This is a genomic window from Stieleria tagensis (assembly GCF_024129865.1).
Lineage (GTDB): Bacteria > Planctomycetota > Planctomycetia > Pirellulales > Pirellulaceae > Stieleria > Stieleria tagensis.
This window is the reverse complement of the sequence record NZ_JAMYFE010000038.1, coordinates 1-57,671: the sequence shown is the minus strand read 5'-3', so window position 1 is coordinate 57,671 and position 57,671 is coordinate 1. Positions and strand designations below refer to the sequence as shown.

Below are 57,671 nucleotides of genomic sequence, written 5' to 3'. Positions count from 1 at the left end.
CTGGAAAGCCAAGCCAAAGAGAAATTGATCAACGCGGAACTCGACGCCCGCGTCGATCAATTGGCCCAGTTAAACTGGCGTCTGTATGAAGCCAACCGCGTGAAAAGCGATTTCATGGCCAACATGAGCCACGAACTGCGAACCCCGCTCAATAGCATCATCGGTTTCTCCGACGTGTTGCAGGGCATCGATTCGTTGAGCGACAAACAACGGCGCTATGCAGAGAACATTCAAAAGAGCGGCCGGCTGTTGTTGGAAATGATCAACGACATTCTGGACTTGGCCAAAGTTGAAGCGGGGAAAATGGAAGTCCGTCGAAACGAATTCGATCTCGGCCGACTGGTCGGGGCGCAGTGCGATATGATCACGTCCCTGTCGGAGGACAAAGACATCTCGATGACCGTCGACGTCCCCGACGATCTGCCGATGGCTTACCAGGACCCCAACAAACTGGGCCAGATCGTCAACAACCTCCTCAGCAATGCGATCAAGTTCACGCCCGAGGGCGGGATGGTGACCGTCCGCATCGTCGACCTGGCCGGTGGGCTGTCGACCGGTCGATTCCGTTTACTGGTGATCGACACCGGGGTCGGCATTGCCGAAGAAGACCAATCCGTGATCTTTCAAAAATTCCGCCAAAGCCGCAAAGTGCTCGACGGCGAAGGCCTGACGCGTGAGTATTCCGGGACCGGGCTGGGGCTTTCGATCGTCAAAGAACTGGCCAAACTACTCGGCGGCGAAGTCGGGTTTGAAAGCGAACTTGGCCGCGGCAGCACGTTTTGGGTCGAACTGCCCTGGCGGCTTAGCGATGAAGCGATCAAAGTCGCTTCTGAACTGTCGCAGCCGACCGGATTGCCCGCTCCGCCGATCAGTTCGGCCTGAACCACACATGGAACTCCCTTCGACGCGATGAAACCAGTCCAGCTCTACACCGATGGCGCCTGCAGCGGGAATCCCGGCCCGGGTGGTTGGGCGTTCATTCTCCGCTGCAGCAAAACCGACAAAGAACTCGAGCGCGCCGCCGGCGATCCCGACACGACCAACAACAAAATGGAACTGCAAGCGGTGATTGAGGGGCTCAAGGCCCTCAAGGAACCTTGCGAAGTGACTTTGTACGCCGACAGCAGCTATGTCCTGCAAGGCATGCAGAGCTGGATGAAAGGTTGGAAAAGCCGTGGCTGGAAACGTCGCGATGGATCTAAATTGGTCCCCGTGAAAAACGTCCAGCAGTGGCAGGAACTCGACCAGCTGATGCAACCTCACACGATCTTGTTCGAACACGTCAAAGGCCATTCCGGCCATCTGGAAAATGAACGCTGCGATCAATTGGCCGTCGCAGCCTATCAACGTTATCTGGTCAAGAAATAGCGATCGCCATGAGTGACCTACCTTTGAGCGGCCAATCGTTTTTGATCCTGGTCGGCGACATCTACGAAGACCTGGAACTGTGGTACCCCAAGCTGCGTTTGATCGAAGCCGGCGCGGAGGTGACCGTCGCCGGTCCCGAAGCCGGTGTGACCTATGCCGGCAAGAACGGCTACCCCTGCGTCGCCGATGTTCGTATCGACGCGATGCAAGCAAGCGACTTTGACGGACTGGTCGTGCCAGGTGGATTCATGCCCGACAAACTCCGCCGCGATCCCATCGTGCTCGATTTGGTGCGCGCGTTCCAGACCGCTAAGAAACCGATCGCGGCAATCTGCCATGGCGGTTGGATCCCGATTTCCGCTGGCGTCTATCGCGGCGTGAAAGTGACCGGATCGCCAGGCATCAAAGATGACTTGATCAACGCCGGTGCCGACTACCAAGACAGTGCGGTCGTGGTCGATCAAAACCATGTGACCAGTCGACGTCCGGATGATCTGCCCGATTTCTGTCGTGCACTGATCCAGTGCTGCACTCGTTAACCGGCTGGACTAAGTGTCCGGCGGCGCGGTTCAAGTTTGCTTAGCCTGTGCGACCTTGTGACGCAGCGATCAATCCGCCGCCGCCACAGACCACCGCCAGGGCCGCAGCGATCAACGCATTCCGCCCCCAGCGCGCTTTTTCATCGGCGATGACCTGGTACTTGTAGGGCATCACCATGTCCAACGAATATTTCTCCATGTCTTCGAACTCGCGGATCAAAACCGCCGGATCGACGTCCTTGTAGTTTTTGTCGATGTCTTCCAAATGCGACTCGGTCGTCACCTCGGACTCGATCATCGCCCAGCGAATGCCGTTGTAGGCTGCCCCCAGCAAAGCGGCCACGGCGACCAGACTGAGCGCGACAAAGGTGATCGTGCCGGCGACCGAACGCGACGGTGTCTCGGCAGGCGAATCCGAATCGCCGGTTTGCGGCAACTGGCGAAGTTCACCCAGTTTCGGAATCGCTACTTCTGCTTGACATTCCGGGCACGTGACTTGGTCACCCGCCTGGGCTGGGGTGACAGAGACCGGGGCTTGACAAGATGGGCAAGATAGCAGGTACATCGGATGAAATATGAAGAAGTTTTGAAGGTGTTGCGGGTGGACCGGGGCAGTCCGTGGACTAAAATAAGGAACGTACTCGACCAGGCCACTTTAATCACCGCTCCTAACGTCATTGTGACGGCACTCGCAGCAAGTCAATTCAGCGTTTTGCCAGCATCATGATTTATGGGACATCCCCGATGACTCGCGGTCCAATAACGAACTAGTTTGTTCGTCTCGGCAATCCGACGGATTCGGAGTTGCAACCCAGACACGTGGCGTGAATATATCGAGAACTGCCAGGACGGCGAAAAAACAGATGCGAGCAATGGTTGCACGCAATCAACAGAACGAACGTCCACTAACCAACCGAAATCCCTGCGTAAATGAGATGCGGTTTGATCACTGCAGCTCTCGAGTCTTTGAGTTTGCGGACCCAGAGCGTGTTTGACGCCATCGATGGTGTCACCCTCGTTGCTGCGTCCGATTCGACTCAGAACCGACTGGCTCATTACGCAGAATCGAATCAGCTGGTTCAGTAGAGTGAATTCTGCTTGATGGTCTGATCGGAATGTAGCGTAGTCAAGGGACCTGCTGGGGGAAATTTTGGAGAGACAAACAAGGCTGAAGGAACGCAATGGCGCTGACAGTGCTGCTGCGATACCCCCCAGGCCTGAGACCGGAAAAGTCAACCAAGCACGGTCGATTGGGATAACTGGAAAGTCTTTCCAATTGGCAACCGCTACCAGGGAAGCGTAACGGGAGTGGTAGAGTTTCCGCAGCGAATTTGAAAATCACATCGTTGTATCGCTCATCACGGTCCCCGGCGCCCCGAATGTCACCGCCAACGCGAACACCACACCCCATCACCGCTCTAGCGCAATGACACTCGGAATTTAAACTGGTAGCACTGGTTTGGCGAATTTCTCCAAATCGGTACTACGCCGCACCGAATCACTGATCATTATTTATTACAGACACCCTGAACTGTTCCGCCCGGAGTTTTAGTTTTGTTCGATACCCTCTTGGACGAATTTGAAGACGTCGCCGCGCAGTCCGCTGAAGCGGTCACCGGCGGTTTTCGCAAACTTCCCGTTGATGAAAACGAGGAAGACGGTGGCGTTTCGGCGTCATCGCAAGTTGCCGAAGGCGAAGTCCAACTGGATAGCCCTGACGAACTGTTGGCCGTTGAGGAAGCAGAGACCTGGTCGGACGATCCGGTCCGCATGTACCTGACGCAGATGGGTGAAATTCCCTTGCTGACCCGACGTCAAGAAATCGAGTTGGCCAAACGGATCGAAGAGACCCGTCGCCGCTTTCGCACCAAACTGTTGGAGAACCATTACGTTCTCGTCGAAGCCTACAAGACGCTGAAAAAGGTCTACCGAGGCCAATTGCCGTTTGACCGCACGGTCCAAGTGTCCGTCACCGATCGACTTGAGAAAGAACAGATCATCGGGCGCTTGCCGCATAACCTGCTGACCCTGCAAACCCTGCTCAAACGCAACAAGCACGATTGGAAAGTTTCACTTAGCAAAAGTGCGTCAAAACGCCGCCGTGCCGAAGCCTGGCGATCGCTCGCCCGACGTCGCCGTCGCGCCGTCCGCCTGATCGAAGAATTGGGTCTGCGGACCCAGCGCATCGAAACCCGCATCGATTTGCTGGACAAGTTCAGCAAACGATTGGCCGAGATCGATTCACTGGTCAAAGACCAGCGGCGCACCAAGCACGGTCGTGAAACCCGCGATGCCCTGCTGCACGAACGCCGACAAATCCTGACCGCGTGCCAGGAAACACCCACCTCGCTGCGAAATCGCGTCCGTATGTTGCGATTGGTTTACGCCGAGTACCAGCAAGCCAAACGTGAACTCAGCGAAGGCAACTTGCGATTGGTTGTTTCGATCGCAAAGAAATACCGCAACCGCGGGCTGTCGTTCCTGGATCTGATCCAAGAGGGCAACGCCGGCCTGATGCGCGCGGTCGACAAATTCGAATACCGTCGTGGTTTCAAGTTCTGCACCTATGCGACTTGGTGGATCCGTCAAGCGATCACCCGAGCCGTTGCCGATCAAAGTCGTACCATTCGGATTCCGGTCCACATGGTCGAAACGATGAGTCGTGTTCGCAACGTCGCTCGACAATTGCTACAGGAACTCGGACGTGAACCCACGATCGAAGAAACCGCTCGCCGCGCCGATGTGACCGTCGAAGAAGCCCGTCGCGTGTTGACGATGAGCCGCTTCCCGATCTCCCTGGACCGCCCCGTCGGTAACAGCGAAGACAGCCAATTCGGCGACTTGCTGCCCGATGGAACCGCCGAGAGCCCCCAAATCGGTGCGACCCAAGAAATGCTTCGCGATCGGATCACCAACGTGCTTAAATCGTTGTCCTACCGCGAACGTGAAATCATCAAGTTGCGCTACGGACTCGGCGACGGTTACAGCTACACGCTGGAAGAAGTCGGCCATATCTTTAAAGTGACTCGAGAACGTATTCGGCAAATCGAGGCCAAGGCCGTTCGCAAATTGCAACAGCCTAGCCGCAGCCAAGACTTGGTCGGGTTCCTCGACTAGTCACGACTTGCAAGACAGCACGACCAGGGCGACGATGGAAACATCGTCGCCCTTTTTTGTTGCCTCCCGCCGCTGCCCTCTCCTTCTCTTTCTCTACCCACCTGAGTTCCGATTCCATGCCGACCGTTGCCGATATCCTCTCGCAAGGCTGGACGATGCACCAAGCCGGCAAGCTTGATGACGCGATGCGCATCTACCGTCATGTCATCTCTCAAGCGCCCGGCAATCCCGAAGCCCACGTCTATCTGGGGATCGCGCTGTTTGACAAACTTCGGTTTGCTGATTCGGCCGACAGCTATCGACGCGCGCTCGCGCTGCGCAAGGAATTTCCGATCGCCTGGAACAACCTCGGCAACTCACTGCGAATGATCGGTGACGTCAAACAGAGCGATGCCTGTTTCGAAAAAGCACTCGCGTTGGATCCAAAGTATCTGTCGGTGTTTAAGAACCGCGGCACCTTGTGGGTCTGGTCCGGCGAGATCGAGCGGGGATTGGAATGGTACCAGCGGGGTCTGCAGATCGCTCCCAACGATGCCGAACTGCACCGCAACCTGGGCGTGATCTATCTGCTCAAAGGCGACTATCAACGCGGCTGGGCCGAGTATCGCTGGCGCTGGAAACTCGGTGGCATGCGTCGCCCCAATTCCCCGGCACCCCTGTGGAACGGCCAACCGATTTCCGGACGATCGATTTTGCTGTATCCCGAACAGGGCCGTGGCGATGAAATCAACTTCATCCGGATCGCCACGCTATTGGCCGACGCCGGAGCGCGCGTCGTCGTGCAATCCGATCCCGACATGATCCCGCTGTTCACGTCGGTCCGCGGCATCCAAGCTCTGTTGCCGGTCGGTTCCCAACTGCCGCCGGTCGACTACCAGGCGTCGTTCTTGGACGCCGTTGATGGCTGGTTCCAACAAACCGGTCAACTACCGCTGGGCAAAAAAGAATTTGCCATCAACGAAAATCATAACGGCTATCTGAATGTCTCCGATCCACTGACCCATTACTGGCATCACTGGATGGAACAGAACGCGATGGGCAAGGATCACCGCAAACGGATCGGTATCGCTTGGCAGGGCAACCCGAATCATCATGCCGATGTCTATCGCAGTCTGCCCTTGGAAACGCTGCGCCCACTCGCCGAAAACCCAAACCTGCATCTGATCAGTTTGCAGTTCGGATTCGGCAGTGAACAACTTGAACAGGTGGATTTCGGATCCTCCATCAGCCGGCTTCCGGCTGACACGGACACCAGCGGCGGCGCCTTCACCGACACCGCGGCCGTGATGAAAAATTTGGACCATGTGATCACCACCGACACGTCGCTGGTCCACTTGGCCGGCGCGCTCGGTGTGCCGACAACCTTGCTGTTGGGCAAAATCCCCGATTGGCGATGGCTGGTAGATGGTGATTCGACCGACTGGTATCCGAGCGTGCGATTGGTTCGCCAACAGGAAATGGGAAATTGGGATGACGTGGTCCAAGCCTGTTTCGACGGTGAAACGCTTTCCGTGGCTGACCCAAAACTGGGGCGCTGACCCACCACGAGGCTGATTGGACGACCAGCCCGAGCATTCGTGTACACTCAAACACGACGCACCTCGCCCGTCATCAACTGGCGATCGTCCCGTTCCGATATTTGATCTTGGATCCAGACCAAAATACTGCCGTGCTTTGGTCGACCGCTGAAACCGGCCAGTGGAAATCCACCGCAGTCAGCGATCGCCTTGATCTATCGCTTTGTGAATCCTGCCGTGTCACGATCGACTGTGCTAATCTGTTTCGATAACCGTTTCTTTGATCGACCTTCCCCACCGCTGATTCAACATGTCCCACCCGAGAAGCACTCTGCTGCGAACAAGTCGGAACCTGATGTTCACGCTGGCATTGATGGGTACCGCCCAGGCCGCCCAGCCCAATCCAACGTCCGTGAAATTCGAAGCCCGCGCCAGCGAAATTGATCCACGTGTCAAAGCCCATCCCGAGATCGGTTTCTTAATCGAAGACGCAAAAGGCCGACCGGCCGACATTCAACATGCGTCGGTCGATCCGAGCGTAGCGCCGCGCGGCAAATTAGTGATCTGGTTGATGGGCGCCAATCAAGAACTGTTCGATCGCTGGAACAGCTACGGCCTGCATGTCATTCGCCCCCACTATGCCAACCGTTGGTTCTCCCTTTGTTGCCGTGAAAATCCGGTCGGCGAGCAGTGCCGCGGCAACATCCGCTTGGAAGCCGCAACGGGCCAGGATTTCAGTGACGATGTCGATATCCCCAAACCCGATGGGATGATGGAACGTTCGCTGCAATTCGTCAAATGGCTCAGCAAAAAACACCCGGCCGGCAACTGGGAACAGTTTCTGAACGCCGACGGGACTGACCTGAATTGGGAAAACGTCATTGTTTCGGGCAGTTCGCATGGATCAACCACCGCGGCGCGGTTCGCCAAACATGTCAAAGTCAGTCGTGTGGTCGCACTCTGTGGACCGCGTGACCAACACCAGACCTGGCAATCACTTCCATCAGCGACACCAGCGAATCGCTACTTTGGTTTTTCCCATGTCCTGGATGGCGGTTGGACCGGCGACCACTATTGCCGCAGTTGGGAACTGTTGGGAATGAATCAATTCGGACCAATCGTCAATGTCGACCAAGCCGATCCGCCCTATTCCAACACCCGTCGGTTGATCACCGATTTTGACGTCGACGGCGACGCGAATCGCGCCCACAGCAGCATTCAACCCGGACGCAAAGCATTCAAGAATGCCGAGGATGGCACCTACATGCATGAACCGGTGTGGAAGTATCTGTACACACATCCTGTCGACATCGTGGGCGAGCCCACCGCGCTGGACGAAAGCTGTGACAAAGTCCAATCCCAGTGATCCATGGCATAGCTGGGGCCGCCAAGGATCGGGCCATCAGCCGCTTGCAACAGCGGCTGATGGCGAGTTGTTAGACTGATCGCTGGCCGCATGCGGCTATCCCTCCGCAGAAGTCGCGCTGCGTCTTCTAACTTCCCCAGTGTTTTGCGAGGTGCGAATCGATGTCTGATAACAAAGGTGTGGTGTATTTGGGTCCCGGCAAAGTCGACGTGCAATCGATCGATGATCCCAAATTGGAACTGGAGTACCGCGGCAAGAAGCGGGCCTGTCACCACGGTGTGATCTTGAAAGTGATCTCCACCAACATTTGTGGGTCGGATCAACACATGGTTCGCGGCCGCACCACCGCAGAATCCGGCCTGGTGCTTGGCCATGAGATCACCGGCGAAGTTGTGGAGGTCGGGCGCGATGTCGAATTCATCAAACAGGGCGACATCTGCAGCGTTCCCTTTAACATCGCTTGCGGCCGCTGTCGGTGCTGCAAGGAAGGTGACACCGGGGTCTGCATGAACGTCAATCCGGATCGCCCCGGCGCGGCTTATGGCTATGTCGACATGGGCGGTTGGATCGGTGGTCAAGCACGCTACGTGATGGTGCCCTACGCGGATTGGAATCTGCTGGCGTTCCCCGACCGCGATCAAGCGCTGGCCAAGATCACCGACCTCACAATGCTCTCGGACATCTTTCCGACCGGCTATCACGGCGCCTACACCGCGGGCGTTACCACCGGCAGCACCGTCTATGTCGCGGGTGCCGGTCCGGTCGGACTGGCGTGCGCGCACGCCGCGCAATTGCTCGGTGCAGCGGTTGTCATCGTTGGCGACATGATCGACGAACGACTCGCCCAAGCACGTTCCTTTGGTTGTGAAACGGTCGATCTAAAGCAAGACGCATCGCTTCCAGATTTAATCGAGCAGATTCTGGGCGTGCCCGAAGTCGACTGCGCGGTCGATTGCGTCGGCTTTGAAGCCCGCGGACATGGCGGCGATGCCGGAATCGAAAAACCAGCCACCGTGCTCAACCAAGTCATGCAAGTCACACGCGTCGGCGGCGGTGTGGGCATTCCCGGGCTGTATGTCACGGACGATCCGGGTGGGGTCGATCAAGCGGCCAAAACCGGTAACCTGTCGATTCGCATCGGTCTCGGCTGGGCCAAGTCGTTGCATTTCACCACCGGCCAATGCCCCGTGATGAAATACAATCGCGGTCTAATGATGGCCATCTTGCACGAACGTTGCCAAATCGCCAAAGCGGTCAACGCAACCGTGATTTCGCTCGACGACGCCGTTCAAGGCTATGCCGATTTTGATCAGGGAGCCGCCAAAAAGTTCGTGCTCGATCCCCATGGCGTTCTCGAAGCAGCGGTCTAAGACCCAAACGACTGCCAACCACTACAGAGCCGGTGGCAGCGTTCCGTACTCAGGAATCGGTGCACCGTATTGCGGTGCCGGCGTGCCGTATTGTGGTGCTGGTGTGCCATACTGCGGTGCGGGAGTGCCATATTGCGGCGCCGGGGCGTAGCTCGGCGCCGGGGCATAGCCGGGTGTCGGACAGGGACAGGCTTGCTGCGGCGGTGTAAAGGGCGTCGGTTGGACACCAAAGTGACACATGCCAAAATTGTCACATTTCCATTGCTCCATGTATCGGAATGCGCCGCAACCGGTGCTGCACAATGCAAATGCGAGTACCAGGATTGGTTGATATCGTTTCACCGCGCGTCTCCAAAATTAACTCGTCTCCATCCGTACATAGAAAAGTTGCCGGAAGCCAACCAGAATCAAGCCGGAAGCACAGCAGAGATGCCAAGAAGCGTTGAGAGTGGTTCGGTTAATCCAGCCCTGCTGATCTTAATGCCGAGCTCGTCTGCGCTGGTGTGGAGGATTTATCCGACCGGGCGGGCGCCTCGAAGTGGTTTCTAGAATGTCCGGTCAATCCAAGCGATCAATGCAATCGTTGTCGCGAGCAATGTCACAGCAATCAGGGTGGCACGGATGCTGAACTTGCGTGGGCACCAAGGAGCAAGAGCGAGTGCTGCTGTTGTAACGACTAGGAACCAGTGTGCGATGTAAAGCCGCGTCATCGCTGGCCAGAACTCGGCCAAATCAAACCATGGGATGCGATTTTCAGCATCGGGAGAAATACTGGTGACCATTGGACGACTCCGCCATCGAAACCACTCTCTGGCAGCCGAGTGTTCGAACCACACGCACATTCGCCCACTGCCACCGTGGAACTTGACGTGTTGATTCGGAAACGTGCTGAACAATCCACTCTCGATGTACCAGTAGCTTCTGATCCACAGAACCACTGCGCCGACACACAGCACGCCAAAAAATACGGTACTTACCAGACGCAAAATGCGAAGGAACCTGAAGAGGCGAGCAGACCGCATTTTCACAACCGTGTTGAAAAAAACCAAGCCGGCGAATGAGTTCACCACGGCGGCGGCAGACATCGCGTTGATGACACATTTTACATCGTTTTTGCATCGACGGTTGCGGCGGCTAGCTTTTAGGAACGGGCGGTCAAGAACCGTCCATTAGTCGTGGATCGCTCCGTCAATCAACACCTTGGATCGTCGGAGTGATTCACGACAATCAAACGTTTGCTCGCGGTGGGAATCCGCTCCGGACGACTTTGATTCGGTTCGGCTTCTGGCCGCACCCGCGAAACAGGCCCAAGCAAGTACAGCGGCGGTGGCCAATGCCGTAAGATGTACAGCGTCAACAAAGAATATCATTTTGTTCGTCAGCAATTTCAGTAGGAATGGAAACGTGTATTCGCAGTATCGGGCTGCGTCCTAAAGAATTGCTGAAGTGAATCTAAAACCTGCTTTATGTAGAACATAAATCCCAGCGATCACGTGTTCGTGCCACGGCATCGACATCGATTTCACGACGTTTTGGTATCAATCAACGAAGATCACTGGCGTAACTGTTTCAACAGCGTTTCTGCTTCATGACGGACTGCGGCGGTCGTGGTGATCTTTGCCACACGCACCAATGCCGGTTCGGTCATTCGTCCAAACCCGCGGATCGCATCAGGCACCGGGTAGGGATCCGTCGTCGTTTTCGATTTCAAAGTGGCCGTGTGCAGTTCTCGATTCACGGCGCTCTCGGCAACCGCAGACAGCATCGCATGTTCGGCATCGGGCGACATGATTTCCATCCGACCGACCAGGACACGCAACGACTCTTGAGGGTGCGGTGTGACATGCAATGGTAATAAACGGTCGGTCAATGCCGGTGGAACCAGATACAACACCCGCGTGCCATTTTCGGTAAACCAAGATTCCTGCCACGTTTTGACCATCGACGCCGCCTCTTTTTCATACAGACCCTCCGCGACCAAACTTTGTTGCAGCAGTTCCGCTAGACCACTTTCGGTCATCGGTTCCAACGGATTGAATGCTTTGGATTGCATCGGCGCCAAGCGATCAAGCTTGGTAGCACGGATTTCCTGTCCGTCGACTTCGATCAGGATCGCAGTTTGAATCGGAAGCTCGCCAGCGTTCTTAAAAATGACGGCTGATGAATCATAGTGTGCCGAAACCGGAAGCGTGAACTTGCCGACTCCGCGGTAGAACAGAAACTTTTCAAAGTAGCCGGCTTCGGGTCTGCTCCGGCCGACTGGATTTCGCACATGCACCAGCGCTGAATCTGTTTCGCGGGCATGCGCATAATGTTGTTCATTTGGCCCCGTCGGCAATAAACCGCGGACCAAGCCATCGAGCAACTCGCCGCGCAAATTCTTATCGCTGACGTGCGGCATCAACTGATCGATCGGAATCAGATCAACCCGCCCCCAATTCAAACTGGAATTGCCGATCAATTCCCCTTTGCCGTATAGATTTTGTTCGTCGATCGACGGCTGCATTGATTTCACCGGTGGATAGAATTCCGTCAACAGGCCTTCGGGGAAATCGACACGGACATCAACGCTGCGAATCCGATCGGTGTAAAAGTACGTCACCGGTGTCTCCATTCTGACACGGCCCCACACACGGTTCTTTGTAAACAGCGGCAGATTGGAATACGAACCGCGATCAAGGACGTAGGCGGGCAAATCACTGTGCTCTGTCGCCAGCGGTCGAAAGTCCATGAACAGGCCATCACTGCCGGAGAATGTCGTGAAGGTTCCCCACTCATGCACGATCAATTTCCCTCCACCATCAGCACCAGAGGGACGGCTGTCGGCGCTGCGCCCCGAGGTCCCAGCGTCAGGTGAAATGCCTCGTGTCAGTGCAGCGGCGGCTAAAATGGAAACGAACGCAACGGATAAGACAATGAACTTTCGCATGGGGGTCTCCTGATGAAATGGTTTTCAAAGGAGTCGTTTCCGGACGCACTGGAGACCGGCAAAAAAACCGCTCACGGCGATGGTTTTTGGGGAGTCGACTTAAACCACTCTCTATTTTGGCTTTTTTGCAAAATGGCCTCGGTCTAGCACGGTCGCTGAAACGTCTGGTGAATTCGGAGGCTTTCTTGCGGAGCATGCGATTTTGAATCCCGATGCTGAACCAACCGATGAAGACGGTTCAACGAACCATCCAACGACTCGCCAACTGGATGTCCAGTATTGGTACCGCCGGGTGTACGCGCTGTGCCAATCACGATTGTTGTTGGCTGCGGATGCCGAAGACGCAACCCAAGAGACCTTTGTTCGCGGATTGGCCAATCTGGACCACGTCCGCTGTGATCTCGCCGTCGGGGGCTGGTTGCGGCGAATCGCACAAAATGTGTGCGTCGATATGATCCGCCGCAATCAGGTTCGAAAGACATCTGGTGTTAATGTGCAAAACGTTGCGACCGATGCAGTCTGCGAATCGGTCTCGGAACGTGACCAATGCGATCACCTGCTGCGTTTAGTACAGGAGCTACCCGAACCTTTGCGAGAAACGGTGTTGTTGCACTACTACGACCAGATGACGTACGACGAAATGGCCAGTTGGTTGGGCGTTGCACGTTCTACCGTGAATCAACGTCTGGCCAAAGCACGTGAATCACTGAAACAGAAACTCACACTGACGGAGAACGCACGATGAATGAATGTGACGATGTCCGGCAACAATTGAGTGCGTTGTTAGATGGAGAGATAGCCGAGGGGACGGCATCCATCATTCACCGCCATCTCGACGCCTGTTCGCAATGTCAGAGCGAATGGAAGTCACTTGGCTCACTCGACCACAAACTGCGAGATGCATTGGTGGTCTGCGATGTCGATGACCGTGTGGCAACGATCATTCGCGCGACACAGCCTGTTGTCGATCGCGGACAGAATCGTTTGCAGCGATGGTTCGTGGCCGTTGCCGCTCTCGCAGCGACCCTGTTCGTCCTAGTGTGGGCCAATCGAACGACGTCTCCGTCGCAAGCAATCCATCAATCCCGCTCGTTAAACCAACCCGTAATCGAAACGGTTGCTCGACTGGTCAAAGCAACCGGCGCGGTTCAAATACTGCCCCCGGGAACGGATCAATGGTCGGCTGTTGATCAATCGTCTGACACCGCAATCGCCAAAGGTTCTCGCTTGCGAACCGATCTTGATGTAATCTGCGAACTGCGAACGTCCAAGCAGGGAAAAGTTCGCTTGAACGAGTCGGGCGAAATGGTGTTGCACGACGCACAAAAAGTCGAACTTGTGTCGGGCCAACTCTGGTGCCTCGCACCACAAACCACCAGCATCGACGTTGACCTGCCCGTGAAAGTCAACTCCGCCGTGCCACTGGCGGTGATGGCGTGCCCCAGTTCATCAGAGTTTCAATGTGTGTCAACGGCGGGAGTTCGTTCGTGCGACTCCGTCTCGCCAACGAACCCACCTGGTCAACTACTGATCGGAACAACGACCTATTCGGTCGATCCGGGCGAAACGGTTTCGATCGATGATGATCAGAACGTCGATCGCCGATCTGATCCCCAATTAATCGACAAAGTATGGCAACTACCACTGTTGGCGATTGGCACCGAAGCTGATCCGGAATTAGTGGATTCGATCACTCGTTTGCTGGCACCGATTGGCCGGACCAAGGCCATGCACTTGAACGAACAACAAATCCGTCGATTGGGGCCACACGGCGCCACGGCGTTGTTGGCCTACGTTGTCACCGAATCCTCCGCGGACCAGTTGGCACTGCGACGAACCGCAATCCATATCGCAGCCGACTTGGCCGATCACCGATCCATTTCGCTGTTACAAAAACTTGCCAGCGATTCCGATCGAGAAATCTCGCGACGTGCGCAAGAGACTTTGCAACGGATTGCCATTTCTGAAAACGCGGCGACATCGCCCCAGGGCGGATAGAGCGATTGCGAAATCGCACGAATCATTTCTGCATCCACTGGTCAGGAACTTGGTCGGGCCAATTTCCGGTCAGACGGATTTTCCGAATCTGTAAATCACGTCGACTCTCGCGAAAGATTCCGGGACGTTCGTAGCCTTGAACCGGCAGTGTCAGCACCGGCCGGTCATTCAAACTTACCTCGACCTGGTCGCCCTCACGTTTCATCATCAGATTGTTCCAGGCATCTTCGTTGGGAAAGTTGTCCGTTGCGAGCAATGGAAGCGGTGGTTGTAAATCTTCCGCGGCAACGATGCTGGCGCTAGCCAAGTCGGCACTGACGGGAATCCAATCGGGCCGTGTTCCACTATGCCCCAGTTTCAACCGTGTGCGACCGATGGTGGGCCAAAATTCAGTTTCTCCCGAGCGCCACCAGAATTCAAATTCGATCGATTCACCCTCCTGTATTGGACGCAGGTATTCGATATGACAGGGCGGATCGTAACGACTGCCTGCAGTCGACTGTGATGTGTAATACAGTTGTCCGTCGACCACACTCCAACTCTGCTGCAAGGGGCCTTTGGCTAGATCGGACTCCATCTGTTTGCGGAAGGCCAAGATCTTTTCGGCGTTCTGCTGCGGCCCGATCGGCAACAACATCTTTGGTATGGGTCGCCCTGACGTGATCACTCCCCAACCACGCATCATCGGATCGATCAGATTGACTGCGTCAGGGATCTTCGGGTTTCCGGAAAACCGCAACGCTCGAAACTGGGTGGTGCGGTAGTTGTGGTGTGGAACAGAAACAAACGGGTACGCCGTTGACGCGATGTCGGTCACGTAATCCTGGCCGTTACACGAGGCGATCACGGATTCGGGTGACACCGCGACCGATTCGACATTCTCCTGGCCTTTCAAGATCGACGGGACTTCGAAAACGACCTGTCCGCGACCGCCCATTCCCAACAGACTGGCTTGTTTTTGCCAACCATCGGCGCGAAAGATCACGCCACCGTAGGCAACATCGGTCTCGCCCCAAGCACCGTCTTGGATCGTTGCTGAAAAGCGAAAGCTGCCCGACAGCGGGTATTTGAACATCAAATGGCTTTGGTCATACCCGCTGGTTCCGCTGATCGATCCGTCAGGCCGCAGCGCATACAGTGGCGGTAACCAAACATTGTCGGGACGATTCTGAGCGGCAATCGGAACCAAGATAAAATCTTCAAGCGGCGATTCGACCGTGCCGCCGGCAGCACGTCCCACGCCCATTTTGGCACTCGCACGGGCAACCGCCGAAATCAGCAGGTTGCGACTACCACGAACAGCATAAACCTTGGCATCTCGAATCATCGGTTCGGCGATCTGAAGCGGCAATCCGCTGCGAAAGGCGCGTACGATCAAGTGCATTTCTAATTCGGGAAAGGGCAAATCCGCTGTCGCTTGCTGGGGCAGACTGCTCCCTAGCTGGGCTGCGACCGCTTGCACCGTGGGCTGAATCTGGGCCACGACGGCGTCACGATCCTTGGCGTCTCCACTTGCATCAGCGATCGCGATTTGCAGCAAGGCGATTGCAATGTCGGCCTGGTCGCCGGGCGTTTGGGTTCGCGCCTCGAGTTTGGACATCAGTGAATCGGTTTGCCCTTGTTTTGCGGCAAGGTCGATCAGCATCAACAGTGAATTGACGACGGGATAGTCTTCGACACTGGTTTTTAAATCCATCGTGGCCTGGAGCAACGGAAGTTGGCGGCGCACCAATGGCGGTGGAATTTCGTAACAAACCAATCCCGTGAAATAGTCGATCGGCTGGTCTCCCTTGCGTCCAAAGGTCACTTTGTCCAGCAACTGAATCTGCTGCCGGGGTGGTAACTGGGAAATCGCCAAACACATTCGCGCGGGGTATCGATATTCATAGTCGCGATCGGCCGGGGTACAGTCATCGATCCATTTTCGAAAGACTTGATCCATCTGATTGACAAGTCCTTCGCCCAGCATCTCGATCGTCACCTTTTCGAGTGCCTGACGTTTGTAGAGTTGGACGTTCGAACCGGCGGGGTAGCGCTTTTGATCGATCTCATCAATCCTGGAACGGATGTGTTGATCGACAAGTTGAGGGTCGCCTGTTTTTGCGATCGAAATTCGTGTGGCCGACAACAGTGCTTTGAGATCACGGTGTCGGCCGGCGGTGTAACCATCGGAACCGATCAATGCTTCGGTTCGGCCCAGCAACGCAACTATTTTTGCACTGATTGAAGATGACCGCGGATTTTCTCTGGCATGCAATTCCGTCAAGTAGTTTGATTCCAGGATCGGCCACAGCGAATCGAGCACCAAATTAATCGTCTCCGTTTTCTGAAACGATTCGTTTTGCATCTCGATCGTGATCATGGTCGTTCCCCCGGAGCTTGGGCCCGGCTGGTCAGCTGGTGGCAAACGCACATCCAGCGATTTGGCCAGCAACGTCAATGCGTCGTCCAGCCGGTCAGGATCACGAGCAGCGGTAGCAACTTGCACCATCGCGATCGCGACGGCAGACCGATCGGTGCCCGACTCGAACCGCTGTTTCAACGTTTCGTAAATCGAATTCGATTGACCACATTTTGCAGCGGCTTTTGCCAATGCCAACGAAGCTGAAACAACCTTGATCTTTAAAAACAGTGTCCGCCGACTGCGGTCCTTCTCCGCGATCGGCTGGGAATAGGTGAACACCGAGTCGGTCGTTCCCGCTGGCGCTACAATCGCCAGGTAGGCATCTGTGATCTGACGGATGATTCGTTCGCTAGCGTCGTCACCTCTCTTGGTCGGCAAGTTGATCTTCTGCATCGTCAACGCGACGCCTGTGGATTGGGACAACGCCTGAGTGACCGCCGTGACCTTATCGACCAACTGGTCCATTTCGCTGGGCTGATTGTGGTTCAGATTCATCATCACAGACCGACTGCGTGGTGCCGGCGCGAGCGCAAACGCATCACCACCGCCGCCAGAGACTTGCCTTAGGGGTGGTCCGTTGCCCAGCGCTAGCGTCAACGCCCGAGTTGCCAGTTCAAGCTCACCTGCATTGGCGGCATCGACAGCGATTTGCAAACACTCATCCACCAAATCTGCTTGCAGGGGTGTATTGGGTTTCGCATAGTGAGCAATCAAATCCAAAATCTTGGCGGTCGATTGCGGTCCATCACCGCCGAGCCGGGCAAGAGCAAACACCATCGAAGTTTGATGTGTCTGCTCCGCAGCGACGCTGATGTATTCCACCAACCGCTGGCCAATTTGTTGGTCCACTTTTCGATCCGACTGTGACGCCGCCCGTGCGGTGGGGTACAGATCAAAAACCGCTTGGATGGCGACCGATCCGGACGCGTTCTGGTCCAATGTGTCTAACTTGGGAAGCCGTTGAAACAGTTCCTGTTCGATCGCAGTCACATCATCGCTCCCGAGGTAGCAAGCGGCCATCAATTGAACCGCGGTCAACTGCCATGATTTGGGATTTGATTCAGCAAGTTTGTCGAGTCGCTTTTTGAATGCCAGTACTTGTTCATGCTGGTCCTCGCTTTCGGTCGCCGTACGCATCGCCAGCGCAAGGCTGCTGGGCGACTCCATTTTCAGAATGTCGCGCGGTTGTACCTCCATTAAACGAACCGAATGAATCTCAATGCCTTGTTCCCACAGGTCGAGCAGCCGATTCAAATGGTCGACAGCGATTGCGGGAGTGATCTTCGAAACCGCTAACTTCGCACCCTGTTCGAACGTTTTAAAATAGTTGACGCTGCGCCCCCAAGCCCCCGCCCGCTCGATGGCCGCCGGGTCCAGCAAAGCCGTGCGGTAGACCACCAGCGCATCGATCGGTGAATGGCTATTGAGTAGTTCCTCTGCAATCCACTGATAGGCTTGTAGTTGCTGGAGATCTCCATAGCCTGGATTGGATTGATTTTGAATCGAATAGTCGTTGTCTTGAAAAAGTCTCATCAACAGGGCGCGGGCGTTCCCGTATTGCCCATCGGATTGGTAGACATCGACCAGACTTTTGTCCACGCTGTACTGCGGACCGCGATAGGAGGATGTATCGACGCGTTTTGCTTCTTTGTACAGATCGATCAACACGTCGCTGGGGACATCATCCATCGACTCGAGTAGCTGGCCGGCTTGCCACAGCAAGCCAAAATCGAGGTACAAGTTGGCATCAGGATTGTCCGCATCTCGATGAACGCATTGTTTAATGGTCGAAAACGACTGTTGCCGCAGATCGGTCTGATCCAGATCAACCAAAGCCAACAAGAGTGCCGCGGTTGATTTTTGCGAATCGTTTTGCATCGCCTGTTCAGCCGCGGCGCGAAACTTTTGCCGAGCATCCCGATCGTCTTGTAACAGTTCGATCGTCAACGCCAGTGCACCGCTTGCCGTACCGTTGATACTGCGACTACGAATCGCCCATTGAGGCGCGTTGGGCTCGAACGAATTGGCACTACAGACATAGTCGATCAAAGCCGCGCGGTACTCCGGGATTTGCTCGCGCTGCGCAGCGGTCAAATAGCGAGTGATGCCAAAAAATTCAGCCTTGCCCGCCGGCGATTGCAACAGATAGCCAATGAATTTGCGTTTCGCTGTGCTCAATTGTGTTCGGTTCCCCAATTGAGCCATTGAACTGATCCGATACGACGGAATTTTGTCCAGCGGGAAGTTCATTAACCGCTTAAAAGCCCTGTCTGTTGTTGTGCCACCGGCCGAACGCATGGCATTCGATAGTTTGTTGAACTCGCTGGCGATCTGATTGTTATCCTTTTCAAAGGCATCCAAATACATCATCACAGCCGCATCGTTCTTTCCGGCTTTCACCAAGTCGTCGGCGCGCGCGATCATCTGTTGCGCGGTGTTGGGTTTCTCATCGGAGAGTACCCGCCAAACTTGGTTTGCCTCATTGACGCGTCCGGCAGCGGTGTACAAATTCGCCAGCTCCTTTTTCGGCCGAATCGCCTTGGGAGTCGATGCGACCCTGCGTTTGGCGCGTTCGATCAGTGGTTCTAATCGATTGGCCGATTTTAGGATGACAACGGCGCGGCGTTGGTAGTGTTCGGCGTTATCTCGTGCTGATCGCCCGATCGACAATCGTCGCCAAAGCGAATAAGCAACTTCGGCCGCCGCGTCAGAGTCGCCGGAATCCAAGAAGGCTTGAGCGATTTGCAATTCGGTGTTTTCATCGCGCATGCGTCCCGATCGTGTCCGCTGCAACATCGCTTTGGATTCGTCGTTCATCCCCAATAGCTTGAGTTGCTGGACCAGTGAAAGTTGCGTTTGCACATCCAGCCTCATTCCGAACAACCGCTCAGCGGCCAACCTCGCTCGTTTGCCGTCACCAATCTCGGATGCCAAGTTCATCGCCGCTAGCTCTTTGCGGATCAGCATCTGACTGTCCAGTGGGTTGAACGAATCGAGAGTTTCCAGAGCCAATCGCGGCTGGTTCAGTTCACTCGCCAGTCGGGCGCGTTCGATTTGCAGATCAACATCGGTCGGGAATTGGTCACATAAATCCGTCAGCAGCGCATGAGAAAGCTGTGGCTGATCGGCCCACCAGTACGCAAATGCAGCCACGACCCCACGTGTCTTGAGTTCGGCGTCCGACGCGCCGTCGATCGGTTGCTGAAGATGCTGTGTCAGTTCGGCTGGCAGCTGTAGTTTTGAAATCGGAGATCGGCGCTCGGACGCTTCCAATGATGCCGAAAATACGGCGACCTGCTGAGCCAACTCCGAATTCATCAGCCGTGGGGACAGCGGGCCGCGCAGCTGGATTGGTCGAAATGAGTTGCCAATCTTGGAATACACACGAACATATCCGTTGCCCAATGCGAGTGACCGGTTGGTCGCATTTAGATTCGCGTGAGACCAGTGGGCAATCACGGCATCCAGCAATTCGATTGCGTGACGCCGTTGAAAAGCTATCTGCGGTTGATCGACCCGCAACATCAACTGAGCCACCGGGCTGGGATTCGGATTCGCCGCCTGGGGTTTTCCACGCCGAGCGGCGGGCAACAAGTACTGAACCAATTGATCCGCTTTGTCCTGTTGGTTCAAACGCAGATAAAATTGAATTGCCCCATTGATCGTGTCAAAGTCAGAATCCTTGCTCAGTTCATATGACGCATAACGATCCGCTTGGTCTTGCCGGCCGGCTATTTTTAACTCGTTCGCCAAAATCGCATGCATCATGATTTCCGGGTTGCCGCCCAAACTGCCTTGATTGAGCACAGCCGGGAAACCGGTGACCTGCATGTTTTGATTGATCTCGCTCAACCGTTGCAACTGTTGATCTGTCAACGGAGTCCGATCGATACTTACTGGTGACGACGCGGGAGCATACATCAATCGTTGTGAGAGTAGCGTGAACAAGGGCGCAAGCCCATCGATCGGATCCAACTGCACCAATCGCCAAAGCAATTCCCACTGCCGGCGTTGCAACTGCTGGGCGATTTCGCTTTCGTCGTTCGGGCCGGCGATCGACAATGTACGTGCCGACGGCGAATCCTCGCTAAACAGAACCAACAATGACAACAAGATTTGTTGTTCCCACAACACATTCAGATCGGTGACCTGGTCCAAATCCGGCAAATCAAATTCCGTCATCAGTTCTTGCTGAACCGCCTGCCTTGCCTCTGCCCCCGTTTTTGCTGCCCCCGATTTCTCCAGCGAACTATTCAACAGGATCAGCGACGCGGCAGCGATCCGAGCGTGGCCAAACGACACCGGTTCAAGCAACGTATTGGATGGCACACTGTAATACTGTGCCCCCGAATAGCGTCCGACGCGCAGGGCGAGTGCAATTCGAAAGATGGATGTCTTCCAGCTGACTGGATTCTGCGTGAAACGATTTGCCGCCGATCCGTTGGCGGGTACTGGATTGGGTGTGGTTTGTCCTGTCGGTGGTAGCGTCTGATCGGGCAGCTTTGCCGCCCGGACTTCGCGAGCCAATTGCATTGCGAGAGCGCGATCCGATTCAAAATCGTCACCAGATCGGTCGATCAACAACAGCTGCGATAATAGAAGCTTGATATCCCACAGGCTGTCATCGGCTTGCAATGCTTGGCGACAAATTTCTTGCGCCGTTTTTAGTTCGCCACGACGACTGGCCGATTGAATCATCTGTCTCAGTCGCGATGGATCGGAATCAAATGCAATCCGCTGCGAAAGCGCTGTCGTGGCATCAATGATTCCGGCATCCATTTGATATTGCAACAATTTAAATCGATTCTCCGGTGTGTCGGCCAACTCGTTGATCCGTTGTTGGTACTCGGCCGCTGATGCCATTTCGTTCGCGAGATCCGTCAATCGCACCATCGTTTCCAACAGCTGTAGGTCGCGTGGTTGGACCGCCAACAGTTGGTCGATGACGTCGCGTGCGGCTCCAAAATCCCCAACCGCTTCATAGGCCGCGGCGGTCATTAAACGTGTCATCCGCGGGTCACCGTCCTGGCGATTGAGTTCTTCGATCCGACCGACCAACGCCTCCAAATCGGACTTTCGCTCGTATAGGGGTGCCATCGCGCGGATCAGATTGATCTTGTCGTCCGGCTGATTTTGCAATCGAAGTGCCTGCCAATACAAATCAATGGCTTCATCGGTCCGATAGCGGTTCGCAAGGTAGCCAGCCAACATCCGTCGCGGCAGGATGTCGCGTGGCGCCACGCTCATTGCCCGCCGCAACGCCGCCACCGCTGCTTCGTCACGATGAACGTCAAATGCCATCCGGGCATAGAACAGGTAGGACTCGGGACTCGCCGGATTGGCATCAATGATCGCTTCACAGGTTTGAAATGCATCGTCCGTTGCTCCCAACCGAATTTGCAAACCAGCGACACGCTGCAGGTAGTTGGTGCGATAGCGGATGTCATCCGCGGCCAGCGTTTTGAACAGTTCGACCGCGTCAGCCAAACGATTCTGGCGTTCGGCTAGATCCGCAGCGACCAACACCAGATCCATGTTGTCAGGTTCCAGGGAGACCGCCTTGCGAATCGCTTGCCGGGCGAGAGTCAAATCGCCACACGCTCCATACATCAACGCCAATCGACGCAGCGATTCAACTGTTTGCGATTGGGCCGCAAGGCGTGCGATCTGTTGCTGCAATTGTCCCGATTCCTGATAGACGGCGATTCGCTGTTGCAACAATTGGTCTAACTCATCCGGTGTTTCAGCGATTTTCGCTGCGACGTCCAGCCGTGCACTGGCCTGGTCGTACGATTGCGCCTCGACCAATTTTTCGGCGTATCGCAATTCCTGCGCAAACGTCAAATCGAACGCCGAAGCATCCTGCCAAGCTTGCATCGCGTGCTCGGTGAGTTTGAATGTCCCCATGACCTCGGCCAATCGCACCAGCGACTCGCGACCGCGACGATCATCCGCCGCAATCGACTGCCAGACCTCAATCGCCTCGTCCTTGCGGTTTTTCGTAAACAAGTATTCGCCCAAGTATTCACGGTACTGGGGCGCGCTGGGTTCGATTTCAATCGCTTGGCGGTAAAGTTTGATTGCCGCGTCACTGCGGTCGATGCCCCGCATTCGATCCGCGATCTGCGATAGCGTCACCGCATCGTCGCTGCGCGCAGCGGCCAGTCGCAACCAGATTTTGGCAGCTGCATCGCGGCGATCTTCCAAAGGCGTTTCACCGTCGTCCAGTAACACCTGGCCCCAGCGAATCAGATGATCTGGATTGCCAGGATCGAGCTTCTCCAGTTCTTGAAACTGCTCGGCCGCAGCGGGGATGGCGTTTTGCTGAACCAACACATCGATCAACGTCAACCTCGCGTCGATGTCATCCGGCGCCCGCTGGACCGCCGATTCCAATAACCGTTGTGCCTCCGTCAACCGTCCGGCTGTGACCATGATCCGCGCCAGCCGAATTCGTAAAACAAGGTCATCCGGCCGACCGGTGAGTTGTTGTTGGTAGTAATCCGCCAGCGCGTCCACATCGCCTGATTTCAAGAACCCGGCTTCGATGCGGCTACGGACATCGGTGTGCAGCCAACTGCCGGGGCGCAGCCGAGCCAAGATTTGCTCGAGTGCCTCGGTGGCCTGCTCGACCTGTCCCATCCGTCGCTGCATCTCAGCGGCTTGGACGGCAAAGGCAATCTTTTGGTCGGGTTGCTCGCTTTCGGCAGCCAGCCGATCGTAGCGCTGCTTGGCCGCTTCGATGTTGCCTTCTTCGGCCAGGGTGCTGGCGATCTGTCCGCCGACCCGGGCGTCACCGGGAAACAACTGTTCCAGCCGTGTCCACACCGACAGTGATTTGTCGCTCTCACCGGCCCGGCTGTAAATCCGACCAAGCTCGGTGAACATCGGCAGCGCTTCGGAGCGCTGCGGCCCACGGTCAATCGCCCGCTCCATCGCCGCGGCGGCTTGTTCGGTTTGCCCCACGGCCAAATAGGCGCGGCCGAGATAGAAACTGCATGCCGCATCGTCGGACAACAGCGATTCCGCCGCCGACAAGATCTTTGCGGCGTCAGCGGATTGGCCACGCTGCAACTGAATCAGCCCCCAAACCATCTGCCGCGATCCGGCGTCGTCGGTCGCGGGATTGCCGATCAGCTGTTCCCGCAGCTGATCCAGTGAATCGTTTTGGATGTGATAGCCATACACCCGATCGAGCGCGACGCCCGGTCGTGGTCGACGCAGCAAGACCTGCAAATAGCGATCGACGACAATGCGTTCTTGGTCGTCGGTGTCCGGTGTCCCGGCGTTTTGGGCTTCGGGGTCCTGGGCCTCGGGGTCCTGGGCGCGGGCGATCGGCGGCAGCGAGAACGCCAGCAGGATCGTTGTCAAAGTCCAGACGACAATGGCAGCGCACAGGCGCGCGTGATGTGGACGTGTCACGAAGAACCCCAAGCGTGCGGGAGACAAGAAAGGCGGCTTGGTACCAGTATGCCCCCACCAAGCCCCCACCTGCAAGTTTCAGTAGGCCAGGTGCAACCTGGCGCTCCCCAAAGCCACCGCCCTTTCCCAACCCGACGCGCTGCGGGCTATTGATCTCGCTATCCGGGCGCAAGTTGGTGTGGAGGATTTATCCGACCCGTTTTGTTCTTCGCAGGAAACCCCCACCCGGGTCGGATAAATCCTCCACACCAGCGCCGTTAACGTTGCACTTCCGCGTCTGGCATTCTCTTTTGGTAAGCGCGACTTGGTTCACTCGGTCGCGAACTCGACTGGTTGCGACAATTGAGTGATGACTGCGGGACAGATCCTATGGGCGCGTGATTGTCATTCCACTCTGTGGCCATCATCAGATCGCCTTGCTACCAGTATGCCCCCCTGCAAATTTCAGTAGGCCAGGTGCAACCTGGCGCTCCCCCAAAGCCACCGGCTTTTCCCAACCCGACCCGCTACGGGCTGTTGATCTCGTTATCCGGGCGCAAGTTGGTGTGGAGGATTTATCCGACCCGTTTTGTTCTTCGCAGGAAACCCCCACCCGGGTCGGATAAATCCTCCACACCAGCGCCGTTAACGTTGCACTTCCGCGTCTGGCATTCTCTTTTGGTAAGCGCGACTTGGTTCACTCGGTCGCGAACTCGACTGGTTGCGACAATTGAGTGATGACTGCGGGACAGATCCCATGGGCGCGTGATTGTCGTTCCCAACTGTGGCCATCATCAGATCGCCTTGCTACCAGTATGCCCCCCTGCAAATCTCAGTAGGCCAGGTGCAACCTGGCGCTCCCCCAAAGCCACCGGCTTTTCCCAACCCGACCCGCTACGGGCTGTTGATCTCGTTATCCGGGCGCAAGTTGGTGTGGAGGATTTATCCGACCCGTTTTGTTCTTCGCAGGAAACCCTCACCCGGGTCGGATAAATCCTCCACACCAGCGCCGCTAACGTTGCACTTCCGCGTCTGGCATTATCTTTTTGGTAAGCGCGACTTGGTTCATTCGGTCGTGAACTCGACTGGTTGCGACAATTGAGTTTGTCCCTCTTGGTCACGGATTTCCAAGGTCAGACTAGGTTTCTTGCCGGTCCAGTCGATGGTTGCCAAGCCGTAGTTGGGCTTGTGATAGGTCCGGGGGTTGGCTCGATGGGTATTTTCAGTCGGTGTGCCGCGAGGGTGGTTTTGATTCAAGCTGCTGGAGGTGAGTTCATACAGCGGCGGCATCTGATCCGTGGCAACCATCGACAGTTCCGACCAGTGCCGGTCACCACTTAACAACGCCACCAGCGAAGCCGAGGGGCCGCTGCGCGCCGATTGGACGAGGTCCAGTAGTCGCTGGCGTTCCAGTGGCAGATTGGCCCAGGTTTCTTGGCCTGCCGCACTGGGCAGACATTGAATGCCACTACCGATCAAGCGAATTTCAGCCGGTTGTTGAAGCTGCGTTTCAAACCAATTCCATTGAGCTTCGCCCAGCATCGTTTTGGTGGCATCCGCGTCGGGCAAATATGGCCCACCAAGACGCCGTTCGCCTTTCTTGAGCGGCGATCGAAAGTAACGCGTGTCCAACAGGATGACTTGGACCCGTCGTCCGACCGGCCCGAACACACGGCTGCTGTAGACACCCGGACCGGGCTTGAATCGCAACTGTTTGGCTTGGCTCCAAAAATCGACAAACTGTTGCTGTGCGCCGACTTTGAATTTGAAATCGGCACCACCGTCGTTGACACCATAGTCGTGGTCATCCCACACCGCCATCACGTCGATCGGTTTGATCAACTGCTGGAACTCAGGCATCGCAGCGAGTTCCTGGTACTTGCGATGCATTTCATCCGCATCTTCGGTGTTGGCGTAAATGTTGTCACCTAAGAACAGCAACAGATCCGCCTGTTCCCTCGCCATGGTGGCAAGGATCGGTGCCGGTTGATCTTGCTCGATGCACGATCCGAACAAAATTCGCGAGACAAGTTTCGCGCGATCCGAGGAATCCGAGAATGAAAGCGTGACATAGATCGGGCGGTGGTCCGATGCAACTTTCTCGTCCATCACAACCGTCGATTCGATGATGACCGGAGCATGATTGATTGATGTCATCACATAGTCAATTTGACGTTCGGGAACAGCGACGGGAATGGTCGGATGTGATGCTGCGTCACCACGTGACCAGGAGGACTGGAGTCGGCGAATTTCAGCGGTGGTGGACGTCGCATTCAGATCGCCCGCCAACAACAAGGGGTGATTTGCATCGATCTTTTTCGACAACTCGATGACAAATTCGGCGGATGCGATTCGTTGTTCAGGATTTGCACGATGATCCCAGTGAGTCGCCAGTAGAGTGAATGACTTATCCGGTCCGGCCAGTCGCGCCTGCAGTATGCCGCGCTGTTCGCCGCCGCCCAGGTTTGGAAGTGGATGGTTGACGGAGCTTAGGATTTCGTACTTCGATAGAATCGCATTTCCATATTCACCGCCTTGCAACGGCAGATTGCCACCAAAGACGTAATGCATTCCCAAGCGTTGGGCCAGCTGTTGGGCTTGGTCGACGCCGCCGGAGCGAGGCACGTTCCGGTCGACCTCTTGCAAGGCAACCACATCCGCACCGGAGCGTCGAATGACGTCGGCGATCCGATCGAGTGAAACGACGCCATCGATTCCTTCAGCGTGGTGAATGTTGTAGCAAAGCACCTTGGGCTGCAGATCATCCGCCCGCAAAATGCCATTGGATTTGCCAACACAGCAGGCCACGATCAAGCCGCAGAAACAGATTCGAAACAAGTTTTTCACCACGGTGTAAGCCTTTGAAGTTGGGTTGTCATCACAAACCCGATGGGTGGGTTTTGGAAGTGCGCGTTTACGTGGGGCATTGGTTTTGGTAACCCGAAGCGTGAGCGAGGGATCCCGTTAACACCCTAAATCCCTCGCTGACGCGTCGGGTTACCGTAAAAGCGCTGGCTTCAAAACGCGCCGGCGAGGAATTTGGAACCGGACGCTAGCGCGTGCCGGCTGATTCAATCGACAAGCCGTGACGCGTCGAGCTAGTGCAATCAATACTTTGCACCAAACGCAATTCGAAATCTGCTTAAACCCCGGCCAAGGGACGCGTGGCGTCACCGAAGGCATCGAGTGACAGTCCCATTCGTTGGGCCAATGTCAGGTAATAGCTGCACAATTTGCGCTGGTCGTCCGGACGGTCGGTGTAGTCCATGACGCGTCCGGTTTGCACGGTGTCGCCTAAACCGCCTAGCTGCAGCAACGGGATCTTTGTCGAATCGTGTTTGCTGCCGGACCACATGTTGTTGATGAACAACAAACAGGAATGATCCAACACGGACTGTTCGCCCTCTTTCATTTGGTCCAGCCGTGACGCCAGGTAGGCATACTGGCTGACGTAGTAGCGTGTCACCCGTTCAAAGTCATCTGTCAAATCTTTGTGGGATGCCGAATGGTGGGCGCTCCGCACGTCCAAGAATGGATAGAACAGCCCCGAGATATCGCGGCACATCAACAGCGTCGCAACGCGAGTCTTGTCGGTTTGAAAGGCGAGCGCGATGATGTCGCACATCAATTTCATGTGCTCGCGAATGTCCTCCGGCAACCCGCTGTCGGGACGGCTCATCCGTTTTGAAACGTTGCCTGCTTTGGCGCGGTCGGCCGCCTTGTCCTGTCTTGCGCGAACCCGTTCGATCCGTTTCTCGACCTCGCGCACACTGGACAGGTACTCTTCGATTTTCACTTTGTCGCCTGCGCTGACCCGTCGGCTAAGACTTTCGGCGTGTTCTTTGACTCGGTCCAACACGCTTTGGTTGCGACGACTGCCGCGGTTGTCCAACAGGCTGTCGAACGCCAGCGCCGGATAGACTTCCATCGGTACCGGCGAAGTCGCATTTTGCCAAGAGATATGCGAACTGTAAGCCATCGAGAAATTGGTTTCATGGTAACCGGTCGTCGGCTGTTCGCAGCCGAGCACCAGACTCGGTTGCACCGTCGCTTGACCGATACTGTTTGCCAACACTTGGTCGATGCTGATCCCACCGCGCAGTTCGGCACCTTTTTGCAGCGCTGCCCCGGAAAGAATATTGCCGGTTTGGCCGGGGTGGATGCCGACACCGACCGCGGATTCGTTGAACAGCCCCGAGATGAAGTTCAGTTTGGACTTCAGCGGGGCAAGCGGCTGCAGACTCTTTCCCAGCTCCATTTCTTCGCCCGCACCTTTGGCCCACCAGTGGTCCGCGTTGACACCGCAAGCCATGAACTGGACACCGAAGCGGAGCGGGATCTGTGGGGAATCGTCGACGACCGGCTCGGTTCCCCAAACCGGCATGGATTCCAGCCAGGGCAGACCAAGACTGGCGCCGACACCACGCAAAACGGTTCGTCGGCAGATTCGATTCGGGCGGCTGGGTGGGCGGGTAGACACAGATTTAATCTCGGCGGGCTGTGGTGGTGGCGGGACCCTATGATAACGTCGGCTCTCAATCTCGGACAAGATTTGCTGGGTGCCGACCCCGTTTACGTAGAAACTGCGGGCTATTGACCACGGTGTCGACCAAACTTCGGAATCGATAGTCGTCACGCTGGGCGTTCTGTTTCATTTCGTCCAACAGGCTTTGATCGGACAATTGCAATGATCGGCCTAAGGCATAGCTGAGTAATTTACGACTCAAATTTGCGATGAAGTCGGATTCTCGGTTTGCTCGCAGGTACTGTTTCAGACCACTGACACCGGTTCGTTGTTGGCCATCGGGGAACACCGCACTGGTGTCGACCGGACGGCCACCCAAATCCAGCTCGCGCAGTTCGCCGACCGGACCAAAGCCTTCGAATGCCAATCCGATCGCATCAAACCGATCATGGCATCCGGCACAACTCGCGTGGTCGCGGTGCCGAGCCAACGTTTCCCGCAGCGTTAAATCGCCTAACTGGGATTCGTCGCTGGGCAGTTCCGGAACATCGGGCGGCGGGGGTGGAATCCGTTCGCCCAACAATCGGCGCACGACCCAGTATCCGCGTTTGACGGGACTGGTTCGTAAACCCGGGGCGTTCTGGGTTTGGAACACCGCCATCGACAGCAGACCGCCGCGGCCGAATTCGTCAGCGTCAGTGACCGGCCACCACTCGGATTCGCCCGGCGGCGAATCCGGCATCCCATAGTGGCGTGCCAGCGGCGCGTTGACAAACGTCCGCTTGGCGTACAAACAGTCCAACACCGAACGATCCTGTTGAATCAAATCGACAAGGAAGCGAACCGGTTCTTCGAACATGGCCGATCGCAGGGAATCGTCAAAGCTGGGAAAACGGGTTCGATCGACGCTGTTGTGTTGTTTAAAGCGACGGAAATCCAACCAGTTCCCACCGAATTCGACCGCCAGCCCACGCGAGCGCGGATCACGCAGCATCCGTTCGGTTTGTCGCTTCAGTTCGTCCGGCTGTGACAGTTGCCCCGCCGTTGCCAGACGCATCAATTCCTGATCCGGCATACTGGACCACAGGAAATAACTCAGTCGACTCGCGAGTTCGACATCCGTCAGCGCTCGCGTCTGATCGCTATCGCTCAACAAATCGACGCGATAACAGAAATGGGGCGACATCAAAATCGCCAGCACACAATCCTCGATCGCTTCGTGGTGACTCAGCTGATCAACCTCTCGTAGCGATTGATAGAATTCGCGAATCTCGGCACGTTCGCTGTCATTTAACGGACGCCGGTAAGCACGCTGGGCGAACTCGATCACCGCATCAACCTGTACCGGTTGACTGCTTTCGCGTGTTCGTTCCACCCAGCGAATCTGTTGATTGATGTTGCTGAAATAGTCCGCGATCGCCTGCATCGCCACGCCGGTGCCGCCACTGCGTTCAGCTTTCGCCAAATAGACTTCGGCCAACCGTTGGATCATCGGCTCGGTCAGTGACGCTTCGTCTTCGGGGCGGGCAAAATCGAACTGAGGCTCGCGCATGAAACGTGAATCGGTCCGATCAAACCACAGGAAACCTTGATACTGACGCTGCGGCGCCGATGCGATGAAATCCAATTCTTGCCACAGTGCATCCAGTTCGCTGCGACCGGCTTCATCCAGGATCAGTTCCTGCAGTGGTTGGTCGTCACGGTAGTAGCCCATCATGCTGTGGAAACCCGCGCTTAACAGCCGACCTTTTTCCTGTTGGTCGCGCGACTTGCCTAGATAATCACGACCGCGCTCGGCAATGTAAAACGCATCCGGAAACACCGCACAAAACTGTTCGCAATCCAACCGATAGCGTTCCCAGTTTGTATCGTCAGTGGCATTGGCATCTTCACTGCGTTCGCGTTGCAGCGTCTCCCTTGCCGGTCGCTGACGATGATTGGCGTATTGATCGTTCTTCCACAGCACAAAGGCTTGTGTGCCTTTGTGAACTCCATCGATATTCAGATTTTTAAATTCTGGTTCAAAACGTTTTCGCTCTGTTACGATCCAGTCAGCGATCTGCTGTGACGACGTCCTCGCCGCCTGGTCATTGTTTTCGGCGGCCAACGGTTGCCAACGTGCTTGCAACTCGCCCAGTGGACCAGATCCGGTCGGACGGTGCAGTGCATCCCAAACCGTTGCCAAGTAGCGCCCGCTGATTGCGTATTGGTCCGCGACCGCTTTGATTTGTTCGTCCAAAACGACTGGCGGCGACTCGCTGGCGGAGCGTTGAGAGTGCAACGTCCAAGCCGCCATCAAATAGTCGGCGTAGTCGGTCGGCTGGCGGCGATAGAATTCGACGATGCGATTGACACAATACTTATCACGGTCGGTGTCGGTCATCACCGGATGGCTGGCGAATCGAATTCCGTCGGGCGTCAGCACCAGATGATCGACCACCGCACGCGCCGCTTCCAGATACTTGTTCATCAGCGCCGGTGACATCGTCAACGATTCGCCCGAGTTATCGAAACCGGCTTCGTTTGCCGGATCGATCGGAAAGGTCTGTGTCGGGCGGATGTCAGCACCGGTCAGATCACGAATCGTGTTGTCGTATTCGGCATTGCTCAGTCGCCTTGCGAGCACTGGCCCGGGATCACCGGAATTCTGCTGACCCTCCAGCGCCAAGAAATCACCAATCCATTCGACCAACTGGTCGCGTTGGTTTGCATCCAACTCCTCGGCATCCTCCGGCGGCATTTCGCCGGCTTTGATCCGGTCGAGCATCGTTTGCCAAATGACATGCGACTGGGCGACCGAATCCAGGTTGGGAAACACGGTCAAATCCAACCCGGCTTCCATCGCCGTCGCATCGTGGCAAACCGCACAGTGCGAGGTCACCAGCGGCGCGATCTGAGATTGATACTGTTGCTGCAGTTCGGCACGGCGCTGTGCCAGACTCTCAACCGGGGCACCTGCGACCTGTTCGGCCGGGGCCAAATTCGCGGGCCCATGCAAACATGCCAAAGCAACGGCTAGCAACAAAACAAAAGCGCGGGGGGCAGATCGCAAAACTTGGGTTCCAATGAAAACGAAGGATAAATCGGCATGCCCCATGCGACGAGCAAGTTTAACTGACATCGCCCGACTTTGTCGCCACGAAATGCATGACGCAAATCGTTCAAACCACCAATTCGGTGTCCAGATTGCGGTTCTTCCACAGATACAGAATCCGCTGCTCAATCGGGGGATGAATGCCATCGCTCTGACCAATCATCTCGGGCACGCGGAACAGATATTTACCGGGAGAGCTCAAGATCAATTGGACCAGGTTTTCGGCCTGCCGCTCGGTCAACCGAATGTCGTCGGGATCATCTAAGACCGATTCCCATTCCAGACGTTGGATCTGGTTGATCGCTTTGGCTTGCATTTCCAACCGTTCCTTCAGATCGTCCTCATCTTCGTCGTCGCTTTCCCAGATGTACTTTAGGAACCCGGTCAACGAAGTCTGTTGGTTGGCGCGACGTTTCTGTTCAATCTCACGGCCGATCGATTCATACAACTCCGGTTCAGCGGCATGCCCATAGGGCGTTCCTCGATCGATCGCGTCGCTGACATCTTGGGGCGACAACAGCGCGTTGCCGGAATGCTGGGCCAGCAATTCCAAATGGATCAACGTCCGAGTCTCGGCGTCCAAGCCGACTTTCAATAAACCTGAAATCGCTGCTTCAACGCCTTGGACCTGGGCCCCCAAATCGTCACACAAGTATTCGATCGTACGACCGTAGCGCATCATCGGCAGATTGCTGATCGTCCAGAATCCATAGCTAACCACTGACAGGACGACAAAGCCCAGAAAGCCGTTCAGATTGGTTGCCTGGACGGCAAAGATGCCGACCAATGCACCCAGCACCAATGTCAGGATTCGAAATCGATCTCCGGCCAGATTGAATCGGTAGTAGTGTCCCAGTTCGTGTCCCATGATGGACTGAACTTCTTCACCACGCAGCTTGTGCAGCACCTGGCGATTGAGATAGATGCCGTTTAGCCGACCGAACAGACTACCGAGTCGCAGAGCACCGGCGTTCAGTGATTTGTCGCTGGTCACATAGACCGGCAATCGTTCGTCGGGAAGTTTTAATCGCCGCAGGGTTTCGCTGTACAGCGATTGCAACTTGTGTTTGTCCAAGTCGCCGAAACGAGTCGATTCCTTGATGTCCTCGATCCGTTTTTTCTTTTGTCCCCACACCCTCAGCACGCTCATCAAGAACGGGCCCAAAATGACCATGCAAGCTGTCACAGACACGATCGGCGCCAGCACCACGTTGTCCCAGCGGATCAAATAGACCAGCGCTGCGATGGCCACCAGTCGGGTCGCGATCCACAACCAGGTGTAGCGATTCGCACGACGCAATTGATCCAGCAATTCTTCGCGATCAGGTACCTGGTGCGGGTTCATTAAAATGCCACATCGATCAGAGTCGTCAAAAATCCGCCGGTCGGTTTGCCGCGGGTTTGAAAAAAGAGATCACCGGGACCGGTGTAACGATTGACCAGGCCTTCGCCCGACATCAACGAATCTTTGATCGACTCGGTCGCTTTGACCAACTGATAGGTCACCGTGTCGGAAAACGCGATCATGAACCGATTGTCGACAAACAGCGTTTCATCGGCCTCAAGGTAACGATGCACGATGGCACCGTAGCTTTGACAGAACACGTGGCCTTGGCCGGTCGCATGCAACAAGAACAAACCTTTCTTGCTCATCAAACCCTTCAGCCCGCCGTACTTGATCCGAATGTTGGTCGCGCCGACGTTGGCCAAATACGAACCGCGGGTCAGGTAATAGCTGGACTGGGAACTCAAATCCAGGGTGACGATATCGCCATAGCTTTCAGGCGCCAGCACGACCGTTTGATCGTTCGATTTGGCGCGAAATTCGGCGGTGAAAAAGCTTTCGCCACCGAGCATGTTTTTGAAGCCGCTGAACCATGAATTTCGTCGACCGGGCCGCGGCGAGATTGCCGGCGACGCGTCGTCCGATGGCGTACTTGACGGCGGATTGTCAGCAGACGATTGAGCAGCGGTCGCAATCGAACGCTCGCCATCGTCGCAGGGCGCGGTGGGTTGGCGACCGACATAGGCGGACACGCCGATCCCGTTGCTCATCGTCAACATGCTGTTGGGCTGGGCCACCACAAATTCGTGCTGCGCGAGTGTGAACTCCAGCGTCGAAAAAACGGGTGCGTGGTTGACGCGAAATTCCATAGACAGATGGTCGAGCGGTCTGAACGCTCTTGTTTCAGAGGCTTCGACAAATCAGAAATCTCGGTCGCCGGCGGCGATCAATAATCTTCTTCGACGCCGGTCGCATACTTGTTGCGTAGAAGATAACCGACAAACGCGATGACACCCAGGATGCCCAGAAAGATGAACAGGGCGACCATCCGCGAGACGCCCAACAAATCCGAAATCCCGGTGATGCAAATGTCGTAAATCACGATCCGGATGAACCAACCAACAATTCGGCCGATCCCGCCGCCGCGTCGGCCGAGAACTAAATTTGTTTGGGGAAGACGCATTTTTCGATTGCCCGAGACGGTGGAGAAGGAAAAGAACGGAGACACCGGATCACTGACTCACCACGCGCCTATCAACCGGCCCAGACGTGTGGGGACACTTTGTATAGGACTTGCCATGGCGAATGTCAAGTTTTTAGGGCGTCGGATCGCTCGTTTGGTCAATCGAGAGACTACCGCGAAAACAAATGTCTGCCATCCCAGCGAGATTTGCTGATGGACTGGTGGTTACCCAGCCACCATAATCACAGGGTTCCTTCTCGCACCTTTGTCCCCCGGTTCGTTGTGCCTAATATTCTTGTTGTTGACGACAGTGCGACCCAGTCCTTCTTGATCTCCCGAATCTTGCAGGACCAGGGCAACACCGTCCTCAACGCAGCCAATGGAATCGAAGCGCTGCAGGTGCTACAGGACAACACGGTGGATTTAGTTGTCACGGACATGCAAATGCCGGAGATGAACGGCGTGCAATTGATCCGCAAAATGCGCTCGACCTGTCCACTGATTCCGGCGATCCTGGTCACCGCGTTTGGCAGCGAAGACTTGGCGGCCGAAGCACTGGGTACCGGCGCGGCCAACTACATTTCCAAAGAACACGCCGGCATCTTGTTGGCGGAAACCGTCCGCCGCGTGATTCGATTTGTCGACGCCAATGCCGAGTCATTGGATTTGAAAGGCGCGCTGACTCGTTCGAAATACGAATTCATCATCGACTGTGATATCGAGCGGATTGACCCGTTGGCCTGTTTGATGGTGCGGTTGATGGCAACGATGAACGTGCTTCATACCGGCGACCGCATTCGGATGGCCGAAGCCCTGCGGTACTTGCTGTTCCATTCGATCGTGCATTGTAATTTGGAAGAACCGGTCCATACCGCGCCAATGTCGACGGCCGACGCCCTGACATTGGTCAGTGCCAAACACCGGGACGAATCGGCACGTCAATTGACCGATCGGATCGTCACGCTGCGATTTGACGTCAACGATCGACGGGCCAAGTTCCGGGTCAGTCATGATGGTGCCGGAGATTCCATCCGCAAAGCACCTCTGCCCGGCACCCCACAAAGCTTTGCCGACGAACGCGGCCGCGGAATGTTGCTGCTGACCAGCGTGATGGACGAAGTCCGGATTGACCACAATAACGCCAGCGTGACTTTGGTGAAGTACCTGGCCGGGAGTGCTGCCCCCCACCCCGCATAGGACGTTTCAGCGTCTACGGTGGCTTGCCACAGTCGTCTCAACGTTGCGTCGAAATGCACCGGTATCGGCTTACCGGGAAATCGACCGCCCTTGGCTGCGATTCAGTCGAAAAAGTTGCCCGTCGCGATTTTCCTCAGCACCAACTGCCGCGGCGCGGGTTTAAGTCGAATAGGGATCGCCGTAGCTGACTCAAATGCGCCGGCCGGCCACCGAACGGCCCTTCTATTCACATCGCTTTCGATTGATCGCATGGCGCAGCAGCTGATTCAACGCTCTAACTATTTCTTGTTTTTTCTGGCCGTCGTGACAGTGCTCTCGGTGGCGGTGGCTGGCTACACCACCAAAGAACTTGGTAGCACCTCGCGTCGTTTGGACGAATTCCAACTTGCGTTGGGACAATCAAAAAAAGATCAAACCGAGTCTGCAAACAAACTTGGCGAAGCCGATCAATTTTTGATTTCAGCCATCAGGGAACTGGATCGGGCGCAAGAAGACTTCATCGGAAAAGCCGCGCGGCAATTGCCGCCGAGCAACGATTTTTCGGCGACCAAGCTGGACCTGAAAAAACGGTTGATGTCGTGGATTGAAAGCACCCGTGAACGCGCGGATTTGGTAGCCGAGAGAGCCTTGGCACACTATCGCTTGGGGCAATTGGCATCGCTAGAAGGAAATCAGATCGCCGCCAAACAGGCTTTGACCAAAGCAATCGCCTTGGCCGCCGAGGGCGGTGACCAGCGATTGGTCGGATCTGCCCGAAACACACTCGGTTGCTCGCTGGCACAATTGGGTGAAACCAAGCGAGCGCGCGATGAAATCCAAACCAGTGTCTCGCTGTTTCGCACCCTCCCCAGCCAACCCATCTCACTGGCACTTGCACTACGCAATGCCGGTACCCTGTCCACCGCGGCGAACGACCAGGGCAAAAATGCCCTGGTTGAATCCATCAAAATCCTTCGCGCCCTTCCCGACCAACCCAGCCTAACCGTGGCCACAGAAATTCTGGTTGACACCCAGATGGCATGGGGGCAACAGTTGTTTGAGAAGGGACGATATGATCAATCGGAATCCGTCTGCCAGTCGGCTCGCGATCTTCTCGCCGAGATTCTGCCACTGGCCGACAACCATAACTTGGGAAGCGACATCGCGCCGCGCAGCATTCGCTATCGCAGCGCCATCGCGATGATTGATCATGACTTGGCAATGACCCGCAAACACACCTGTGCCACGTGGCGGTGGAGCCCGCTAGTCGACCTGGTGACCGAGACCGTTGCTCTGCGGCCTGAACTGAAGACGCAAGCCGTCGCAGAATTCGCACCCCAAACGGGCATTGTGCTGCCCTGGGGAACTTACCAATGGACTCATGATCCGGTACTGCAAATCGCTCGGGCGACCCACGATCGCTGGCGCATTGAAGTTCTAGCGGACAATGACGACTCGTTGGACGACGCAATGACGGCATTTGCCGACGCAGAAATCCCAATCACGAATGTCCGGTTCGGCGTTCAACCCTTCGAGGTGCCATGGTTTCGCGACACCGGTCCGTTGGTGGCAGCCACGTCGCAGGGGACCACGGTTTGGTTTGATTCCCACCAATCGCGATTCGACAACTTTCAGCGACCCGTTAATGACGCACTCCCCAAACTAATCGCAACGCGCTGGGAATCCCAAGTCATCCCGACACCGCTGCACATCGAAGGCGGCACGCTGCTGTCCAACGGCCAAGGATTAACGATCGTTTCCAAGACCGTGATTGAGGACAATTTGCAGTATGGTTTTGAGCTGGAGGAAATAAAACAGGAACTGCAGCGAGTCACCGGTGCGTCACAACTATTGCCCGTGCCACCGTTGATCGGTGAGTTGACGGGCCATGTCGATCTGTTCATGACGTTCACCGACCCCGGCACGCTGGTGCTGAGCCAACCCGATCAGCCGGGCGATGACAATCGCAAAATGCTGGACCATCTGGCCGAGCAATTGGCAACCGTCCAGGTCAATGGCCAAGCGTTAAAGATCGTACGCATTCCAATGAGGGCGATCGAAAACGGGTTTGCCAACAGCTACACCAATGTCATCTTTGCCAACGGAGTCCTATTGGTTCCATCGTATAATGCGGCGGCAACCGAACAGGAAGTGAAAGCGACCTACGAACGATTGCTACCGGATTGGGAAATCAAGTTGATCGATTGCTCTTGGCTGGCCACCAAAGGCGGCGCGCTACACTGTCTGGGATCCAATCTGGGCCCCACACCACACGTTCCGTTGCGTTCTAATTGAGAGTTCTCTGAACTTTCTCTCGACACGCCTGTCAAACCAACAACACCATGCGCTATCTTGTAGTCTCGCTGTTCGCCGCAGTGATCTTACCGTCCTCGGTTGATGCCCAGTCCGACAAACCACGCAGCCGCCCGAACATTCCAAACCAAACGCTGCAGGACGATTTGACAGTGCTTCGCGACGTTGTCTTCGGCAACGGTGGTGGGCGTGACTTAACCATGCACATCGTGCAGCCCAAACCGATTTCCGACCGGCCGCTCCCTGCCTACGTTTGGATTCACGGCGGCGGCTGGCAGGGTGGGACCAAGGAAGGCGGGATCCGCAAGGTGGCTGCATTGGTCCGCAACGGTTTTGTCGGGGCCACGATCGAATATCGCCTGACCGATGAAGCTGCTTTTCCAGCACAGATCGAAGACTGCAAATGTGCAATTCGATACCTGCGGGCTCACGCGGCCAAGTACAACATCGATCCCGACCGGATCGCAGTCGGTGGCAGTTCGGCCGGTGGGCACTTGGCCGCCCTGGTCGGTACGTCCGCTGGCGTCAAGGAATTGGAAGGCAATGGCGGCTGGGCCGACCAATCGAGCCGTGTGCAGGCTGTGGTCGATTTATACGGCCCAACAGATTTCAAGCAGTTTGTGTCGACACCCGGCTACCAAGGTCATAACAAAGACGGATCACCGGAATCAAAACTGCTGGGTGGTGGTGAGGTTCTCTCCAACACCGAGGGCATCAAACGCGTGAATCCGATCACTTATATCGACAAAGATGATCCGCCGTTTCTGATCATTCACGGCGAGAGTGATCCGGTGGTTCCTGCGAATCAAAGCCAGTCGCTGCATGCGGCACTGGAGTCCGCCGGAGTGCGCAGTCAAATCCGTTTGATCCCGGGTGCCAAGCACGGCGGACGAGGGTTCGCGTCGCCCGAAATTCAGAAACTTCAAACCACGTTTCTGATGAACCTGGCCGCACCGCAGAGCGACACGGTTGAGCGGCAATGATCTCAGGCCGCCTTGGGCACTTCGGCCCCACACAGACTTTGATAGAACCGGTTGACTTTGATCAGGTCCTCGTGCACTCCACTGGCTGCAACTTGGCCTGATTCAACCACGATGATTCGATCGGCCATCGCCAAGGTGCTCGGCCGGTGTGTGATCATTAGACCGGTGCGACCGATCAGAAACTTTTCCAAAGCGCGATGAATGAGTTGCTCGCTTTCCAAATCGATTTGGCTGGTCGCTTCGTCCAAGATCAAGATTTCGGGATCACGCAGGAAGGCACGTGCCAACGCGATCCGCTGCATTTGGCCGCCGGACAATCGCATGCCACCGGTTCCCAACAGTGTCTGGTAACCGTTAGGCATCTTGCGACGAATGAAGTCATCGGCAAAGGCCAGCTTCGCGGCTCGGACCACCGCATGCGAATCCGCACCGGGACTGCCATAGCGAATGTTATTTTCAATCGTGTCGTCAAACAGGACGGTGCGCTGTGTCACGAGCGCCAGTCGTCGGCGTAGATCGCGAGTCCGCATTTCATTGATCGGTACATCGTCGATCAGGACTTGTCCTTGCTGGGGGTCGTCAAAACGACACAGCAGGCTGACCAACGTGCTCTTGCCGCAACCATTGGGGCCGACCACGGCAACGGTCTCGCCATGCGCAATTTCCATCTCAATGCCGCGCAAGACCTGGGGACCCGACGGATATTGATAGCCGACCTCTTTGAATCGGATCGTCGAATGGGGTCGGTCCGGCGAGCGGGGATCGGTGGGTTCTTCGACACGAATCGGCATGTCAACGATTTCCATCACACGGATCGAGGCGGCGATGCCGCGCTGTAGTCCGCTCCAAACGTCCGCCAGCTTTCTGGCCGGATCGGAGGCACCGATCAGGAATCCAAAGAACATGATCATCTGGCCGCGCTCGAGGGGGCCCTCGGACATTTTCAATCCGAACAGGTGCGTTTGCTGGTTCAGAACCATGTAACCACCGGCCAGAATCGCCAGCGCCACAGTGGTCATCCCCATCAATTCACTGGTGCCCCGCGCCAGCGTGTTGTAGAACGCCATCTTCATCGACTTGCGATAATAGGCGTACGTTGCACGCCGCAGGCGGGCGCGTTCGAACGCTTGTGTGTTGGACGCTTTGACCACTCGAATCCCAGCAAAGGAATCGTTCAGCATCCCATACAGTTGGCTCATCTCTTCCATCGCACGGCGACTGGCGCGGCGAATTGCACGGCTGAGCCACTGCATCACCACGGCCAAGAGCGGCGAGACGACCATCACCAGCAACAGCAGACGCGGACAGACACAAGCCGCACCGATCAAGCAGGCGATCAGTTTCAACGGTTCTCGAATCATCCGTCCCAGCAGCGTGGAAACGCCGGCGGTGACCAGTGCCACATCGTTGGTCAGGCGGGCGGTCAGATCGGAGGACCCGTTTTCGCCAAAGGCGTCCATGTCCAAACGCAGGGCTTTGCGAAAAAAGATTTGTTGCAAATCGATCGCGGTCCGCCCGGCGATGTATTGCACCCACATCATGTTGGCCGTCAGCGCCAAGAGTTTGATCGCGGTGCCCCCCACCAAAAAGCCTAAAATCAGCAGCAGCGTGCCAAACGGAGTCGTCGGGCAATAGGCATCCACCCAAGGCTGGGCGCGCTGGTACGAGGCCGCTTTCTTGGCATGAAAACTCAGTTGGTCTCCGAGTGCCGAGATCGCCAATGGATTGGCATCGGGATCAGCGCCGGCGGCGTCAATTTGCGACTGCAACTCTACGACCGCAGCATTGGATTCCACAATCTGCTGATCAACGTATTCCGGCAGCGAATCGCCGGCAAAGACGACTTCGACCAATGGAAACAGTGCACTGATATTGGCGCTCCATAGCAATGCGATCCCTAGCGACGTGACCAGGATACCGGTCAGCGCCCACCAGCGACGGCACGCCAATTTCAGTACGCGAGTAAAAGGTGTATTCACGGGGCCGTCCTTGGTCACCGCAGTGGGTCGTGCTGTCAAATGGGTCGATGAACCGGCGTCACAGTTGCTCTGGCTGTCCATTTTCCCCTCGGGAATTAGTCTTTTAGCGAACCCCAAACCCTGCGACCAGTCCGTTCTGGTGAATCGCAACGGCCGCTAAAAGATGCCGGAACCAAATTCGTCGTCACTGTTTCCGGCCGGTTCTGGCTGTGTCACCCCGGTCGGTCGGCGTTTTGGCGGCGCCGGCGAGGGGTGCGGACGATCGATCAGGGCGGCATCGATGTTTTCACCCGCGTCTGAAAAATCGTCGTCATAACGGGAACGGTATCCCGGTTGCTGGCAACGGCTTAATTCCGCTTCGAATTCTTCGATCACCGCATCCTGAATCATCTCTCGGCATTCGCTGTTGATCGGATGAGCCACATCGGCATAAAGCTTCTGAGGGGAATCGAGCGATCCGTCGCTATCAAATGACAGCTTGTTCCCGCAATGATTGCAAAAACCGGCGCGCAAATGATTTTTGTGATGACAACGGTTGCAGTGGCCAGTTAGTTTGCGGCTGGGCATGGCTACAAACGGACCGTTGGTGCCGTCGATGATTTTCAAATCGCGAATCACAAAACAACCATCGATTGTGATCGAGCAAAAGGCTCGCAACCGATCCTCCGACGACTCCATTAACTTGATTCGAATCTCCGTGATTTCCACGATCTGAACTCCCTCACTGGTGACTGCGTTTCAACTCGGCTCGATCTCAATCGACGCAGCCGCAGAAACCGTCTGAGCCGCTTGTAGCAAAACACCTGGTTGCAATTCGATCTTTAAGCGTTTCACAACATCCGTTGCATGTTCGGCATCTTCGGCGATGCCAAAACAAGCCGATCCGCTACCAGTTAGTTGACACGGTCGCAGTCCGGATTGCCACAGTGATTCTATCAATTCGCCTAGCCGTGGCATAATTTCCAAAGCCGGTTCGGCCAGCCGGTTGAACATCGTTTGGCCCATTTCCAACTTGTCGCCAGCCCCAAAGGCAGCCAGAAAGGCAGCCGAATCAATAGCCACTTTGGGCACCCGAAGCGCGCCATAGACACTTGCGGTGGACAGGCTGAAATTGGGAAAGGCAACCACGAAGTGTATCGATGTGCGCGTCGCAATCGGTGACAGCTTTTCGCCACGACCGCGTGCCAACGCCGCCGAGTAACCCTGGTCGACTGCGTCCAGAGGCGGCAAAAAGAAGGGCACGTCACTGCCGATCGAGGCCGCTAGCTGATGTAGCTCAGCGGACCCTTGGGGGATTTGGTGAATCTGGGCAGCGCAGCTAATCGCGTGTGCCGCGTCGCTGCTGGCGCCCCCCATTCCGGCACCCGCGGGAATACGTTTGCCCAATCGCACCCGAAAACCAGTGGCGATCCCAAAGCGGTCTCGAAACCCGGCCAGGGCGCGACTGACCAAATTGGATTCATCCGTCGGAATCCGCAACAGCGCGGGAATTCCATCCTGCCCGACGTCGACACCCAATTGTCGTCCGACGGCTGCGGCCGAGGGAATCCATTGGGTTGTCAATTCGATCCGTGGCTGAGCGATCGAGCGAATTTCCAACTCGTCGCGCCAGTCGATGGCCGTCATCACGGTGTCAATTTCATGGTAGCCGTCGTGGCGGCGGGCAGGTATTTCCAGGAACAGATTGAGTTTTGCCGGAGGCCGAGTTCGGGCGATCGTCATCATCACGCTCGCTGGTTGGACCACAATGACAACAGTTCGATCAAGTGCTCGGTGGCCGCAACCATTTCATCCAAGCAAGCGAACTCACGAACACTATGGATATTGTGTTGGCCACTGGACAGGTTCGGTGTCGGCAACCCTTTTTCCGTCAACACACTGCCGTCGGTTCCGCCGCGAATGATCTCCTTGACGTAGGGGCGCCCCAAATTGCCAAACGCTTGCTCGGCCAAATGAATCGACTCGGGTAACTTCTCCAGTCCTTCGCGGAGATTGCGATACTGGCGTCGGATGACAACTTCGGTTTGCAGTCCCGGGTACTGCGATTGAACTTGCTGGGCGGTTCGCCGCAGAAGGTCGGCGTACCCGTCTAGGTCGACCGCATCGAACGAGCGCAAGATCAGTTCGATCGTCGCTTGACCAACCGTGCCGGTGACTTGATTGGCATGGATGAACCCTTGCCGTCCGGACGTGGTTTCTGGCGTGTCGCTGTCGCGCGGCAGTGCGGCGATAAAATCCGCAGCCGCGCGCACGGCGTTGACCATCCGTCCTTTGGCGATCGCCGGATGAATGTTGTCGCCGATCAATCGCACGGTCGCGGCATCGGCGGAAAACGTTTCGACGTCGATCACACCCGCACCGCCACCGTCGATGGTGTAGGCGACATCGGCGGCTAGTTTGTCCAAATCAATCTTATCGGTCCCACGCCCGATTTCTTCATCGCAAGTCATCACGACTTTGACCGGGCCGTGCTTTAAATGCGGGTTCTCGATCAGCGTTTCGATCAATTCCATGATGATCGCGACGCCGGCCTTGTCGTCGCCACCGAGCAACGTGGTTCCATCGGTGGTGATGAGCGTGGTTCCGATCAAATCACGGAGCGCCGGACAGGCATCCACACGAATGACTTCGCCACTGGCAAGCGTGATGTCGCCGCCGCGGTAGTCATCGATCACGTTGGGTTGAACATTGTCGCTGGGCGCATCGGGCGACGTATCCACATGGGCAACCAATGCGACAGCAGGCAGATCGGCGTCGCCGACGCTGGAGGGGACACCCGCATACACCAACGCATGAGCGTCCTGGTAAACGTCGCTGGCGGCCATCGCCTGGAGTTCTGCGGCGAGAATCCGTCCGAGTTCACGCTGGCACTCGCTACTGGGATAACTGTCGCTGGTGGGATCGGCAGCGGTGCTGACCCGAACATACCGAAGAAAACGGTCCAGCAATCGTTGGCGGTTGATCTCGATCATGGGTTGATTTGTGCTATTCTCGCGAGTTCACAGCGGGGACGCTTTCCCGCCGGGTTTAGAAATTCAATCGGGATTGAACGATTAGATGAGCGAAGACGTTTCCCATCTCGTGTTTGACTGTGAAAGTATCGCCGATGGAGCGTTGATCGCGAAAGTCCGCTATCCGGGCGAATCCTTGTCCCCGACCGAAGCCGTCGCGCGCTATCAAGCCGAATTGCTGGCTGAAAAGGGCAGCACGTTTATTCCCTACACGTTTCAAATCCCGATTTCGGTGGTCGTGGCCAAAGTTGCCAGAGATTACCGGCTGATCGATATCGTCTCGTTGGACGAACCCGATTTTCGCAGCCATGTGATCACGGCGCATTTTTGGAAAGGCTGGGAGGTCTACAAACGTCCGCAGTGGGTCACGTTCAACGGCCGCACGTTTGATTTGCCGCTGATGGAATTGGCCGCCTATCGATTTGGCATCTCCATCGCACCCTGGTTCAAAAACGATGGCTATCGATCGCCGCGGAATCGATTTAGCGTCGACGCCCATATGGACCTGCAAGATTTGTTGACCAATTTCAGTGCGACGCGATTCAACGGCGGATTGAATTTGGCGACCAAGCTGCTGGGAAAACCGGGCAAGATGTCGGTCACCGGCGATCAAGTCCAACAACAGTACGACGACGGAGACCTAAAGGGAATCAGCGACTACTGCCGCTGTGACGTCCTGGACACGTACTTTGTGTTCTTGCGCTCGATGGTGTTGACCGGCAAGATGACACTGGAACAAGAAATCGAAATCACCGCGCAAAGCAAAGCTTGGATCGAAGCCCAAGCCGAACAATGCGAAGCCTATGCGACCTATCTGACACATTGGGAAGAGTGGTCAGACCCCTGGGAAAGCGAATCCGTCGAATCAGACAACTAACCCAGTAGGCCAGGTGAAACCTGGCGCCAACAACAACGAACCCAGTAGGCCAGGTGAAACCTGGCGCTAACAACAACGCATTGGAATACGGCATTTGCCAGGTTGCACCTGGCCTACTGTTGTTTCAAGTATTCCAGGCGGCGGATGAGCTGGCCGTTCTTTTCAACCGGGATGATGAACCGGAATTGATCGGGGTCAACTTGGTAGCCATGAAAATCTCGTAGATAGACAATGGTGTTGAGCATCCGCAGCGCTTCGGGTTCGTTGGTCGCACGTTCCAACGATCGATAGAGAAACGACTTGGTTTCAACGTCACTGTTGATGGCCAGGAATTCGATCGCGCGAACAACCACCAGCGGTTCGGTATCGAGCAAGAACTTTTCGATCACCGGCACCAGCGGCTTGGCAGATTCGCCCAACGTGCTACAGGCCACCAGCGCCCAGTAGCGGACCCAAGGATCTTCGTCACCCAGCGCTGCTTCGAGTTGCACCAAAGCTTGCGCCGGCGGCAGCAGTGCCAGGTTGACCGTGTCGATGTAACGCGTGATGGTCCCGCTGTGGGATTGACCGAACGCGGTGGGGTTCTCGATCGCTGCATCGACCATCACCGCTTCGGTGACAAAACTTAGATCCGGTAGCGATTTCAAGCGATCATCCAACTGATCACGCAATTGTTGCAGTTTGCCGGCATGGTTCGGGTCACCGGCCAAATTGTTGACTTCATCCGGATCGGTTGACACGTCATACAAGGCCTCCGGTGCCTTGGCTTGGAAGAACTGCAGCGCGGCGCCCGTCAATTTCCCCTGTTGGAACAGCTCTCGCCATTGTTGATAGGCCAAGCATTTGTAGCGGTAGTTGTTTTGCAATCCATCCGGATAGAACGGTTCAAAGTTACGAATGTATTTGAAGTTCCCGATTCGTAGCGTGCGGACCAAGTCGTATTTTTCATCGAAGCGATCGGCATAACCGAATGTTTCATCCCGTTGATCGACTTTGTCGGGGTCAACATCGGCACCCAGGAACGGTTTGCCATCGATCCCCTCGGGTTGTTCGGCGCCGGCCAAACGAAGCACGGTCGGTCCAAAATCGACGAACTCGACAAACCCGTTGGTGCGTGATCCCAATTCACGATCGGCCAAGGGGCGAAAGTTTTCGGGCACACGCACGACCAAGGGAACATGCAGTCCCGATTCATAGACGTATCCTTTGGAACGTGGCAGCACACCGCCGTGGTCGCCGAAATAGAACACAAAGGTGTTTTCCAGTTGGCCCGCTGCCTGCAGCTGCTCAATCACTCCGCCGACCAATGCGTCGATCTGCATGATGCGATCTTGGTAGCGGGCGCGGGTGTAGCGGAACAGCGGCGTGTCGGGAAAGTAGGCCTGCAATTTGACGTCGGCCGGATCCGTTTCGGTCGGCTGCTGCATCTCTTTTTCGGTGAAATGCAACCGGCTTTCGTGCGATTGGGCAAAGGTTTCGACATGGAAAAACGGCGTCGATTCCTCAGGCCGATTTTCCCAACTCGCTTTCCCGCCCGACACATCCCAAGCCTGTTTGCCACCGGTCGCGTTGTAATCTTCTTTGGCGTGGTTGGTGGTGTAGTAGCCGATCTCTCGCAGGTAGGCGGGAAACATCTTTAGTCCCGGCGGCATGGGAACAACGACGTGCCGGCGATGAAATTGGGTGCCGATGCGTGGTGCATAACAACCGGTGATCAGTGTCGTCCGGGCGACCGAACACACCGGTGCGTTGGAAAATGCGTTGTCAAACGTGACGCCATGGGCGGCCATCGCTTCGATGTTTGGGGCCGGGGCGCCGGCCGGGTCAAAGTGCCGCAGATAGTCCGCCGAATTGTCTTCGGACATGATCCAAACGATGTTCGGCCGCTGGCCGGGTTCGGCGGCATTGGAGAATCCGCTCCAAAAAACGCCGATCACCAGACACAAAACGGGGGGGGCAAAACGGTTCATCGGGATCGATTCCGGTGGGAAAAATGGTCAATCAAAGGTGGATTCGGCGTGCAATTCTAACCGGAACTGATTTAGCCGGGCAGGATTCGAAAAACAAGCCTTGCCCAAACCGTGGACCAGCGGGCATAATCCGGGACGCGGAAAAGTTTACCGAACCAACCAACCCATTGTCTGATTTGATTTCTGATGGCTAAGAGCAAGAAAAAGGCCGAGACGATCTTTCTGGTCTGCGAAGAGACCGGCGATTACAACTACACGCTGAAACGCAAACCGGGCGGCGAAAAACTGCGTCTGAAGAAGTTCAGCCCACGGTTGCGCAAGCACACCTGGCACGGCGAAAAGAAGAAATAATCAGCCAATCGGTCGACCTCTAATTAGGCGAATCACGGATGAAACGGAAGTGGCGGGTCGTTCCACATGATGCCGCCCGCGTTGAGCAACTGATTCGTGGTTCCGGTTTGCCGCCAGTGGTTGCCCAGTTGCTGGTCAGCCGTGGCGTCTATGACTGCCAAGAAGCAGAGAGTTTCCTGTCGACCAAGCTGACCGGGCTTCGCGATCCCCAAGAATTGCCCGGCGTGCCGGCTGCGACGGAGTTGATTGCTGCCGCAATCGCTGACAAAACTCCGATCGTGATCTATGGCGACTACGATTGTGACGGTATGACCGGCACCGCAATCCTGTACAACGGATTGAAGTTGCTGCATGCGGACGTCTCCTATCACGTTCCCAATCGGCTGGAAGAAGGCTACGGCCTGAACGCCGAAGCGATCGCCAAACTGGCCGACCGCGGCAAACGCATGATCATCTCGGTCGATTGCGGGATCACCAGCGTGGCCTGTGCCGATCAGTGCAACGAACTGGGCATCCAGCTGATCATCACCGATCACCACACCCTGGCCGATCGCCTGCCCGCTGCGGCGGCGATCGTGCATCCACGACTGCCCGGATCCAACTATCCGTTCGGTGAACTCTGTGGCGCCGGGGTCGCGTTCAAGTTGGCGTGGTCCCTGTGCCAGAAAATCTGTGGGTCCAAGAAAGTCAGCGAACCGCTGCGACGCTACCTGATGCAGTCGCTTTCGCTGGCAGCGATCGGAACCGTCGCCGATGTGGTGCCCCTGGTCGATGAAAATCGAATCCTGGTTTCACACGGATTGCGGATGCTCGGCAGCGAACCGCTGCCGGGACTGGCGGCGCTGATGAAAATCACCAAACTCGACGAAGCCACGACGCTCAACACCGAAAGCATCGCGTTCAACATCGCTCCGCGGCTGAATGCATCCGGACGTCTGGGCCAAGCCCAATTGGGTGTTGAATTGTTGACGACCACCGTCCAAGAACGCGCCGAAGCGCTGGCGGAATACATCGACGAACTCAACAAGAACCGTGACAGTCTGCAACGCAGCGTCACCCTGGCCGCCCAGAAACAGATCAAAGAGCGATTTGACGGACAAAAAGATGCCGCGCTGGTGTTGGCCGGCGTGGGCTGGCACCAAGGCGTGATCGGTGTGGTTGCCGGCCGACTGAGCGACAAATATGCCAAACCGGTGATCATCCTTTCGATGGACGCAGCGGGCAAATCCCAAGCCGTCGGCTCTGGACGGGTCGGTGGCACCGCCATCGATTTGCACGCCGCCCTATCGACCTGTGGCGACCGCTTGGCTCGCTTTGGTGGACACAAGGCCGCCGCGGGCCTGACGATCGATGAACATCAGATCGATGAATTCCGCGAGGATTTCTGCGAAGCCGTCTCGCAGCAATGGACCGACAACGACGTCGAACCAGAAATCGTGATCGATGCCGAAGCCTCGTTTGGCCAATTGAATCTGAACACGGTCAAACAGATCGAAACCTTAGAACCGTTTGGTGCCGGAAACCCACGCCCGACGCTGTTGTGCCAGAACGTCACGCTGGCCGAGCCGGCGCGACGAATGGGATCGGGCGACCGCCATTTGACCATGCGGCTCGACCAGGCCGGCAAGACCGTTCGCGGCGTCGCCTTTGGCGCCGGTGACTGGTGTGATGATCTGAACCAATGTGACGGCCCGATTCAAATCGCCTATCGGCCAGTGATCAACGAGTTTCGCGGTTTTCGACGCGTTGAAATTCATGTCGTCGATTGGAAACCCGCTGTCGTCGATGCGGTCGTCGGTTGAGCAAACGCTAGACCGCGATCAACCGCTGTTTCAATTGCTGTGCCGCGCTGCATGGATCCGCCGCGCGATTGATGGCCGCCGTGACAGCGATCCGGTGAAACCCGCAACCGATGACTTGGTCGATGTTGTCCAGGTTGATCCCACCGATCGCAAACGCGGGGCAAGGCGTTTCCTGGGTGCCCTGGTGCACCGCATTCAAGAAATCGGTTCCCGCGTGATCATCGAACGATTTGGTCTGACTGGCAAACGTTGGCCCACAACCGATGTAATCGGCGCCATCGGTGATCGCCTGATGGACTTGATCCATTTGATGGGTCGAGACACCGATGATCCGCTGCGGACCGACGATCCGGCGGGCTGCCACCGCGGGCAGTTCGTCTTGCCCTAGATGCACTCCATCGGCCCCCGCCGCCACCGCGATGTCGGCTCGATCGTTGACGATGAAAATCGCGTCCTTCTGGCGGGCCATTGCCACACCGAATTTGGCGTATTCATACAACCGTCGATCCGAGGCCTGTTTGTCACGTAACTGAAACACGTCCACACCGGCGCTGGCCAGTTGTGCAATCGAAGCGACAAAGTCGTCTTGATCGGTTTGACAATCGATCAACAGGTACAACCGGGCGGCGGCCAGACGGTGGCGGAGCGGATCGGCAAGCGCGCGCAATTGAACGTCGCGGTTGAACGTGTAACAGCGGTAACGCAATTGTTCGATCTGTTGGGCAAACGTCACATTAATCGTCTTGCCGTATTCTTCCAGAACCCGCAGCGATTGCTGGACCCGCTCCGCAGCGGCCACCACGACATCAGCCGTCGACGACCGCCGGTACTCGTTGGTGGTCGTGACCGCGGTGCCGACATCCGATTCGGTATCCCGAGCAGCTAACAATTCCCGATGCGGCAACCGCGCCAGCGAATCGACCAGATCATGCCGCAACTGCTTGCTACTGGCTGCCAGCGTGGCATCATCCAAGACAAATCGGACATATTCCTCGATTGTCCGAATTCCCTCACTCGCTCGATTCGCCGAAGCATCCAGAATACGATAGGTGGTCTGTTGAGAATGGCTCACCGGTTGTCTTTGTTCCGTTAATCTGAGAGAGAGTTGATGAACGCGATGCTTCGAATGGGTTTATTGGCGGCGTTTCTATTGAGTGTGACTTTCAACGCCAAGGCGCAACAGAAACAAAATCCGGCCTTTGCCGCGCCGGAGATCGACGACAGCTTGCCAAACGTGCTGTTAATCGGCGATTCGATCTCGATCGGCTACATGCTGAGCGCCCGCGAAGCGCTCCAAGGCAAAGCCAACGTTTTTCGACCGGCGACCAATTGTGGGCCGACCACAAGAGGATTGGAACAGATTGACCGCTGGATTGGAGATCGAAAATGGGATGTCATCCATTTCAATTTTGGCCTGCACGACCTGAAGTATGTCAGCGAGGGCAGCCAAGACCTGGCGGATCCGAAAGCCGACACGAGCCACCCTCAAGTTGCGATCGATCAATACGCCGAGAATATAAAGACGCTTGCCAAGCGGTTGAAGGCGACCGGTGCCAAAGTCATTTGGCGGGAAACCACACCAGTTCCCGCCGGATCGGCCGGCCGAATCGCTGGCGACGCGGCCAAATACAACGCTGCCGCAGCCAAAGCCATTGAGGAAGTGGGCGGGATCGCCGTCGACCCCTGCTTTGCATTTGCCGAATCGATCGCCAGTCTGCAACGGACGGCCAATGTGCATTACAGCGCTGAGGGATCCAAACAACTCGGCCAACATGTCGCCGCAGTCGTCGTCGCCGCCTTGCCAGAACCCGCGACAACTCAGCCGACCCTGCAGTAACGTCCGTTCAAGCAGGTCACGGTGGACTCGCGGCGGGCCACGATTGGCTAGGACAGGATTAGCGAACTCGCCACCAGAATGCGGTCAGACACCCCCTCGGAAACCACTCTGGCTGTGATCTGACCGGCCCAGCCCGCACAACCGCTACAGCCGGTCGTTCTGCAAATTCACTTCAGATTCTCTGTCCCCTGTATTTTGACTCTGGCCGAATCTGCCATAGCTTTCCATTAGCGAGAACGACTGACGGACTCGCTTCCAACAGACGGTCCCGATTGGGTCGTCTTGGGGATCCTATTCACGTTGAATCGGCCCAGCTAATCATCGTCGGGTGCAACCACTTTTGGGGCACCCACTGCGAGGAATAAGAATATGAAAAAGTTTGCTAACAGCGTTGTTGAATTCTTGAAAGAAGAAGATGGCCCGACCGCAGTTGAGTACGCTGTGATGTTGGCCCTGATCGTCGTTGTCTGCTTGGCTGCAGTCGGAACGATCGGTACCGAGTCGAACAAAAAGTTCGAAGAAGTCGGTGCAGCTATCGCTGCTAACTAAGCGTCCTTGGTTGCCTCGTTTGGACAGCCGGCGGCTGTTTCAATCAGCAACCAACCGCAAGCACAGACGCCTCGGCCCCGAAAGAATCGGAGCCGAGGCGTTTTTTTATGCGCCGTGCTATTTGCCGAAACTTACCCGCGCGGCGCCAGTGCATCGTCCACTTTTAAAAGTGGGGTCAGCTTCCAGCTTGCCATTACCGCACCGGGTCAATCGCAAGCTGGAGGCTTACGCCACGAATTGTTGACCCGAAATCTAAACATGGACGGTGCGCTAGGCTCGGATGAGCCATCTGCCGTCGAGGACTAGCTCACGTTTTTTTTGGTTCGGGTTACGAAGAACCAGAACGGTTGCTGTTCAGCTGGACAGTGAAACATGCACCGGGGGTCGCTGGCATTTATACCGCTACAGGGGGCAAAGTACCTGCTAGTCGTCAAGTCCGGAATAACGCTCCCAAGAAGTGGACCGGAAGGCTTTGGATAACCAGAGTTTTTTGACAGAACCATTTCCTGACATACGGTTCTTTCGAGGGCGAATCATGAGGACTCGCATCTGAGTGAATCGGCCATTGATGGTCATTTAGATTTCTCAGACGGCCTGACTCCCAGACAAAGGCAAACCGCTTGAGAAGGCGGGGCGCAAAGCCACGGGTCCAGCGGGGTAAAGCAACTTGCTTTGCCCAACGGATAGCCGGGCTGCCGAGGGAACAATCAATGCGGTGGGATACCACAGTGGAGATTGCCAAGGTGAGTCTTTTGGAGACGTGGCTGCTTTCTTTCCCGGATCTCATTCGTGTTGAATGGGACCAGTAAGTCATCGTCGGGTGTTCTCGTCAGAGACCCCAATTGAGGAGTTCATAGTATGAAAAAGTTTGCTAACAGCGTTGTTGAGTTCTTGAAAGAAGAAGATGGCCCGACCGCAGTTGAATACGCTGTGATGTTGGCCCTGATCGTCGTCGTCTGCTTGGCTGCAGTCGGAACGATCGGTACCGAGTCGAACAAGAAGTTCGAAGAAGTCGGTGCTGCAATCGCTGCTAACTGATTTCGTTCGCTGCGGATTTCCTTGGTGTAATTCGCTAGCGACCGTTTGAGAGATTCTCGACGTTTGACCGGTGTCTGTCCAACCGGCATTGGCGCCGGTCACGTCGAGTTTTTTTATGCCCGTAGGAATCGGGTAGCCGGGAAATCGAAATGAACTATCCACTTTTACCGACGGATGCGGTCGAACACGTGTGGCAGCTCTCCTGCTGCTTCATCACGTTGTTATTCGCCATGTTCAGTTGGATGCTTGGGCCGCGCTGAACACCGTCGCCCACACCTCAACCGTTAAACACTCACTGCCAACTTGATGTCGACTCGCGTCGCTTGGCACTCCTCACCTGCTCAATCCAATCACCGAAACAAAGTCACGGGGAACACTGCCATGGAAATGTTGATCCAGGGTATCACTGAAAACTGGACCGTCTGGTTCGTCACGGTCGTCTTGATTGTTGCTGCAATCATCGACGGAGCCATTTTGAAGGTCCCGAACTGGCTGACCTTTCCGTTCATCATCTGTGGTTGGCTCCACTGGACCCTGCAAGACGGGATCAGCGGATTAGGTTACAGCCTGTTGGGCACTCTTGTCGGCATGATGCTGTTACTGGTGTTGCGAAACGTCGGCGGAATGGGCGGCGGAGACGTCAAACTGTTAGCCGGCGTGGGCGCTTGGCTGGGCACCGTCGTCACCTTGTACGCGTTCGCCGCCACCGCAATTGTCGGCGGAATCATGGCTTTTTTCATGATTTGGAAGAGCGGAAACTGGACCAAACACTACGCCATGGCCCTGCAAATCCTGGAAGAGTGGAAAACAGTCCGCAACCCGACCAAGCTCTCCAAAATCGCCAGAGAGCGAAAACCCACGATGTATCTGTTGCCATACGGAATACCGATGGCGATTGGCTCAATTGCCTATTTTGCCTACGCCCGAATGTTGGTCTGAACGGCTGACCAGAGGTTGGTGCATTCGCGCCAAAAACACCACCCGCTTTAGGGGAAATCAATTCGCAATGCGTGCCATTTGTGGCAACTCCTGCCGATTAGGCGGGAGCCACCGGATGCACAGTGCGCAAGCATTGCGAGAGTCATACGTCTGCAAACCACGTGGTTTCAGGCGAATGTATTACTAAACCGAGTAAGGAGTGTAGGTCGACAGCCTCCTCCCAGCTCAGTCCTCCACACCTGAAACGCGATCCCCTGGTTTCGAACCAGTCCATGCCATGCGAAACAAATCACTTTTCTTGCTAGTTGCCGGAGTTTGCGGCACTGTTGCGGCCGTCGGAGTCGGACAGTGGATGCAAGCCCAGCCCAACAGCCAGCCGACCAAAATGGTCGAAATCTTGGTCACCACACAGGCGATCAATCTCGAAGAAGAAATCACTCCCGACAAACTGCGTTTGGAACAATGGCCGGCCGACCGTGTTCCCACCGGATCGTCATCGGAGCTTGCCAAGTTTGAAGGCCGGTACGCCAAAGTCCCGTTGTTTGCTGGCGAACCGATGCTGGATTTGAAATTGATGAACGACGTCGAGGACAAGGTGGTGCCACGTGGCTACGCCGTGGTCTCGCTGCCCGCCGGCCGCGACGGCACTGTCAACTTGGTTCGCCCCGGCGACCGTGTTGATATTCGCGGCTTCTTCACCAAAGGTGACATGTTCCCACGTGACATGGCACTAGACGTGTTGACGGGTGTGAAGGTCTATGGCATCGATGGGATCACCAAATTCAATGCCGACGAGCCTCGAAATCGTAGTGCCCGCGACATCCAATTGTTGATCCGCAAAGCCGACGTCGAAGCATTTGACTTTGCCAAACAGCTCGGTGAGATCTCGTTGTCGCTGGGAAGCCCCTCGGCCGATGATGCATCGATTCCCGAAGGCGACACAAGCGTCGCGGCAAAGAAGTTCTTGGAAGATCTGAAAGACTTCCGCGAGGAGCAACGCCGCCTGCGACTCGCACAGTCAGAAGAACCCGCACAAACGGATCCAGAAGCCAAGAAAGCAACGTTCCGAATGACAAAAATGGTCAACGGACGCTTGATTGAATACGAATGGGTACAAGGAGCAACCTTGCCTCGCGTCGTTGGCGACACGGGACCTTTGGAACTTGCTACCCCAGACTCTGACCAGACGAGCGATACGCTAACCAGCCAGACCGCGCCAACGTCTGACGATTACCTTCGCGGTGCCGACAGTCCCTTTTTCGTTCCCACGGACGATTCAACGACTGAAGAATAAGCTCCCGAAGCAACGCAACGATACAAACCTGGCTGTCGTCAACGCGACCAGCTTTGCCTGAGGGTGAAGCCGGCCGCATCACGAGGCAGCGAGGGTGACCCGACTTCCCCTTTAAATCCCAACGTTACTCGCAACGAACTGTTGGATGCCGCCGGCGAAAGCCGCCGGTTGACATGTTTCGGAAGGAACCGAAACCAGGTTCTGCAAGGATGCACCTGCGATGGAAATGTTTCGAATTGCGGTCCGCCCCGCCGCACTAAATCTGATCGCCCTCGTCACGGTGGCGTGTCTGGCGACTTCTCTCTCTGCTCAGGATCTCAATGAGACTCAGCTGACCTCCAGCTCCACAGCTGCGGCGGCGAATCATACGATCACGCGCTCCGTTGAACGGATGCAGATGTTGGTGAAATCCAGCAGCATCCTGACCTTGGACGCAAAAATCCCACGGTTCCAGGTTCACAACGAAGAAGTCCTGGGTGCCACACCGATCTCTCAGAACCAGTTGCAGGTGTTTGCCAAGACACCGGGTACAACACAGATCAACCTGTGGGATATCGACGACAAACAATACACCGTTGACATCACCGTCATCGCCGACGCTCGCGAGATCGAAGGCGTGCTATCGGCCCAGCTGCCGCTGGCGACGTTGAAGGTGATGCCTGTCAACGCTTCGGCGATCGTGTCCGGCTATGTGACCAGTGTGGATGACGTCGACCGCGCGATTGCGATCGTCGAACAGTACTACCCCACGGTCGTCAACAACATCCGTGTCGTCGGCGTGCAACAAGTCTTGCTGCACACCCGCATCATGGAAGTCTCCCGAACAAAGCTTCGTGAACTCGGTGTCGACCTGTCGTGGACCGATGGCTCGCGCATCGTGGACAACCTGCCGGTTGGAATCCCGTTTAACAACGCGACAAACGTTTTCCAAGGTGACGAATTCACAGCACTCGTCAACGCCCTTCGTCAACAGGACCTGATTAAGTTCTTGGCGGAACCGACGGTGGTCGCGACCCATGGACGCCCGGCACGTTTCACCGTCGGTGGTAGCGTCCCCTACATCGTCCCGTCGGGGAACAACACCGTCACCGTGAAATACGAAGAATACGGTACGTCAGTTGACTTCTTGCCCTTTGTCGTCGGTCCAGGCCGCGTGCGGTTGGAAATTCGACCAGAAGTCAAAGAACCCGATCCGTCGTTGTCCATTTCCGCCAGCGACATCAACGTCACCGCATTCCGTCAGCGTTACGTCGATACCGCCGTGGAACTGCAAGCCGGACAGACCTTCGCAATCGCAGGTTTGCTGCAAAGCCGTGCCGAATCGACCACCAAAGCCACGCCGTTCATAGGCGAGTTGCCAGTCATCGGTGCCTTTTTCCGCGGCGTCCGGGAACGTCGCAACGACGTAGAACTGTTGATCACCGTCACACCAGAACTGATCGACGCAATGGATCCCCATCAAGTTCCACGCGGCGGCCCAGGTCTGAACAGCATGCCACCTAACGATCATGACCTGTACTTTAACGGCCACATCGAAGTCCCCAACCTGCTCGGCGGCGACGGGTGCTCGATGAACAGCGGACCGCCTGCATCCAACGACGCCTCGATGTTGCACACCAACGTGATGCAAAACGGAGCGATGATGGCCCACGGCAGTCTGATGTCGCCGGGCATGGGACTGCCACCCGGTGCGACCATCAACCAGGCTCCCAGTCTTCCGGCCGATGCAGTGGTCCCCGGCAGCGAGCCCACCGTGGTCGGCGAGGGAGTGATCCTAAGCACGCCTGACGGGTACTGATGCTCCGCAGCAGAAACCGTCGACCGATCCACTCGGTCGACGGGCAGAACCAAACGACGGGCACACGGTTGTGCCCGTCACCTTGAGATTGCAACGGATTTGAATTGACCGACCGGATATATCTGCGATGACAAACGTTTTACGAATCGCCTTGGTTGATCCCAATGACGAGACGCGCGAATCTTTGAAGGCCATGCTGTTGGGCATGGAAACCGTTTGGTTGGAAGCAGATTGTTCGCGTTACGAGTTCTTTCCCGACATCATTGAACAAACCGCACCTGATGTCGGTGTGATTTCGCTGGACAATGACAACGACAAATCGATCGGATTGATCGAACGGCTGACCAAGGATGCGCCCGACACTGTTCTATTGGCCGCCAGCGAAAGCACCGATGGACACCTGATCTTGCGTGCCATCCGTGCCGGTTCGCGGGAATTCCTGACGCTGCCGCTGTCACTCGAAGACATGTCAGCTGCCCTGAACCGAGTCAATCAGCAAAAATTCGGCTCGGCCGACGGCGGAGTACGTGGTTGCGAAGTGATCGCGGTTGCCGGTGCAACCGGAGGGGTGGGAACGACCAGCGTCGCAGTCAACTTGAGTTGTATCTACGCCGCCGACAATCGCAACAGTGTCGCCCTGTTGGACCTGGATTTGGCACTCGGTGATTCGGACCTGTTCTTGGACGCCATCGCCGACTACACCTTGGCCGACGTGGTTCAGAATGTCTCTCGGCTAGACATCCAATTGCTAAAACAATCGTTGACCAAACACAACAGCGGTCTGTATCTGCTGCCACGCCCTGACGAATTGCAAGACACCGAAAGCATCACCGACGAAAGCATTCGCAAAGTTGTCGGACTGCTCAAGGCCTCGTTCACCCACCTCGTGATCGACCTGTCCAAGTCCTATTCGGCAGTGGATCTGGTTGCACTCGAAGCCGCGTCAAAGGTGGTCTTGGTCACCCAGCTCGACCTGCCCTGTCTGCGGAACGTCGTGCGGCTGATGATGAGCTTCGAAGAGATCGAAGGTTTGACCAAGAAAGTCGAAATCGTGGTCAATCGCGCCGGACTGGAATCCGGACAGATCAGTTTGAAAAAGGCCAAGGAAACCCTCGGCCACGAAATCTATGCCCTGCTGCCAAACGATTATCGCACGATGGTCGAAGTCCGCAACAACGGCGTGCCGCTGATCAACCAAGCGCCTAAGGCTGCGATCACACAGTCGATGCGTGATCTGGCGTCCAAATTGCAAGGCCGCGAATCAGCTGCCGAAATCAACAAGGACGGCAAATCAGCCGACAGCAAGTGGAAGATGTTCTGGCCCGGTTCGGCAAAAACCTAAGGGAACGATCCCCGCACCCCAAACCGTAGCTGGACCGGCCACGGTTCAGATTTCTCAGCACGCCCCTTTTGAAGTTGTGTTTTTGCGTGGGGCATTGGTTTTTGGTAACCCGACGCGTCACTTCAACGGCGCTGGTGTGGAGGATTTATCCGACTCGGGTGAGGGTTTTCTGGGAAGAATAAAGCCGGTCGGATAAATCCTCCACACCAACTAGCGACCGGCTAATTAAATCAACAGCCCGGTCGGGTTACCAGAAAAGCGCAACTTCAAAACTGACGCGTCGGGTTGGGATAGAATCGCAACTTCAAAACGCACGCCCCAGCCCGACGGAACCCCGGCAGGATCCGCTACGATCTGAGATCAACCGATCACGTCA

General features: G+C 56.1%; 39 protein-coding genes and 1 riboswitch (1 of these 40 running past the window's edge). Of the genes, 22 read left to right on the top strand and 17 right to left on the bottom strand.

Features of this window, described 5'->3' with window-relative positions:
• The 3 genes in view from NHH03_RS08660 to NHH03_RS08650 are tightly spaced (at most 27 nt apart) and all read left to right on the top strand, a layout consistent with a single transcriptional unit that may run on beyond the window.
• Window positions 1–882, top strand: partial view of a sensor histidine kinase gene (locus NHH03_RS08660; protein WP_253155374.1) — the end only. It extends 951 nt beyond the left edge of the window; 882 of the gene's 1,833 nt are visible here — the last part of the coding sequence; its start codon lies off the left edge, out of view; the stop codon is at window positions 880–882.
• 27 nt (window positions 883–909) lie between these two features.
• Window positions 910–1,368 (top strand): ribonuclease HI, encoded by a 459-nt coding sequence (gene rnhA / locus NHH03_RS08655; protein ID WP_253155373.1) that lies wholly within the window; start codon window positions 910–912, stop codon window positions 1,366–1,368.
• A gap of 8 nt (window positions 1,369–1,376) precedes the next feature.
• Window positions 1,377–1,907: a type 1 glutamine amidotransferase domain-containing protein gene (locus NHH03_RS08650; RefSeq protein WP_253155372.1), complete on the top strand. Its 531-nt coding sequence runs from the start codon at window positions 1,377–1,379 to the stop codon at window positions 1,905–1,907.
• 40 nt (window positions 1,908–1,947) lie between these two features.
• On the opposite strand, the gene NHH03_RS08645 is transcribed toward NHH03_RS08650, so the two are convergent.
• Window positions 1,948–2,472: a hypothetical protein gene (locus tag NHH03_RS08645; RefSeq protein WP_253155371.1), complete on the bottom strand. Its 525-nt coding sequence runs from the start codon at window positions 2,470–2,472 to the stop codon at window positions 1,948–1,950.
• Between the two features lie 1,004 nt (window positions 2,473–3,476).
• Here NHH03_RS08645 and NHH03_RS08640 point away from each other — a divergent pair.
• The 4 genes from NHH03_RS08640 to fdhA all read left to right on the top strand — a co-directional run bounded on the left by NHH03_RS08640 (window position 3,477) and on the right by fdhA (window position 9,277).
• Window positions 3,477–5,024 carry a sigma-70 family RNA polymerase sigma factor gene (locus NHH03_RS08640; RefSeq protein WP_253155370.1) on the top strand — a complete coding sequence of 516 codons (1,548 nt, stop codon included), beginning with the start codon at window positions 3,477–3,479 and terminating at the stop codon, window positions 5,022–5,024.
• A gap of 116 nt (window positions 5,025–5,140) precedes the next feature.
• Window positions 5,141–6,562, top strand: a complete 1,422-nt coding sequence (locus NHH03_RS08635; RefSeq protein WP_253155369.1) for a tetratricopeptide repeat protein — start codon at window positions 5,141–5,143, stop codon at window positions 6,560–6,562.
• Between the two features lie 334 nt (window positions 6,563–6,896).
• Window positions 6,897–7,907 carry a BPSS1187 family protein gene (locus NHH03_RS08630; protein ID WP_449339146.1) on the top strand — a complete coding sequence of 337 codons (1,011 nt, stop codon included), beginning with the start codon at window positions 6,897–6,899 and terminating at the stop codon, window positions 7,905–7,907.
• Between the two features lie 161 nt (window positions 7,908–8,068).
• Window positions 8,069–9,277 carry a formaldehyde dehydrogenase, glutathione-independent gene (gene fdhA / locus NHH03_RS08625; protein WP_253155367.1) on the top strand — a complete coding sequence of 403 codons (1,209 nt, stop codon included), beginning with the start codon at window positions 8,069–8,071 and terminating at the stop codon, window positions 9,275–9,277.
• 21 nt (window positions 9,278–9,298) lie between these two features.
• Here fdhA and NHH03_RS08620 read toward each other — a convergent pair whose 3' ends face one another.
• From NHH03_RS08620 to NHH03_RS08610, 3 genes are all read right to left on the bottom strand, one after another.
• The gene (locus NHH03_RS08620) at window positions 9,299–9,619 is read right to left on the bottom strand and encodes a hypothetical protein (RefSeq protein WP_253155366.1); all 321 of its coding nucleotides are present in this window, start codon (window positions 9,617–9,619) and stop codon (window positions 9,299–9,301) included.
• Window positions 9,620–9,822: 203 nt separating this feature from the next.
• Complete coding sequence (locus NHH03_RS08615) at window positions 9,823–10,059, bottom strand: hypothetical protein (RefSeq protein WP_253155365.1); 237 nt, start codon at window positions 10,057–10,059, stop codon at window positions 9,823–9,825.
• Window positions 10,060–10,829: 770 nt separating this feature from the next.
• Complete coding sequence (locus tag NHH03_RS08610; protein WP_253155364.1) at window positions 10,830–12,206, bottom strand: hypothetical protein; 1,377 nt, start codon at window positions 12,204–12,206, stop codon at window positions 10,830–10,832.
• 202 nt (window positions 12,207–12,408) lie between these two features.
• Between NHH03_RS08610 and NHH03_RS08605 the strand changes: the two genes are divergently transcribed.
• Together NHH03_RS08605 and NHH03_RS08600 are read left to right on the top strand one after the other, a co-directional pair.
• Window positions 12,409–12,951 (top strand): RNA polymerase sigma factor, encoded by a 543-nt coding sequence (locus NHH03_RS08605; RefSeq protein ID WP_253155363.1) that lies wholly within the window; start codon window positions 12,409–12,411, stop codon window positions 12,949–12,951.
• On the top strand, window positions 12,948–14,204 hold the full coding sequence (locus tag NHH03_RS08600) for a zf-HC2 domain-containing protein (RefSeq protein ID WP_253155362.1): 1,257 nt from the start codon (window positions 12,948–12,950) through the stop codon (window positions 14,202–14,204). The genes NHH03_RS08605 and NHH03_RS08600 overlap by 4 nt, the downstream gene beginning before the upstream one ends.
• Before the next feature lie 22 nt (window positions 14,205–14,226).
• Here NHH03_RS08600 and NHH03_RS08595 read toward each other — a convergent pair whose 3' ends face one another.
• The 7 genes from NHH03_RS08595 to NHH03_RS08565 form a co-directional block, all read right to left on the bottom strand.
• On the bottom strand, window positions 14,227–24,030 hold the full coding sequence (locus tag NHH03_RS08595) for a tetratricopeptide repeat protein (RefSeq protein WP_253155361.1): 9,804 nt from the start codon (window positions 24,028–24,030) through the stop codon (window positions 14,227–14,229).
• A gap of 1,044 nt (window positions 24,031–25,074) precedes the next feature.
• A complete protein-coding gene (locus NHH03_RS08590; protein ID WP_253155360.1) occupies window positions 25,075–26,856 on the bottom strand; it encodes an endonuclease/exonuclease/phosphatase family protein in 1,782 nt (593 codons plus the stop codon).
• Window positions 26,857–27,151: 295 nt separating this feature from the next.
• On the bottom strand, window positions 27,152–28,489 hold the full coding sequence (locus tag NHH03_RS08585; protein WP_253155359.1) for a DUF1552 domain-containing protein: 1,338 nt from the start codon (window positions 28,487–28,489) through the stop codon (window positions 27,152–27,154).
• Between the two features lie 55 nt (window positions 28,490–28,544).
• Window positions 28,545–31,595, bottom strand: coding sequence for a DUF1592 domain-containing protein (locus NHH03_RS08580; RefSeq protein WP_253155358.1), 3,051 nt, complete (start codon window positions 31,593–31,595; stop codon window positions 28,545–28,547).
• 40 nt (window positions 31,596–31,635) lie between these two features.
• The gene (locus tag NHH03_RS08575; RefSeq protein ID WP_253155357.1) at window positions 31,636–32,913 is read right to left on the bottom strand and encodes a M48 family metallopeptidase; all 1,278 of its coding nucleotides are present in this window, start codon (window positions 32,911–32,913) and stop codon (window positions 31,636–31,638) included.
• Window positions 32,913–33,722: a TIGR00266 family protein gene (locus NHH03_RS08570; protein WP_253155356.1), complete on the bottom strand. Its 810-nt coding sequence runs from the start codon at window positions 33,720–33,722 to the stop codon at window positions 32,913–32,915. The genes NHH03_RS08575 and NHH03_RS08570 overlap by 1 nt, the downstream gene beginning before the upstream one ends.
• A 77-nt stretch (window positions 33,723–33,799) precedes the next feature.
• Window positions 33,800–34,036, bottom strand: a complete 237-nt coding sequence (locus tag NHH03_RS08565; protein ID WP_253155355.1) for a hypothetical protein — start codon at window positions 34,034–34,036, stop codon at window positions 33,800–33,802.
• Between the two features lie 282 nt (window positions 34,037–34,318).
• On the opposite strand from NHH03_RS08565, the gene NHH03_RS08560 reads away from it, so the two are divergent.
• The 3 genes from NHH03_RS08560 (at window position 34,319) to NHH03_RS08550 (ending at window position 38,508) form a co-directional block, all read left to right on the top strand.
• Window positions 34,319–35,233 (top strand): ATP-binding response regulator, encoded by a 915-nt coding sequence (locus NHH03_RS08560; RefSeq protein ID WP_253155354.1) that lies wholly within the window; start codon window positions 34,319–34,321, stop codon window positions 35,231–35,233.
• A 249-nt stretch (window positions 35,234–35,482) separates the two neighbouring features.
• Window positions 35,483–37,507, top strand: coding sequence for an agmatine deiminase family protein (locus NHH03_RS08555; protein WP_253155353.1), 2,025 nt, complete (start codon window positions 35,483–35,485; stop codon window positions 37,505–37,507).
• A gap of 47 nt (window positions 37,508–37,554) precedes the next feature.
• Window positions 37,555–38,508: an alpha/beta hydrolase gene (locus NHH03_RS08550; protein WP_253155352.1), complete on the top strand. Its 954-nt coding sequence runs from the start codon at window positions 37,555–37,557 to the stop codon at window positions 38,506–38,508.
• A 2-nt stretch (window positions 38,509–38,510) separates the two neighbouring features.
• Here NHH03_RS08550 and NHH03_RS08545 read toward each other — a convergent pair whose 3' ends face one another.
• The 4 genes from NHH03_RS08545 to pepT form a co-directional block, all read right to left on the bottom strand.
• Entirely contained in the window at window positions 38,511–40,487 is a 1,977-nt protein-coding gene (locus NHH03_RS08545; RefSeq protein WP_253155351.1) for an ABC transporter ATP-binding protein, read from the bottom strand.
• Window positions 40,488–40,643: 156 nt separating this feature from the next.
• A complete protein-coding gene (locus NHH03_RS08540) occupies window positions 40,644–41,195 on the bottom strand; it encodes a SpoVG family protein (protein WP_253155350.1) in 552 nt (183 codons plus the stop codon).
• 30 nt (window positions 41,196–41,225) lie between these two features.
• The gene (locus tag NHH03_RS08535; protein ID WP_253155349.1) at window positions 41,226–42,212 is read right to left on the bottom strand and encodes a 4-(cytidine 5'-diphospho)-2-C-methyl-D-erythritol kinase; all 987 of its coding nucleotides are present in this window, start codon (window positions 42,210–42,212) and stop codon (window positions 41,226–41,228) included.
• Entirely contained in the window at window positions 42,212–43,459 is a 1,248-nt protein-coding gene (pepT, locus tag NHH03_RS08530; RefSeq protein WP_253155348.1) for a peptidase T, read from the bottom strand. The genes NHH03_RS08535 and pepT overlap by 1 nt, the downstream gene beginning before the upstream one ends.
• An 85-nt stretch (window positions 43,460–43,544) precedes the next feature.
• Between pepT and NHH03_RS08525 the strand changes: the two genes are divergently transcribed.
• The gene (locus tag NHH03_RS08525) at window positions 43,545–44,375 is read left to right on the top strand and encodes a 3'-5' exonuclease (protein ID WP_253155347.1); all 831 of its coding nucleotides are present in this window, start codon (window positions 43,545–43,547) and stop codon (window positions 44,373–44,375) included.
• Window positions 44,376–44,488: 113 nt separating this feature from the next.
• Here NHH03_RS08525 and NHH03_RS08520 read toward each other — a convergent pair whose 3' ends face one another.
• Window positions 44,489–46,345: a sulfatase-like hydrolase/transferase gene (locus tag NHH03_RS08520; RefSeq protein WP_253155346.1), complete on the bottom strand. Its 1,857-nt coding sequence runs from the start codon at window positions 46,343–46,345 to the stop codon at window positions 44,489–44,491.
• 186 nt (window positions 46,346–46,531) lie between these two features.
• Here NHH03_RS08520 and rpmG point away from each other — a divergent pair, with 186 nt between their 5' ends.
• Both rpmG and recJ read left to right on the top strand, forming a co-directional pair.
• Window positions 46,532–46,696, top strand: coding sequence for a 50S ribosomal protein L33 (gene rpmG, locus NHH03_RS08515; RefSeq protein ID WP_253155345.1), 165 nt, complete (start codon window positions 46,532–46,534; stop codon window positions 46,694–46,696).
• 38 nt (window positions 46,697–46,734) lie between these two features.
• Entirely contained in the window at window positions 46,735–48,498 is a 1,764-nt protein-coding gene (gene recJ, locus NHH03_RS08510; RefSeq protein WP_253155344.1) for a single-stranded-DNA-specific exonuclease RecJ, read from the top strand.
• 7 nt (window positions 48,499–48,505) lie between these two features.
• Here recJ and NHH03_RS08505 read toward each other — a convergent pair whose 3' ends face one another.
• Entirely contained in the window at window positions 48,506–49,570 is a 1,065-nt protein-coding gene (locus NHH03_RS08505) for a thiamine phosphate synthase (RefSeq protein ID WP_253155343.1), read from the bottom strand.
• 36 nt (window positions 49,571–49,606) lie between these two features.
• On the opposite strand from NHH03_RS08505, the gene NHH03_RS08500 reads away from it, so the two are divergent.
• The 7 genes from NHH03_RS08500 to NHH03_RS08470 all read left to right on the top strand — a co-directional run bounded on the left by NHH03_RS08500 (window position 49,607) and on the right by NHH03_RS08470 (window position 57,295).
• Window positions 49,607–50,335, top strand: coding sequence for an SGNH/GDSL hydrolase family protein (locus NHH03_RS08500; protein ID WP_253155342.1), 729 nt, complete (start codon window positions 49,607–49,609; stop codon window positions 50,333–50,335).
• Between the two features lie 369 nt (window positions 50,336–50,704).
• On the top strand, window positions 50,705–50,884 hold the full coding sequence (locus tag NHH03_RS08495) for a Flp family type IVb pilin (protein ID WP_149495696.1): 180 nt from the start codon (window positions 50,705–50,707) through the stop codon (window positions 50,882–50,884).
• Between the two features lie 600 nt (window positions 50,885–51,484).
• Window positions 51,485–51,584: riboswitch (cyclic di-GMP riboswitch) on the top strand.
• Window positions 51,585–51,742: 158 nt separating this feature from the next.
• Window positions 51,743–51,922, top strand: coding sequence for a Flp family type IVb pilin (locus NHH03_RS08490; protein ID WP_149495696.1), 180 nt, complete (start codon window positions 51,743–51,745; stop codon window positions 51,920–51,922).
• A 381-nt stretch (window positions 51,923–52,303) separates the two neighbouring features.
• Complete coding sequence (locus NHH03_RS08485; RefSeq protein WP_253155341.1) at window positions 52,304–52,861, top strand: A24 family peptidase; 558 nt, start codon at window positions 52,304–52,306, stop codon at window positions 52,859–52,861.
• A 277-nt stretch (window positions 52,862–53,138) separates the two neighbouring features.
• Window positions 53,139–54,155, top strand: a complete 1,017-nt coding sequence (cpaB, locus tag NHH03_RS08480) for a Flp pilus assembly protein CpaB (RefSeq protein WP_253155340.1) — start codon at window positions 53,139–53,141, stop codon at window positions 54,153–54,155.
• A gap of 220 nt (window positions 54,156–54,375) precedes the next feature.
• Complete coding sequence (locus tag NHH03_RS08475) at window positions 54,376–55,953, top strand: type II and III secretion system protein family protein (RefSeq protein ID WP_253155339.1); 1,578 nt, start codon at window positions 54,376–54,378, stop codon at window positions 55,951–55,953.
• A gap of 127 nt (window positions 55,954–56,080) precedes the next feature.
• Window positions 56,081–57,295, top strand: a complete 1,215-nt coding sequence (locus NHH03_RS08470) for an AAA family ATPase (RefSeq protein ID WP_253155338.1) — start codon at window positions 56,081–56,083, stop codon at window positions 57,293–57,295.
• The last annotated feature ends 376 nt before the right edge of the window (window positions 57,296–57,671 follow it).

What these genes read in the sequence shown, in the direction of transcription:
- fdhA (WP_253155367.1), top strand. Translation starts at nt 8,069, where the DNA reads ATGTCTGATAACAAAGGTGTGGTGTATTTGGGTCCCGGCAAAGTCGAC.
- NHH03_RS08580 (WP_253155358.1), bottom strand. Translation starts at nt 31,595, where the DNA reads ATGTCAGTTAAACTTGCTCGTCGCATGGGGCATGCCGATTTATCCTTC.
- NHH03_RS08525 (WP_253155347.1), top strand. Translation starts at nt 43,545, where the DNA reads ATGAGCGAAGACGTTTCCCATCTCGTGTTTGACTGTGAAAGTATCGCC.
- NHH03_RS08485 (WP_253155341.1), top strand. Translation starts at nt 52,304, where the DNA reads ATGGAAATGTTGATCCAGGGTATCACTGAAAACTGGACCGTCTGGTTC.
- NHH03_RS08615 (WP_253155365.1), bottom strand. Translation starts at nt 10,059, where the DNA reads ATGGTCACCAGTATTTCTCCCGATGCTGAAAATCGCATCCCATGGTTT.
- pepT (WP_253155348.1), bottom strand. Translation starts at nt 43,459, where the DNA reads ATGATCGAGATCAACCGCCAACGATTGCTGGACCGTTTTCTTCGGTAT.
- NHH03_RS08495 (WP_149495696.1), top strand. Translation starts at nt 50,705, where the DNA reads ATGAAAAAGTTTGCTAACAGCGTTGTTGAATTCTTGAAAGAAGAAGAT.
- NHH03_RS08610 (WP_253155364.1), bottom strand. Translation starts at nt 12,206, where the DNA reads ATGCGAAAGTTCATTGTCTTATCCGTTGCGTTCGTTTCCATTTTAGCC.
- NHH03_RS08535 (WP_253155349.1), bottom strand. Translation starts at nt 42,212, where the DNA reads ATGATGACGATCGCCCGAACTCGGCCTCCGGCAAAACTCAATCTGTTC.
- NHH03_RS08520 (WP_253155346.1), bottom strand. Translation starts at nt 46,345, where the DNA reads ATGAACCGTTTTGCCCCCCCCGTTTTGTGTCTGGTGATCGGCGTTTTT.
- NHH03_RS08470 (WP_253155338.1), top strand. Translation starts at nt 56,081, where the DNA reads ATGACAAACGTTTTACGAATCGCCTTGGTTGATCCCAATGACGAGACG.
- NHH03_RS08475 (WP_253155339.1), top strand. Translation starts at nt 54,376, where the DNA reads ATGGAAATGTTTCGAATTGCGGTCCGCCCCGCCGCACTAAATCTGATC.
- NHH03_RS08650 (WP_253155372.1), top strand. Translation starts at nt 1,377, where the DNA reads ATGAGTGACCTACCTTTGAGCGGCCAATCGTTTTTGATCCTGGTCGGC.
- NHH03_RS08570 (WP_253155356.1), bottom strand. Translation starts at nt 33,722, where the DNA reads ATGGAATTTCGCGTCAACCACGCACCCGTTTTTTCGACGCTGGAGTTC.
- rpmG (WP_253155345.1), top strand. Translation starts at nt 46,532, where the DNA reads ATGGCTAAGAGCAAGAAAAAGGCCGAGACGATCTTTCTGGTCTGCGAA.
- rnhA (WP_253155373.1), top strand. Translation starts at nt 910, where the DNA reads ATGAAACCAGTCCAGCTCTACACCGATGGCGCCTGCAGCGGGAATCCC.
- NHH03_RS08550 (WP_253155352.1), top strand. Translation starts at nt 37,555, where the DNA reads ATGCGCTATCTTGTAGTCTCGCTGTTCGCCGCAGTGATCTTACCGTCC.
- NHH03_RS08575 (WP_253155357.1), bottom strand. Translation starts at nt 32,913, where the DNA reads ATGAACCCGCACCAGGTACCTGATCGCGAAGAATTGCTGGATCAATTG.
- NHH03_RS08630 (WP_449339146.1), top strand. Translation starts at nt 6,897, where the DNA reads ATGTTCACGCTGGCATTGATGGGTACCGCCCAGGCCGCCCAGCCCAAT.
- NHH03_RS08645 (WP_253155371.1), bottom strand. Translation starts at nt 2,472, where the DNA reads ATGTACCTGCTATCTTGCCCATCTTGTCAAGCCCCGGTCTCTGTCACC.
- cpaB (WP_253155340.1), top strand. Translation starts at nt 53,139, where the DNA reads ATGCGAAACAAATCACTTTTCTTGCTAGTTGCCGGAGTTTGCGGCACT.
- NHH03_RS08635 (WP_253155369.1), top strand. Translation starts at nt 5,141, where the DNA reads ATGCCGACCGTTGCCGATATCCTCTCGCAAGGCTGGACGATGCACCAA.
- NHH03_RS08490 (WP_149495696.1), top strand. Translation starts at nt 51,743, where the DNA reads ATGAAAAAGTTTGCTAACAGCGTTGTTGAGTTCTTGAAAGAAGAAGAT.
- NHH03_RS08500 (WP_253155342.1), top strand. Translation starts at nt 49,607, where the DNA reads ATGAACGCGATGCTTCGAATGGGTTTATTGGCGGCGTTTCTATTGAGT.
- NHH03_RS08555 (WP_253155353.1), top strand. Translation starts at nt 35,483, where the DNA reads ATGGCGCAGCAGCTGATTCAACGCTCTAACTATTTCTTGTTTTTTCTG.
- NHH03_RS08565 (WP_253155355.1), bottom strand. Translation starts at nt 34,036, where the DNA reads ATGCGTCTTCCCCAAACAAATTTAGTTCTCGGCCGACGCGGCGGCGGG.
- recJ (WP_253155344.1), top strand. Translation starts at nt 46,735, where the DNA reads ATGAAACGGAAGTGGCGGGTCGTTCCACATGATGCCGCCCGCGTTGAG.
- NHH03_RS08600 (WP_253155362.1), top strand. Translation starts at nt 12,948, where the DNA reads ATGAATGAATGTGACGATGTCCGGCAACAATTGAGTGCGTTGTTAGAT.